Annotated in this window: 57 protein-coding genes and 4 pseudogenes (1 of these 61 cut by a window edge); 29 read left to right on the top strand and 32 right to left on the bottom strand. The window is 70.7% G+C overall.

The genetic code is table 11. The features are described 5' to 3' along the window. Positions 1-925: the 5' portion of an RICIN domain-containing protein gene (locus ACIBEC_RS41045; RefSeq protein WP_360503624.1), read on the bottom strand. Its footprint begins 1,196 nt before the window's first position; 925 of the gene's 2,121 nt are visible here — the first part of the coding sequence; the start codon lies at positions 923-925; its stop codon lies beyond the left edge, outside the window. A gap of 408 nt (positions 926-1,333) precedes the next feature. Between ACIBEC_RS41045 and ACIBEC_RS41040 the strand changes: the two genes are divergently transcribed. Further along, positions 1,334-2,365, top strand: a complete 1,032-nt coding sequence (locus tag ACIBEC_RS41040) for a substrate-binding domain-containing protein (protein ID WP_360503627.1) — start codon at positions 1,334-1,336, stop codon at positions 2,363-2,365. A 266-nt stretch (positions 2,366-2,631) separates the two neighbouring features. Further along, complete coding sequence (locus tag ACIBEC_RS41035; protein WP_360503630.1) at positions 2,632-3,462, top strand: YhjD/YihY/BrkB family envelope integrity protein; 831 nt, start codon at positions 2,632-2,634, stop codon at positions 3,460-3,462. A 127-nt stretch (positions 3,463-3,589) separates the two neighbouring features. Here ACIBEC_RS41035 and ACIBEC_RS41030 read toward each other — a convergent pair whose 3' ends face one another. Together ACIBEC_RS41030 and ACIBEC_RS41025 are read right to left on the bottom strand one after the other, a co-directional pair. After that, positions 3,590-4,855 carry an MFS transporter gene (locus tag ACIBEC_RS41030; protein ID WP_396290235.1) on the bottom strand — a complete coding sequence of 422 codons (1,266 nt, stop codon included), beginning with the start codon at positions 4,853-4,855 and terminating at the stop codon, positions 3,590-3,592. A 17-nt stretch (positions 4,856-4,872) separates the two neighbouring features. Further along, a complete protein-coding gene (locus ACIBEC_RS41025) occupies positions 4,873-5,412 on the bottom strand; it encodes a helix-turn-helix domain-containing protein (RefSeq protein WP_360503636.1) in 540 nt (179 codons plus the stop codon). Between the two features lie 142 nt (positions 5,413-5,554). Here ACIBEC_RS41025 and ACIBEC_RS41020 point away from each other — a divergent pair, with 142 nt between their 5' ends. From ACIBEC_RS41020 to ACIBEC_RS40990, 7 genes are all read left to right on the top strand, one after another. Then, entirely contained in the window at positions 5,555-5,878 is a 324-nt protein-coding gene (locus ACIBEC_RS41020) for a hypothetical protein (RefSeq protein WP_360503639.1), read from the top strand. A 439-nt stretch (positions 5,879-6,317) separates the two neighbouring features. Then, the gene (locus ACIBEC_RS41015) at positions 6,318-6,683 is read left to right on the top strand and encodes a hypothetical protein (RefSeq protein WP_360503641.1); all 366 of its coding nucleotides are present in this window, start codon (positions 6,318-6,320) and stop codon (positions 6,681-6,683) included. A 151-nt stretch (positions 6,684-6,834) separates the two neighbouring features. Further along, a complete protein-coding gene (locus ACIBEC_RS41010; protein ID WP_360503644.1) occupies positions 6,835-7,182 on the top strand; it encodes a VOC family protein in 348 nt (115 codons plus the stop codon). Positions 7,183-7,433: 251 nt separating this feature from the next. Beyond that, positions 7,434-8,396, top strand: a complete 963-nt coding sequence (locus ACIBEC_RS41005; protein WP_360503646.1) for an alpha/beta hydrolase — start codon at positions 7,434-7,436, stop codon at positions 8,394-8,396. Between the two features lie 305 nt (positions 8,397-8,701). After that, positions 8,702-9,652, top strand: coding sequence for an SDR family NAD(P)-dependent oxidoreductase (locus ACIBEC_RS41000; RefSeq protein ID WP_360503811.1), 951 nt, complete (start codon positions 8,702-8,704; stop codon positions 9,650-9,652). A gap of 288 nt (positions 9,653-9,940) precedes the next feature. Further along, positions 9,941-10,468 (top strand): Imm50 family immunity protein, encoded by a 528-nt coding sequence (locus ACIBEC_RS40995; protein WP_360503649.1) that lies wholly within the window; start codon positions 9,941-9,943, stop codon positions 10,466-10,468. Next, positions 10,452-10,850, top strand: coding sequence for an Imm50 family immunity protein (locus ACIBEC_RS40990; protein WP_360503651.1), 399 nt, complete (start codon positions 10,452-10,454; stop codon positions 10,848-10,850). Before ACIBEC_RS40995 ends, ACIBEC_RS40990 begins: the two co-directional genes overlap by 17 nt. Positions 10,851-11,031: 181 nt before the next feature. Here ACIBEC_RS40990 and ACIBEC_RS40985 read toward each other — a convergent pair whose 3' ends face one another. Beyond that, positions 11,032-11,727, bottom strand: coding sequence for a DUF1062 domain-containing protein (locus ACIBEC_RS40985; RefSeq protein ID WP_360503654.1), 696 nt, complete (start codon positions 11,725-11,727; stop codon positions 11,032-11,034). A gap of 541 nt (positions 11,728-12,268) precedes the next feature. Further along, positions 12,269-12,406: pseudogene (locus ACIBEC_RS40980) on the bottom strand (IS630 family transposase); the annotation flags it as partial. A 145-nt stretch (positions 12,407-12,551) separates the two neighbouring features. Between ACIBEC_RS40980 and ACIBEC_RS40975 the strand changes: the two are divergent. Then, on the top strand, positions 12,552-13,283 hold the full coding sequence (locus ACIBEC_RS40975) for a hypothetical protein (RefSeq protein ID WP_360503656.1): 732 nt from the start codon (positions 12,552-12,554) through the stop codon (positions 13,281-13,283). 661 nt (positions 13,284-13,944) lie between these two features. Here ACIBEC_RS40975 and ACIBEC_RS40970 read toward each other — a convergent pair. Then, the gene (locus ACIBEC_RS40970; protein WP_360503659.1) at positions 13,945-14,526 is read right to left on the bottom strand and encodes an RICIN domain-containing protein; all 582 of its coding nucleotides are present in this window, start codon (positions 14,524-14,526) and stop codon (positions 13,945-13,947) included. 392 nt (positions 14,527-14,918) lie between these two features. On the opposite strand from ACIBEC_RS40970, the gene ACIBEC_RS40965 reads away from it, so the two are divergent. The 4 genes from ACIBEC_RS40965 (at position 14,919) to ACIBEC_RS40950 (ending at position 17,557) form a co-directional block, all read left to right on the top strand. Further along, on the top strand, positions 14,919-15,284 hold the full coding sequence (locus ACIBEC_RS40965; protein WP_360503662.1) for a hypothetical protein: 366 nt from the start codon (positions 14,919-14,921) through the stop codon (positions 15,282-15,284). 251 nt (positions 15,285-15,535) lie between these two features. Beyond that, positions 15,536-15,850, top strand: a complete 315-nt coding sequence (locus tag ACIBEC_RS40960) for a hypothetical protein (RefSeq protein ID WP_360503665.1) — start codon at positions 15,536-15,538, stop codon at positions 15,848-15,850. A 10-nt stretch (positions 15,851-15,860) separates the two neighbouring features. After that, the gene (locus tag ACIBEC_RS40955; RefSeq protein ID WP_360503668.1) at positions 15,861-16,634 is read left to right on the top strand and encodes a hypothetical protein; all 774 of its coding nucleotides are present in this window, start codon (positions 15,861-15,863) and stop codon (positions 16,632-16,634) included. Continuing rightward, positions 16,631-17,557 (top strand): glutathione synthase, encoded by a 927-nt coding sequence (locus ACIBEC_RS40950; RefSeq protein ID WP_360503670.1) that lies wholly within the window; start codon positions 16,631-16,633, stop codon positions 17,555-17,557. Before ACIBEC_RS40955 ends, ACIBEC_RS40950 begins: the two co-directional genes overlap by 4 nt. A 361-nt stretch (positions 17,558-17,918) precedes the next feature. Here the strand turns inward: ACIBEC_RS40950 and ACIBEC_RS40945 are convergent, their stop codons facing one another. After that, a complete protein-coding gene (locus tag ACIBEC_RS40945) occupies positions 17,919-18,668 on the bottom strand; it encodes a hypothetical protein (RefSeq protein WP_360503673.1) in 750 nt (249 codons plus the stop codon). A 225-nt stretch (positions 18,669-18,893) separates the two neighbouring features. On the opposite strand from ACIBEC_RS40945, the gene ACIBEC_RS40940 reads away from it, so the two are divergent. After that, positions 18,894-19,268 carry a hypothetical protein gene (locus ACIBEC_RS40940; protein WP_360503676.1) on the top strand — a complete coding sequence of 125 codons (375 nt, stop codon included), beginning with the start codon at positions 18,894-18,896 and terminating at the stop codon, positions 19,266-19,268. 206 nt (positions 19,269-19,474) lie between these two features. Here the strand turns inward: ACIBEC_RS40940 and ACIBEC_RS40935 are convergent, their stop codons facing one another. The 6 genes and pseudogenes from ACIBEC_RS40935 to ACIBEC_RS40910 all read right to left on the bottom strand — a co-directional run bounded on the left by ACIBEC_RS40935 (position 19,475) and on the right by ACIBEC_RS40910 (position 24,216). Next, a complete protein-coding gene (locus ACIBEC_RS40935) occupies positions 19,475-20,074 on the bottom strand; it encodes a helix-turn-helix domain-containing protein (protein WP_360503679.1) in 600 nt (199 codons plus the stop codon). Next, positions 20,071-21,591 (bottom strand): MFS transporter, encoded by a 1,521-nt coding sequence (locus ACIBEC_RS40930; RefSeq protein WP_360503682.1) that lies wholly within the window; start codon positions 21,589-21,591, stop codon positions 20,071-20,073. The genes ACIBEC_RS40935 and ACIBEC_RS40930 overlap by 4 nt, the downstream gene beginning before the upstream one ends. A gap of 448 nt (positions 21,592-22,039) precedes the next feature. Next, positions 22,040-22,450, bottom strand: a complete 411-nt coding sequence (locus ACIBEC_RS40925) for a phytanoyl-CoA dioxygenase family protein (protein ID WP_396290220.1) — start codon at positions 22,448-22,450, stop codon at positions 22,040-22,042. A gap of 307 nt (positions 22,451-22,757) precedes the next feature. Then, entirely contained in the window at positions 22,758-23,297 is a 540-nt protein-coding gene (locus tag ACIBEC_RS40920) for an NUDIX hydrolase (protein ID WP_360503688.1), read from the bottom strand. A gap of 403 nt (positions 23,298-23,700) precedes the next feature. Further along, a pseudogene (locus ACIBEC_RS40915) lies at positions 23,701-23,973 on the bottom strand (GNAT family N-acetyltransferase); the annotation flags it as partial. 81 nt (positions 23,974-24,054) lie between these two features. Then, positions 24,055-24,216, bottom strand: coding sequence for a hypothetical protein (locus tag ACIBEC_RS40910; protein WP_167346444.1), 162 nt, complete (start codon positions 24,214-24,216; stop codon positions 24,055-24,057). 280 nt (positions 24,217-24,496) lie between these two features. On the opposite strand from ACIBEC_RS40910, the gene ACIBEC_RS40905 reads away from it, so the two are divergent. Next, complete coding sequence (locus tag ACIBEC_RS40905; protein WP_360503819.1) at positions 24,497-24,958, top strand: hypothetical protein; 462 nt, start codon at positions 24,497-24,499, stop codon at positions 24,956-24,958. Between the two features lie 60 nt (positions 24,959-25,018). Here the strand turns inward: ACIBEC_RS40905 and ACIBEC_RS40900 are convergent. Then, positions 25,019-25,399, bottom strand: a pseudogene (locus tag ACIBEC_RS40900) (SAM-dependent methyltransferase); the annotation flags it as partial. A 43-nt stretch (positions 25,400-25,442) separates the two neighbouring features. After that, positions 25,443-25,664, bottom strand: a complete 222-nt coding sequence (locus ACIBEC_RS40895; RefSeq protein ID WP_396290232.1) for a hypothetical protein — start codon at positions 25,662-25,664, stop codon at positions 25,443-25,445. Between ACIBEC_RS40895 and ACIBEC_RS40890 the strand changes: the two genes are divergently transcribed. Further along, entirely contained in the window at positions 25,572-26,057 is a 486-nt protein-coding gene (locus ACIBEC_RS40890) for a phospholipase A2 (RefSeq protein ID WP_396290230.1), read from the top strand. The two genes, ACIBEC_RS40895 and ACIBEC_RS40890, sit on opposite strands and share 93 nt — an antisense overlap. On the opposite strand, the gene ACIBEC_RS40885 is transcribed toward ACIBEC_RS40890, so the two are convergent. The 6 genes from ACIBEC_RS40885 to ACIBEC_RS40860 all read right to left on the bottom strand — a co-directional run bounded on the left by ACIBEC_RS40885 (position 26,027) and on the right by ACIBEC_RS40860 (position 33,346). Beyond that, a complete protein-coding gene (locus ACIBEC_RS40885; RefSeq protein WP_360503694.1) occupies positions 26,027-28,492 on the bottom strand; it encodes a Helicase associated domain protein in 2,466 nt (821 codons plus the stop codon). The two genes, ACIBEC_RS40890 and ACIBEC_RS40885, sit on opposite strands and share 31 nt — an antisense overlap. Before the next feature lie 103 nt (positions 28,493-28,595). Continuing rightward, the gene (locus tag ACIBEC_RS40880) at positions 28,596-28,868 is read right to left on the bottom strand and encodes a hypothetical protein (RefSeq protein WP_360503697.1); all 273 of its coding nucleotides are present in this window, start codon (positions 28,866-28,868) and stop codon (positions 28,596-28,598) included. Beyond that, entirely contained in the window at positions 28,865-29,563 is a 699-nt protein-coding gene (locus tag ACIBEC_RS40875; protein ID WP_360503700.1) for a helix-turn-helix domain containing protein, read from the bottom strand. The genes ACIBEC_RS40880 and ACIBEC_RS40875 overlap by 4 nt, the downstream gene beginning before the upstream one ends. Continuing rightward, a complete protein-coding gene (locus ACIBEC_RS40870) occupies positions 29,560-31,926 on the bottom strand; it encodes a hypothetical protein (protein WP_360503703.1) in 2,367 nt (788 codons plus the stop codon). The genes ACIBEC_RS40875 and ACIBEC_RS40870 overlap by 4 nt, the downstream gene beginning before the upstream one ends. A 7-nt stretch (positions 31,927-31,933) precedes the next feature. Then, complete coding sequence (locus tag ACIBEC_RS40865; RefSeq protein ID WP_360503706.1) at positions 31,934-32,596, bottom strand: DNA-binding protein; 663 nt, start codon at positions 32,594-32,596, stop codon at positions 31,934-31,936. Between the two features lie 156 nt (positions 32,597-32,752). Then, positions 32,753-33,346 (bottom strand): TetR/AcrR family transcriptional regulator, encoded by a 594-nt coding sequence (locus ACIBEC_RS40860; RefSeq protein WP_360503709.1) that lies wholly within the window; start codon positions 33,344-33,346, stop codon positions 32,753-32,755. Positions 33,347-33,539: 193 nt separating this feature from the next. On the opposite strand from ACIBEC_RS40860, the gene ACIBEC_RS40855 reads away from it, so the two are divergent. Both ACIBEC_RS40855 and ACIBEC_RS40850 read left to right on the top strand, forming a co-directional pair. After that, the gene (locus ACIBEC_RS40855) at positions 33,540-34,523 is read left to right on the top strand and encodes a chlorophyllase (RefSeq protein WP_360503712.1); all 984 of its coding nucleotides are present in this window, start codon (positions 33,540-33,542) and stop codon (positions 34,521-34,523) included. A gap of 122 nt (positions 34,524-34,645) precedes the next feature. After that, positions 34,646-35,665, top strand: a complete 1,020-nt coding sequence (locus tag ACIBEC_RS40850; RefSeq protein ID WP_360503714.1) for an aldo/keto reductase — start codon at positions 34,646-34,648, stop codon at positions 35,663-35,665. A gap of 98 nt (positions 35,666-35,763) precedes the next feature. Here the strand turns inward: ACIBEC_RS40850 and ACIBEC_RS40845 are convergent, their stop codons facing one another. From ACIBEC_RS40845 to ACIBEC_RS40830, 4 genes are all read right to left on the bottom strand, one after another. Further along, positions 35,764-36,408 (bottom strand): hypothetical protein, encoded by a 645-nt coding sequence (locus ACIBEC_RS40845; protein WP_360503716.1) that lies wholly within the window; start codon positions 36,406-36,408, stop codon positions 35,764-35,766. Beyond that, entirely contained in the window at positions 36,405-37,103 is a 699-nt protein-coding gene (locus tag ACIBEC_RS40840) for an RNA polymerase sigma factor (protein ID WP_360503718.1), read from the bottom strand. The genes ACIBEC_RS40845 and ACIBEC_RS40840 overlap by 4 nt, the downstream gene beginning before the upstream one ends. A gap of 424 nt (positions 37,104-37,527) precedes the next feature. Beyond that, positions 37,528-38,352, bottom strand: coding sequence for a hypothetical protein (locus tag ACIBEC_RS40835; protein WP_360503720.1), 825 nt, complete (start codon positions 38,350-38,352; stop codon positions 37,528-37,530). A 136-nt stretch (positions 38,353-38,488) separates the two neighbouring features. After that, positions 38,489-38,881 (bottom strand): MerR family transcriptional regulator, encoded by a 393-nt coding sequence (locus tag ACIBEC_RS40830; RefSeq protein WP_360503721.1) that lies wholly within the window; start codon positions 38,879-38,881, stop codon positions 38,489-38,491. A gap of 124 nt (positions 38,882-39,005) precedes the next feature. Here ACIBEC_RS40830 and ACIBEC_RS40825 point away from each other — a divergent pair, with 124 nt between their 5' ends. From ACIBEC_RS40825 to istB, 5 genes are all read left to right on the top strand, one after another. Next, positions 39,006-39,671, top strand: a complete 666-nt coding sequence (locus tag ACIBEC_RS40825) for a class II aldolase/adducin family protein (protein WP_360503724.1) — start codon at positions 39,006-39,008, stop codon at positions 39,669-39,671. Then, a complete protein-coding gene (locus tag ACIBEC_RS40820; protein ID WP_360503727.1) occupies positions 39,668-40,108 on the top strand; it encodes a carboxymuconolactone decarboxylase family protein in 441 nt (146 codons plus the stop codon). Before ACIBEC_RS40825 ends, ACIBEC_RS40820 begins: the two co-directional genes overlap by 4 nt. A 285-nt stretch (positions 40,109-40,393) precedes the next feature. Continuing rightward, positions 40,394-42,916 carry an NACHT domain-containing protein gene (locus ACIBEC_RS40815; protein ID WP_360503729.1) on the top strand — a complete coding sequence of 841 codons (2,523 nt, stop codon included), beginning with the start codon at positions 40,394-40,396 and terminating at the stop codon, positions 42,914-42,916. A 391-nt stretch (positions 42,917-43,307) separates the two neighbouring features. Then, the gene (gene istA / locus ACIBEC_RS40810) at positions 43,308-44,576 is read left to right on the top strand and encodes an IS21 family transposase (RefSeq protein ID WP_360503732.1); all 1,269 of its coding nucleotides are present in this window, start codon (positions 43,308-43,310) and stop codon (positions 44,574-44,576) included. Further along, positions 44,576-45,427: an IS21-like element helper ATPase IstB gene (gene istB, locus ACIBEC_RS40805; protein WP_360503735.1), complete on the top strand. Its 852-nt coding sequence runs from the start codon at positions 44,576-44,578 to the stop codon at positions 45,425-45,427. The genes istA and istB overlap by 1 nt, the downstream gene beginning before the upstream one ends. Before the next feature lie 758 nt (positions 45,428-46,185). Here istB and ACIBEC_RS40800 read toward each other — a convergent pair. Beyond that, positions 46,186-46,773: a DUF6939 family protein gene (locus ACIBEC_RS40800; protein WP_360503738.1), complete on the bottom strand. Its 588-nt coding sequence runs from the start codon at positions 46,771-46,773 to the stop codon at positions 46,186-46,188. 530 nt (positions 46,774-47,303) lie between these two features. Here ACIBEC_RS40800 and ACIBEC_RS40795 point away from each other — a divergent pair. Both ACIBEC_RS40795 and ACIBEC_RS40790 read left to right on the top strand, forming a co-directional pair. Beyond that, positions 47,304-47,705, top strand: a complete 402-nt coding sequence (locus tag ACIBEC_RS40795) for a hypothetical protein (protein ID WP_396290211.1) — start codon at positions 47,304-47,306, stop codon at positions 47,703-47,705. Positions 47,706-48,397: 692 nt separating this feature from the next. Then, entirely contained in the window at positions 48,398-48,667 is a 270-nt protein-coding gene (locus ACIBEC_RS40790) for a hypothetical protein (protein ID WP_360503744.1), read from the top strand. Positions 48,668-48,812: 145 nt separating this feature from the next. Here the strand turns inward: ACIBEC_RS40790 and ACIBEC_RS40785 are convergent, their stop codons facing one another. Together ACIBEC_RS40785 and ACIBEC_RS40780 are read right to left on the bottom strand one after the other, a co-directional pair. Next, positions 48,813-49,451 (bottom strand): nucleotidyltransferase domain-containing protein, encoded by a 639-nt coding sequence (locus ACIBEC_RS40785; protein WP_360503746.1) that lies wholly within the window; start codon positions 49,449-49,451, stop codon positions 48,813-48,815. A gap of 702 nt (positions 49,452-50,153) precedes the next feature. Continuing rightward, positions 50,154-51,365, bottom strand: coding sequence for an FAD-dependent monooxygenase (locus tag ACIBEC_RS40780; protein WP_360503749.1), 1,212 nt, complete (start codon positions 51,363-51,365; stop codon positions 50,154-50,156). Between the two features lie 98 nt (positions 51,366-51,463). On the opposite strand from ACIBEC_RS40780, the gene ACIBEC_RS40775 reads away from it, so the two are divergent. Beyond that, complete coding sequence (locus ACIBEC_RS40775) at positions 51,464-52,033, top strand: TetR/AcrR family transcriptional regulator C-terminal domain-containing protein (RefSeq protein WP_360503752.1); 570 nt, start codon at positions 51,464-51,466, stop codon at positions 52,031-52,033. A 138-nt stretch (positions 52,034-52,171) separates the two neighbouring features. Here ACIBEC_RS40775 and ACIBEC_RS40770 read toward each other — a convergent pair whose 3' ends face one another. Beyond that, the gene (locus ACIBEC_RS40770) at positions 52,172-52,348 is read right to left on the bottom strand and encodes a hypothetical protein (protein ID WP_360503755.1); all 177 of its coding nucleotides are present in this window, start codon (positions 52,346-52,348) and stop codon (positions 52,172-52,174) included. A gap of 674 nt (positions 52,349-53,022) precedes the next feature. Between ACIBEC_RS40770 and ACIBEC_RS40765 the strand changes: the two genes are divergently transcribed. Further along, complete coding sequence (locus ACIBEC_RS40765) at positions 53,023-53,298, top strand: hypothetical protein (protein ID WP_360503758.1); 276 nt, start codon at positions 53,023-53,025, stop codon at positions 53,296-53,298. A 269-nt stretch (positions 53,299-53,567) separates the two neighbouring features. On the opposite strand, the gene ACIBEC_RS40760 is transcribed toward ACIBEC_RS40765, so the two are convergent. From ACIBEC_RS40760 to ACIBEC_RS40750, 3 genes and pseudogenes are all read right to left on the bottom strand, one after another. Next, on the bottom strand, positions 53,568-53,720 hold the full coding sequence (locus tag ACIBEC_RS40760) for a hypothetical protein (protein ID WP_396290237.1): 153 nt from the start codon (positions 53,718-53,720) through the stop codon (positions 53,568-53,570). 31 nt (positions 53,721-53,751) lie between these two features. Next, positions 53,752-53,895: pseudogene (locus ACIBEC_RS40755) on the bottom strand (Mu transposase domain-containing protein); the annotation flags it as partial. Positions 53,896-54,103: 208 nt separating this feature from the next. Then, a complete protein-coding gene (locus ACIBEC_RS40750) occupies positions 54,104-54,589 on the bottom strand; it encodes a hypothetical protein (protein ID WP_360503760.1) in 486 nt (161 codons plus the stop codon). A gap of 716 nt (positions 54,590-55,305) precedes the next feature. Here ACIBEC_RS40750 and ACIBEC_RS40745 point away from each other — a divergent pair. Continuing rightward, positions 55,306-55,689: a hypothetical protein gene (locus tag ACIBEC_RS40745; protein ID WP_360503763.1), complete on the top strand. Its 384-nt coding sequence runs from the start codon at positions 55,306-55,308 to the stop codon at positions 55,687-55,689. The last annotated feature ends 124 nt before the right edge of the window (positions 55,690-55,813 follow it).

Raw genomic sequence — 55,813 nt, 5'->3', positions numbered from 1 at the left:
GGTACGGCGGGGTGCCGGCGGCCTGGACCACCGGGTCGGTGCGGGCCGGGTCGTTGGCGTTCAGCAGGTACGGGACGCCGGTGTGGACGGGCTGGGCGGAGAGGCTGAGGGCGACCTTGGGCCTGCCCCGGGCGGCGGAGGCGGCGTCGAGCGCCCGCTGGAAGGTCTGTACCCGGGCGTACATGGACTGGGTGAGTTCCTTGCCCTCGCCCTGGGTGCCGTAGTTGTGGCCGTCCGGGCCGGTGATCGGCGGGCCGTACGGGCAGTCGTCGTACTTGACGAAGTCGACGCCCCAGGCGACGAAGTCGTTCGCGTCGGTCGTCTCGTGGCCGAGGCTGCCGGGGTGCATCTGGCAGGTGAGGTAGGTGTCGGTGGCGTACAGCCCGAACTTCATGTTCTTGCTGTGGGCGTACCAGGCCAGGTACTGGATGCCGTTGACGGTCTGCCCGTTGACGGTCTGTGAGGGGAAGGTGTCCGCGCGCGGGACCAGGTGGCCGGAGGTGGGGTCGTTGCCGGTGCCGTCGGTGCCGGCGACCGGGTTCCCGGCCGCGTCGTAGAGCTGCATCGAACCGTACGAGGTCCGCACGAGGTCGGTGCTCTGGCCGTCGCGGTGCCACAGCGACCAGCCGTCGTCGATCGTGACGGTGTCGTAGCCGGCCGCCACCAGGCCGTTGGCGGACATGAAGTCGATGGTCTGCTTGACCTGCTGCTCGGTCACGTTGGTGCCGAGCGAGTTCCAGGAGTTCCAGCCCATCGGCGGGGTGAGGGCGGTGCCGTTGTCCAGGGCGGCGGCCGGGGTGGCGGCGGTCAGCGCGACGGCGCCGAGGCCCGAGGTCGCCAGGGCGAGCGACAGCAGCGCACCGGTTATGGCGCGGGGTGACCGTGCGGTGAATGAGCGCAGGCGTGGGCGCAGGCGTGGGCGCATGGGTGCTCCAAGATGGTGGGCAGGGGGGGTGCCAGAGCGATCGCCTGTTGAGATGTGTTGAGTAATGTCGAGAACCGACGGAAGCCACTCAGGCCTCAACAGGGGCAGGCGCAGGCTAGTGGCTCGCCCCGGTCCGACTCAAGTGCCGTTCCCAGGAGCGATAACGAGCGGGTATCGGCCTGCATCTCGTCGTCGCGAGATCTTGACGGCCAGGTAAACGTGGCGTTTCCTAGCAGCTCTGCGTTCGAACACGTTGGCTTCTGATCGGTTTGAACGTTCAAACCGTCACATTCGCTCTGCCCTGCCCTTCTGCGCTCCCGCGCTCCTACGCTCTTGCCCTCCTGCGCTTCGCACTCATCCGCTCCGCCGGCCGCACACCGGACGGTCGCCGTTCAAAGGAACCAGGCCATGCGCTCCACTCGAGCCCGCCGACCGGCACCCGCCGCCGCGGCCGGCGCGGCCGCTCTCGCCCTGGCACTGACCGGGTGCTCGGGCGAAGGGCCGGGCACCTCGGACCACGGCCCGATCTCCATCACCTTCCTGCAGAAACAGGGCGACCAGGGCTACTTCGTCGACGAGGCGGCCGGCGCCAAGGCCAAGGCCCGCGAGCTCGGCGTCGAGCTGACCCTCGTGGACGTCGGCAACGACCGCGACCGCTCGCTCACGGAGGCCAAGAAGGCGATCGACCACAAGACGGGTGGCCTCATCGCCGTCGTGCCCGACCCATCCGTGGGCCCCGAACTCGTCGCCCTCACCCGCCAGGCCGGCCTGCCCCTGCTCTCCGCCGACGACCAGATCTGCGCCGACTACACCGATCCCGGTGCCTGTTTCGCCAACGGACTGGTGCCCCGGGTCGGCTTCAACGGCGCCACCATGGGCGCCGCGGTGGGTGAACGCGCGGCCGGCGAATACACCAAGGCCGGCTGGAAGGCCGCCGACACCTGGACGCTGTCGATCGGGAACAGCGACATCCCGGTCTGCCGGGACCGCATGAACGCGGCGGTGGACGCGTTCTCCGTCCACGGCGGTGCGGCGCTGAAGACCGCGAAGGTGTGGGCGGCCAACACCGTCGAGGACGCCCGCCGCCGAACCGCCTACGCCCTCACCTCCAAACCCGGCGTCAAGCACTGGGTGGTCTGGGGCTGCAACGACGAGGACACCGAGGGCGGCATCCAGGCCCTGAGCGAGGCGGGCTTCGGACCGGACAACGTCATCGGCGTCGGCATCGGGGCCTACCTCGCCTGCAAGGACTGGCTGACCGGCAAGCCCGCCGCGATGCGGGCCGCGCTCCTCCTCAAGGGCTCCCAGGTCGGCGCGCTCGCCGTCCAACAGATGGTCGACCGGCTGAAGGACGACAAGGCGCTCCCGCGCGAGACCACCGTCCCCGCCACCATGGTCGACCCCTCCAACTGGCAGGCGTCCGGCGCCGTCTGCACCTGACGGCCCTGGAAGCGACAGCGGTCGGGGCCGCTCTCAGCCTCCCCGCCCGGACCGAAGGCCGTTCGCACCCCGTCCGCGTCGGAACCTTCCCGGGCAGGGCGGTCGCGCTAGGCTCGCGTCGTTGCGGAGCTCCGATACCCGAGGAGAGCGGCACGGCACACATCAACCACGAGCGCCTCACCAGGACGCTGACGTTCTGGTTCCGTCCGGCTTTCACGCTGCGCGTCGTCAACCGCTTCCAGCGAATCGTCGGCTTCGACCGGTCCATGGCGCTGGCTTCCGGGGCATTGGCGGCGCTGGTCCCGCTCGCGATGCTCACCAGCGCCCTCCTCGGCCTCGTCGGACACCAGGACGTCGCGAACCCGCTCATCAGGCGGTACGGCCTCACCGGCGGTGGAGCCGAGGCGGTGAGACAGCTCTTCTCGTCGGCCACCGACGCGACCGCCGGCGAGGGCGTCCTCGAGACTCTCTTCCTGGTGATCTCCGTGTTGAGCTTCACCCGGTCCGCGCAGCGGTTGTTCGAACAGACCTGGCAGCTCAAGCCGCTCAGCGTGCGCAACACACCGAACGGCTTGCGGTGGGTTCTCGTCCTCCTGGCGTACCTGGTCGTCACCGGCTGGCTGCGCGTCGAGCTCGGTCGTGGGCGCCTCGAACTGACAGTGTCTCTGTGCCAGGCGCCGCTGACGGCAGGTTTCTTCCTCTGGAGCGGCCGGCTCCTCTCCGCACAGCGGATCGCCTGGCGGGAGCTGCTCCCGTTCGCCGTCGTCGGGGCGGTCCTGACATCGGCCTACTCGGTCGGCGCGACCGTCTATCTGCCGCACCTCTTCGATTCCTACACCACTCGCTACGGCCCGGTGGGCGCTGTCGTCGCGATGATCTCGGCGCTCTTCACCGTCATGCTGGTCGTCGTCGGATCGGCGGCCCTCGGACGGGAGGTCGGCGACGAGCTCGGCCGGATCCGTCGGGGGCAGCGCCCTCCCCACGACGAGGTCCTGCGCGAGTGGGAGAGCCTGGTGGAGCAGATTCGATCGCATTGGCGTCCGGCTCGGGAGCAGTTCTCCCGGCACCACGGACCCGAGGACCCGAAGCACCGCTGACCGGCTCCCGTGGAACGCCCACGCCGTGCATGGCAGGACCCAGGAACACCTCCTTGACCCGGACGTCAGCCCACCGACCCTCACCTACCAGGCCTTCGCCGTACGCGACGCCGGCCCGGTCAGGACCTCACTTGGCGCCCGCGTGAACGGGAACCCGGGATTCCTGCTGATCCGGACCATCGACCGGGGCGGCGGCACGCAGCGCCGCCTCGACCCGGCGGTTGCTCGTCATGGTCGACGTGACGGCGGTCATGGTGAGGAGGAGGCCGGCGGCGGCGTAGAGCGGGGTGCGTACGTCGTAGGTGGTGGCCAGCCAGCCGCCGAGGAAGGCGCCGAAGGGGGCGGCGCACATGCCGAGCATGCGGGAGGTGGAGGCGACCCGGCCCATCAGGTGGGCGGGGACGATCGTCTGCCGGAGGGAGGGGCCGAGCACCATCGTGGCGCCCATGCCCGCTCCGCAGACGGCGAGCGCGAGGCCGGCGACGTACGGGTTCGGGGCGGCGGCAAGGCCCAGGATGGCGAGTCCCTCGACGGCGGCCGTGCAGGTCAGTGCGGCGCCGGTGCCGAGCCGTCGGCCGAGGAAGGAGGCGATGCCCGCGCCGAGCAGACCGCCGGTGGCCTCCGCCGTGAGGAGCAGGCCGAAGCCGAAGGTGCCGATGCCGAGACGATCGTGCGCGAAGAGGGCGAGTACGGTCTCCACGGCGAGGAAGGCGATGTTCCCGACCGCCGGACGCAGCGCGAGCCCCAGCAGCAACCGATCCCGGAAGACGTACGCGGCGCCGGCCCGGGCCTGCCGCAGCAGCGACTCACGGGCCTGCGGTACGGGCCGGGGTGCGGCAGGCAGCGACCGTACGAGCACCGCGGAGAGCGCGAACGACACCGCGTCGGCGAGCAGCGGAAGCGCCCGCCCGAGCGCGAGCAGGGCACTGCCCGCGGGCGGCCCCGCGAAGCCGGACGCGGCGGTCTGGGCGCCACGCAGGCGGGAGTTGGCGCGCTCCAGGAGCGCGGTGTCGCGGCCGAGCAGATCCGGCAGATAGGCCGTGGCGGCCGTGTCGAAGAAGAGTCCGCCGAGGCCGAGCAGGAAGGCGACGGCCGCGAGCAGCGGAATGCTCAGCACGTCGAGCGCGGCCGCTGCCGCCGGTATCGCGAGCAGCACCGCACGCGCCGTGTCCGTGACCCACATCGTGCGCCGACGGTCCCAGCGGTCCACCAGCGCACCGCCGAGCACCCCGAAGAGCAGCCACGGCAGCGTTCCGGCGGCCGTGACGACGGCGAGTGCCATCGGATCCCGCGTCAACGTCAGCGCGAGCAGCGGCAGCGCGGCATGCGACACCCCGTCACCGAGCGAGGACACCGTCTGAGCGGTCCACAGCCGTCCGAACCCGGTCGGCAACTTCTTGGCGTCGTAGGTCACTTGGCGTCCCCTTCGGCCTGAGCGCGCTGTGCCGGGTGGAAGAGCGCGAAGACGAGTGACGCGTCCGGCAGCGCCGGATCGGACAGCTCCCGGTACTCGTCCGCCAGCGCCTGCAGTCGCGCCCCCAGCTCGGCGAACTGCTCCTCGGTGAGCCGCAGATGCGCCATCCGTACGTGGCGCTCGCCGTCGGCCGGCGACGCCTCGAGGTCCGCCACCGCATGCCGCATCAGCACGTCCGGCCCTCCCTCGCCCGGATCCGGCAGCTCGATCGACCGCGCGGCCATGGCGTAGTACCGCTCGGTGACCCCCCGGACCTTCCGGGTTCGCACCACCTTCACCAGGCCGGCCCGTTCGAGCAGTCGTACGTGGTAGCTGGAACTCCCCTTCGCGAGGCCCACCCGCTCGGCGATCTGCGTGATCGTCGCGGGCTCGAAGCGGAGCACGGCCATGATCCGGTGACGCGTGAGATTGGAGACGGCGCGTAGCTGCTCGTCCGTGGTGACGTGGAACGTCTCGGGAAGATCATCGGTAGGCATGCGAGTAATGGTCAACGACTCTTGACCATTGGTCAAGGGGGTTTCGTCCGGCCGAACGCAGGCGGTGCAGCGTGTTTGCCCCGGTTGTGCAGCATTTGTTGCCAATATCTCCGTACATGTCCGTGACTGCAGAGGAGGAGCCATGTCCGTGATCCTGACGATGGAGGTCGCCGGCGATCCGAAGGCGTTGGAGCAGTACGCCCAGGACAACAGGAAGACCTTCCACGGGGTCCTCGAAGCGGCGAAGCGTCATGGGCTCATCGCCCACCGCTTCTACGGCTCCGAGGACGGTAGCCGCCTGATGGTGTTGGACGAGTGGCCCGACCGGCAGAGCTTCGAGTCGTTCTTCCAGGAGCAGGACTCCGAGATCCGGCCGATGTTCGAAGCCGCAGGAGTAACGACGCAGATCGAACCGAAGGTCTGGCGGGAGCTCTCCACACACGACGCCTACGGTTGGGGCGCCTGATCCCGGAGGTACCCCGTCGGCCGAGAGCCGACCTGCCACGCCGGGTGCCGCGCGGGCGACAGCCCAGGGCGTCGGAGCGTCCGAGAAGGTCGGCGAGGTACCAAAGGTCGGCGCGGTACCAGATGACGGGCAGCCCCATCTCGGTGCCCTGAAGCCCGGGTTCGCGTCAGCGGTGACGTACGCGTGGACGCCACCGCTGACGCCCCGGAGCCACTGGTCGCCCGGGCGCTCACCCAGCGGTAGGCGGGTCGGCAGGGAGCTCGGCCTGGCACGGGCCGCGCACCGGACGAAGTGTCAGGGAAACGTCCGGCCAACGTCGTTCCTCGACCTGCCGGTGCACGGGCAGACTGCTGTGCGGACAACGACAGGGGGCGCCCCATGCCAGAGGTCGCTGTTGTCCACCGTTCCAGTGCCCCGGCCAACGAACCACGGAGGAACCATGCGTCGTCGTATCGGAGCAATGATCGCTGCCGCCTCGCTGGCCGGCATCAGTATTGTCGGCATGTCGGGAACCGCCCACGCCGGCACGACCGGTTCGGTCAGCATCTCGGTTCCGGGCTGCATCGGCCATCTGAACCTCGCGGCCAACTGGGCCTACGGCCACCTGGACTCGTACACCACCACCTGCTGGCTGACCATCTTCGATCGGAACGACCAGACCCATGCAATGAGCTCCCAGACCATCTCCCTCGGGCCTGGCGGGAGCGGTGACACGGGCCAGTTCTACCACGACAGCGTCGTCCACGCGGTGGCCATGGCGATCTCCAACGGCAGCCAGAGCAACGACACGGCCTGGTACCACTGAGGCCGACGATCCGGTCGGACGGGCCGGCCAACGGGCCGTCCGATCTGTGATAGCCCTCGACGCGTCCCCGCCGGAGTGGGTGGCCGGCGGCGGGCGCGCCGTAGTACTCCTGGGGAGACAACGTCAGGTTCGTTCCCCTTTGGAGTCGTCGATGGCCGTTCGCCGTGTCGTGCCCAACATCCGCTCCGAGGCCGCACGGGAGAGCCGGGAGTTCTACGGCCTCCTGGGCTTCGAGGAGGTCATGAACCACGGCTGGATCATGACCCTCGCCTCCCCGTCCAGCCCGGCCGCGCAGATCAGCGTCATGAACAGCGACAAGACCGCGCCCGTCGCCCCCGACATGAGCGTCGAGGTGGACGACGTGGATGCGGCCTACGCGGTCATGCGGGAGAGCGGTGCGGAGATCATCCACCCCTTGCAGGACGAGGAATGGGGCGTACGGCGGTTCTTCGTCCGCGACCCCAGCGGACGGGTGGTCAACGTGCTGGGCCATCGCTGACGGCCCGCGCGCCCGGTGAACGTGCCGGCCACGGCCACTCGTCGAGTGGACGGTCGTGCCGCCGTCCCGCCGTCCCGCGGTCCCCCGGTCCCGCGGTGAAATCGAGCCATCCGTCGGCGCTCGGGGGACCTCCCCGGCCGGGGGCGCTGCGGGGCGGCGCGGGTGGGGCTGGCAGGCTGTGCCGGTCGGGGCGCTGCCGGGTGCCCCTCGGCGAGGGGGTACTGGTGGCGGGTGAGCCGGGGGGTCGGCGCGTGCCCCCTCTGGACCGGCAGGTGCGGGCGGCGGTGGCGGCCGCTGGTGAGCGGGCGCGGGAGGTGCTTACCCCGGAGCGCCTGACGGCGTGGCAGGAGCGGGACGTCGCCGCCCGGCCCCGCCCGACGCTCGACCGGTTGCGCGATGGCGGCCGGTTCGAGGTGGAGGAGCTGCGGGTGCCGCGGGCCGACGGCAGCGACGTCACGCTCGTCAGCGCGCGGCCCGCCGGGGTTCGCCAGGCGCTGCCGCTGCTGTACTACCTGCACGGCGGCGGGATGGTGACGGGCAACGCGTGGTCCGTCCTGCCTCGGCTGCTGCGCGCGTGGGCGCTGCCACTGGGGCTGGCGGTCGTGTCCGTCGAGTACCGGCTGGCGCCGCGCACCCGCTTCCCCGGGGCCGTCGAGGACTGCTACGCCGGACTCGCCTGGGCGGCCGAGCACGCGGACGTACTGGGCGTGGACCCGCGGCGCGTGATCATCGGCGGCAAGAGCGCCGGGGGCGGGCTCGCCGCGGCCCTGGCCCTGCTGGCCCGCGACCGCGGCGGTCCGTCGCCGGTCGGCCAGCTGCTGCTGAGCCCGATGCTCGACGACCGCGGCGACACCTTCTCCAGCCACCAGATGGCCGGCCACGACACCTGGGACCGCACCTCCAACGCCACCGCCTGGCAGGCCCTGCTCGGCGACCGGTACGGCGCCGCCGACCTTTCGCCGTACGCGGCCCCGGCCCGGGCCACCGACCTGTCCCGGCTGCCCCCGGCGTACGTCGACGTGGGGTCCGCCGAGACCTTCCGGGACGAGGCCGTCGGCTACGCCAACGCGATCTGGCAGGCGGGCGGCGAAGCCGAACTGCACGTGTGGGCCGGCGCCTGCCACGGTTTCGACACCATCGCCCCGAACTCGGCCCTCACCCAGGACGCCCACGACGCCCGCACCCACTGGCTGCGGCGCGTCCTCCAACGGTGAACCCGGCTCGGACCGGCCTTGACCGGCTCGAACCGGCGTGCCCCCCGGCCCGAACCGGCAGACACGGGCGGCACGCGGCACGCGGCACGCGGCGTGAGGTGTCGGCCCCGTCGGCCCGGGCCCTCTCCAGCACACCGTCTGCGGAGACGGTGCCCCCACGTGGTCGGAAGCCTGTCGGCGGTGACGGTGATCTGTCGGCGGCATGTCGGCCGTATGCCGACCATATGCCGGTGGGGGGTGCGACCTTGGGCGGGCTGGTGCTCGCCGTGAGCACGCAGCCCCCCGAGTACAAGGAGTCGGTCACCGTGTCTTCCTCATCCCAGGGCCGACCGTGGAATGTTCACCGCCTGCCGTCCGCCGAGGGCAGGACCGTCCTGGTCACCGGCGGTAATGCCGGGATCGGCTACTTCGTCGCGGAGCAGCTCGCCGCGACCGGCGCCGTCGTCGTGCTCGGCAGCCGGGACGCCGCGAAGGCCGAGGCCGCCATGGCCTCGATCCGCTCGCGCGTCACCGGCGCGCACGTGCGCCACCTTCGGCTGGACCTCGCCGACCTGTCGTCCCTGAAGGCCGCCGTGGACAGGCTGGACCTCGATCACCTCGACGCGGTGGTCCACAACGCGGGGGTCGCGCTCGACGACCCGCCGCGTCGAGAGACCGCGGACGGCCATGAGCTGATGTTCGCCACCAACCACCTCGGCCACTTCGCGCTCACCCAGTGGCTGGCCCCCCTGCTGTCCGCAGCGCCGAGGGGCCGCATCGTGACGGTGGGAAGCTTCGCGGCAAGGTCAGAGCGACTGGACCTGGGCGATCTGCAGTCGACCCGGGACTACCGGCCCAAGCGCACCTACGGCCGGTCGAAGCTGGCGCAGATGTGCTTCGGCTTCGAACTCGACCGCCGTCTGCGCGCCGTCGGCAGCACCGTGCTCAGTGTGGTGGCCCACCCCGGCGGCGCACTGGACTCCCTCACCCCGTCCCGCCCGCCGGTGCGCATGACAACCCCCGGCGAGCGGCTGCGCGGCCTGCCCGCCGGGCTCCTGGTGCAGGGCAAGGACGCCGGGGCATGGCCCGTCGTCCGTGCCGTCCTCGACCCGGAGGTGCAGGGAGGGCAGCTGTGGGGGCCGAGGGTCTTCGGCCTGCGCGGCACACCACGGCGTGAGCCCGTCCCCGCTCACATGGCCGACCCGGCCGTCGCCGCCGGCCTGTGGGCCGCCGGCGGTGAGCTGGTCGGCGCCGACGAGCACCTCGGCTTCCGGTAGGCACGCAGCCGCAGGACGGGGCGGCCGTCCGGTCGCCAACTGCCCTTCTCAGGGCGGTTGGCCAGCGGAGACGGCATGGAACGGCCGTTCGGTTGCCCTTTCCTGGGAGCTTCCTCGGAGCGCCCGAGGGCCGTTCCGATCCGCCTGCCGTCGGCGTCGGTGATCCGGGCCCGGACCGAGGGAGCAGTATCATCCCAGCTCAGGCGCCCGTTATTCGATCTCCGACTGCACCGGGGACGAGGATCGGCCAGCAGGGCGCGAAAGCACCCGGAGCGAAGGGACCCACCCGTGTCAGCCGACACCTGGCCGGAACTCCTGATCCACTCCGAGCGGTTGACCGCGCTCTACTCCGAGCTGCCGCCCCTGGAGCACCTGGTTCTCAGATCGGTGCACCTGAGTCCGTACGGCGCCGCCGTGACGTTGCGGGTCGAGTTCCCGCGCTTCCCGGACCTCGCTCCCGCGGCGTGGACCGACGCCGGATGCGACCGGTTCGAGGCCCAGATCGAGTTCATGGGTGTGGACGAGGACCTCCGGATGCGGGGTGTCCCCCACCACACCGTGGTCGACATCGGGCTCACCCCCTTCGTCGAGGGCCGAGTACGCCGGATCACGGTCGCGGTGAGCGGGCCGGGGCTCACGCTGGACTTCACCGCGCATGCGGAGCTCAAGGCCGGCCATCTCAACGCCTACCGCTCCGGCGACGCCGATCCCTATGCGGCCCCGCGGTGGTTCGAGAGTCGGCTCGACCAGCGCCGGCACCCGAACCAGGTGCTGCCTCCCACAACGGCGAAGGTGTTCTATGAACGGTGCCCATGACTGGTCTGCCGAGTTGACCAGTCCCGAGACGGTCCGCATGGTCCTCGGCTCCCCGCCGCCACCACTGAGCGACTACGAGCTGACCTCCGTCCTCACCGACGAACGCGAGGCGTCGGTCACGCTGAGGTTCTTCGCCTTCGCCGTCCCGGCCGGCGCCGCGCAGCTGTGGCGGGAGCGAGGCCACAACGCGGTCGAGTTCGTCCTGCTCTGCCTCGGCGTGACGAACCTCGAGGTGGACGCCTGGTCCGGCTGGCCCACGACCACCGCCACCCTCACGGGGAAGACGGTCGTACTCGGCGGCCGGGGCAAGCAGGTGTCCTTCCAGGCCGCCCGGATCCGCGCCGAGTCCCCGATCGGATGGCTGGCCAGCCGAGCGCAGTGACGTCACCCGAAGGTCGAACAGGCTCCCTCAGCGGCTGTTGTCGTTCCGATCTCTTGGGGTGTTGGTCGAACAGGAGTCTCGATCGGGTGACTGTGGCGGGTGCCGGACAGAGCAGGGCCTCTTGGCAGTTCGAAGGCTGTCTACGCCAACAGGCTGTCCAGGAGGCCCTGCTGTCCCTCTTCTACGCTCCCGCCGTCGCCGAGCGCGATGATTGCTGCAGCGTGTCGTGCAACCCGACGTGGCTCAGGTCGGTGCGCACGTCGGTCGGAGCGCCGAGGAGCTTCGAGTGTTTCGCGACGTCGACGGATCCGGGTCCGTGGATGGTGAGCTCGAAGTCCTGACGCACCTTGGCGTCCAGAGCCGGCGGCAGGTGGATACGCCCGTCCCCGACCATGCGTCGTATCTCGGTGCGGCTCAGACCGAGCCCGATCATGAGCAGTCGTTCGACGCGGACCGGCGCGGGCAGCTCGAAGCTGACCAGCACCTTGAGCGGTGTCGGGTCGTCGAGTGCGTAGAGGGGCGTGCGGGTCTCCAGTTCCCAGGTGCCGGTCCAGTCGAGGCGGTAGCCGTTCTTCGCGGCGAGCGACGCACTCATCGTCAGCTCCCGCACCACGGCCGGGTCATTGGTCTCGTACGCCACCCGGCGAGCGGGCTCCAGCGACGAGACGTGGACGCGTTCGTGGACGGGCACCTTCGACGTCCGGTCGCACGCTGCACAGCTCAGGAGAAGCCAGACGTCGAGGAGCTTGCCGTTCGCGTTGACGCGGATCTTGCCCGAGGGACGGTGACGCGTGCCGGAGCAGTCCGGGCAGGGTCGTACGACGGTGGGCAAGGCGGACTGACGCACGGCCCACAGGGCCTTGCGGTCGGTATTCATGGATGTGGTTGCTTTCAGGACTCAGCAGGAGCTCTCGCAGGCCGGGCTGCGGCTCCTGGGATCTGACGGATGCACACGAGGGCGCGAGTCATCGCCTCGGGGCCGAGTCGTCAGACTCCGAGGTCGACCGCGCGACAGGTTGGCTGGTGCTACGTGGCAGCCGTTACAGGTCCATGCGGGCGATCGTGATCGAGGCCACGTCCCGCAGGCAACTCATTTTCCGCCGCCCGCCCGCCCGCGAGCCCTGGCAGCGCCAGTGATCAGTCCTGTGGCCGTGGTCGGGCACTGTGGGGTGTGGATAATGCCCTCCCGTGACTTCAGATACAGGCCGCCCGAGATGGTGGTCCGCGCTTCGAGGCTTCCTGCTCTTCTTCGTGTGTGGCGGGCTTGGCTCCTTCGTCTATGGAGCGATTCGGCATCGCCCGGTCGACGGGATGCCCTGGGGCGGGCTGCTATTCGGGGCGATCATCTGTGCGATGCTCAGCGCCCTGATCCCGGGGCAACGGCGCCGCTGAAGTCCCTCTCACGCAAGGGAACGCGTTCAGGCCACGTCAGCCAGGGGCCGCCCGCCCCAGCGCAGTCTTTTCTCGCTGCGGATGCGGGCGCGTTCTCGGCGTTGGGCTGCGAGGACGTCGGGGTGGCGGGCGTCGGCGTTGCGTCGGCGCAGGTAAGACACCAGCTACTCAGGGAGGGCGCCAAGCAGGCTCCCTCAAGGAGAACCATCCGGACCTCAACCCGCTGCCGTACTGCGAGACTTACCGGGACAGCTGCTCGATCAACAATTGAGTTTCGCTGGTCTGTTCGGGGCTGATAGCGTCCTCGACGTGGCAAAGCTGAACCAGATCATCGCCGTTGAAAAGGGCGTCAAGTCCAAGTCCTTCCAGGAGCTGACGCAGGCCCACCAGGACCTGCAGAAGCCCGCGCTGCTGGCCGGGATCTCCCGCACCTACCAGCCCAAGGACGAGGAGGGCGAGCAGCTGCCGCCGGAGTCGACCCGTGTGCAGCTGAAGGCCGAGGACATCCTGCGGTCCACCGCGAACACCCTCACCCGGCTGTTCGACGTGACGGCCACCAAGGACTGGGCCAACATCGACGCCAGTGCCGACGTGGTGGTGGACGGCCAGGTGCTCCTGGCCCAGGTGCCGGTGCCGTACCTGCTCTTCCTGGAGAAGCAGCTCACCGACCTGTTCACCTTCGTGAAGAAGCTCCCGGTGCTGGACGCCTCCGAGTCCTGGAACCTCGACCCGTCCACCGACTCCTGGAAGACGGAGCCGGTGCGCACCATCCGGACCAAGAAGGTGCCGCGCAACCACGTCAAGGCCGAGGCCACCGAGAAGCACCCGGCCCAGGTCGAGGTCTACTACGAGGACATCGCGGTCGGCTACTGGACCACGGTCAAGTTCTCCGGCGCGCTGCCGGCCCGCCGGGTGAACGAGCTCGCCGAGCGGGTGGAGAAGCTCCAGCAGGCCGTCAAGTTCGCCCGCGAGGAGGCCAACGCGGTCGAGGTCACCGACCGGCGGGTGGGCGACGCCGTCTTCGGCTACCTGTTCCGGTAGCCTCACGATCGCCCGACCGGGGAGCCGGGCGGGTGCGCCGAGCGCGCCGAGGACCCCGTCCCGGGAAGACCGGGCGGGGGGCGCTGCGCGGTGCGAAAAGCTGACACTGATGTTGAAGCTGACCAGGGGTCACAGTGGAGGTTCGATTCCTCCCCCCGGCACCACCGGCCGGGGTAGCCCAAGCCAGGCAGAGGCAGGCCCCTTGAATCTCAGACTCTCGCTCCAGTCTCAGCATTCGCCGCCGAACACCGGATCGACCGGGTGCGGACGAATATCGACGAATGCAGGTTCAAGTCCTGTCTGTGCCGCTCCGTGGCACGGTAGTTCAATGGCAGAACGCGTCGATTTCAATCTGATCCGCGACCCTTAAATGTGCCGGTGTGCGCAATTGGGCGGCAAACAGGGGCCCGGGAGCTGGCTACGCTCCCGGGTCCTCTCGCGTTTCCGACACGGCCGGACCACGGCTGGACCACGGCGGGACCACGGCGGGACCACGGCAGGGTTGCAGGGCCGTCGAACGGAGTCGCGGGAACATCGCGCTCCATCCCTACCAACTCTGACTACGCATCAGGGATGGTGGCGCCGGCTCTGGATGAGGGCGACGCCACCGTTCCGGGCGGTTCCTGGTGGGGCAGGCTGCCCGGGGTCGACCCGGGGAGGGTCAGATCGACTCAAGCCACCAGCCCTGGTTGCTCCAGCCGTTGCTGTCCCAGAGCTGGACCTTGGTGCCGTTGGCGCCGATCGTGTTCAGGTCCGCGTCCAGCACACGGCCGTTGTAGCCGTTGACCCATCCGTAGCTGGCCGCGTTCCACCGCTGGTTGGTCCAGCCGTTGTAGTCCCAGAGCTGGACCTTGGTGCCGTTGGCGCCGATCGTGTTCAGGTCCGCGTCCAGGTAGCGGCCGCTGTAGTTGTTCTGGATGTAGTCGATGTTGCCGTCGGTCCACAGGGTCCAGTTCTGGTTGGTCCAGCCGTTGCAGTCCCAGAGCTGGACCTTGGTGCCGTTGGCGCCGATCGTGTTCAGGTCCGCGTCCAGGCACTTGCCGTTGTAGTTGCTGTGGATCCGGTACTGGCCCACGTAGTTCAACGCCGCCACGGCGCGGACCGCACCGGGCTTCGCGTTCGTACCGGACGCCCGGTCGGCGACCGCGCCGCCGTCGGCAGCCGAAGCCGACCCGATGCCCGCGCCGAGGGCGGCCGCGGCCAGGGCCAGGATTCCGAGGCCGGTGCAGATCTGCTTGCGCATGAACTCTCCTCGCAGAATGAGTGAGCGTACGGAGCATGTGCACGATCCGGAAGCAATGCCGACCGGAGACCCGTCCCGCAGGTGTCCGTCCGCACGGGGATTCACCGCACTGACCCTGCCTGACCACGACCGGGCCGATCCGGTGCCGGGCTCCGTGGCGCTTGCCGTGCCAGCCGACCGGCTGACACGACACATCCTCGCCGCGGCGGGACACCTGCGGCCACGACGTTGACCCGACGTTCGCCCGACACTTGCGCCCGGCCGGTCCGCCACGAAGGACGGGGTCTCCGACGAGCGACGAACGGCCCGAGAACGAGTCCGGCCCCCGTCGGATCGGGGGCAGCCCCTCTCATAGGGTGGCGTACGCACCGAGCCCGACAGGGAGACCGCCCATGACCAGCAGTTCTCGGCCGACAGCAGCCGTGTCGCCCGTCGAGGCCGGCAACACGCCTGCCCGGGTCAGTTTCTGGTCGGCTGCCCTGGGCGTCGGCCTGATCGTGGCCGTCTTCGCCACGCCGATGTTCTGGCTCTTGTACGGCGGCTACTACACGTTCGCCATGGTCGTGTCCGGGGTCGTCGCCATCCCGGCCGGGCATCTGGGCCGTCGCCGTGGCAAGCGCCTGGGCGGCCGCGACCGCGGTCTGGCCCTGCTCGGCATCGTGACCGGCTGGCTGCTGATCTTCTGCAGCCTGCTGCTGGTCCTGGTCTACGCCGGGGCGACGGCCGGACTCGAGCTCCTGGTCGACTCCGCAGGCTGAGCACGGCCGCCCGGGCACGCGGCTGAGCGGGAGCGACCGGCCGGGCGCGGCAGGGGCGTGGAAGCGGCCGTCACCCGAGGGCTGCCGGGAGCGCCTGCCCACCCGGCCGGCCGTCAGTCCCGCTACGGTCAGTCAGGGAGGGAAGGGCCGCTCCGGGGTATGTCTACGCACAGTCACCCCAATTGATGCGTGGTCGAACCGGGAATAGCCTGGGAGGACCGAGGGGCCGGCGGTTGCCAAAAGATGTCGGCGTGCCCTGGTCGTCGTCCGCGCTCCCCATCCCGGGGTCCCCGGGGTCCGCTGGTTCGGCCGGTCGGCTGGTTCGGCCGGTTGAGCGCGACGGCATCGAGGGCGGTGCGGTCGAGGGCGTGCGGGTCGAGGGCAGTGTGGTCGCGAAGGAGCACAAGGACCACGTCGGCAAGGAACTGGAGACACACGTCAACCCGCTCGCCGGGCCCGCATCCGGTCAGCAGTCCGAACACTTCATCCCCGCGGACCAGCGCCCCGACCTCGCAGACAGCGCCCTCAGGAACGAGGACCCCGAGACGGGCCCGGGCAGAGGCTAGGCCCCGCATCATGTGGCTGGTGCTCTGCGATCCCGGCGACCAGGCGGCCCTGTGGGCCCACGAGGGACTGCGAAAACGCGGACTGGAACCGCTGGAACTGCTCTCCCCGCAGGCCCTGCTCGGCTCCACCAGGTCGGCCCACCGCGTCGGCCGGCACGGAGCCGCCTTCGACAACTCCCTGCCCGACGGGCGCATCCTGGCCAGCCGGGACGTCTCCGGCGTGCTCAACCGGGTGGCCGCCGCACCCTTCGGGCTCCTGCCGTTCGACACCCACGCCGACGCCCGGTACGCCCAGGAAGAACTGAGCGCCCTCCTGCTCAGCCTGCTCACCTGCCTCGGCCCGGTCTCGGTCAACCGGCCCGGCGCGACCGGCCTGTGCGGAGCCTGGCGCTCGGCCGCGGAGTGGACCGTCCTCGCGGCCAGGGCGGGACTGCCGGTGCCACCGGCCCGGATCTCCAGCAGCCCCGAACCCGAGCCGCCCTGGGACGCGCCCGGCTCCGGCGGTGTCCTGGTGCTCGGCGAACACGTATTCGGCGAACACGGCTTCGGCGCGCCCGCGGCCGAGGACGAGAAGGCGTACGTACGCCTCGCCCGGCTCGCCGGCACCGACCTGCTCGGGCTCGACCTGCACCGTGACGGCGGGCAGCGGGTGGTCTTCGCAGGAGCGACCCCGCTACCCGACCTCCGCTCCGGCGGCGACCCGTTCCTCGACCGCCTGCTCGACCACCTCACCGGCCTTTCCGGCCTTTCCGGCCCTTCCGGCCTTTCGGAAGAAACTCGATGATCATCCTCTGCGGCATCGCGAGCGAGGCGCCGATCGCCCGGGTCACCGCCGAACTCGACCAGTTGGGCCTTCCCTACACGCTTCTCCACCAACGGCTCTTCCTGGAGCTGCCGTTCGAGCTGAACGCCACCGCCACCGGCGTCCGGGGACGGCTGACCGGGAACGGCGGATCCGTCGACTGCGCCGAAGTGACCGGCATCTACGCCCGACTCATGGACTGGCGCCGACTGCCGGAAGCCCGCGAAGCGAACGAAGCAGGCGCGGCCGGCCGGGACACCCTCCGCAGGTGCCAGGCCTGGCACGAGGCCCTGAGCACCTGGATCGAAATCGCCCCGGGCCGCGTGATGAACCGGGCGGCCGCGACGGCGTCGAACCTGTCGAAGCCCTACCAGTCCCAGTTGATCCGCCACGCCGGATTCCGGGTGCCGGAGACACTCGTCACCAACGCCCCCGAGCTGGTCCACGACTTCAAGGCACGCCACGGCGAGCTCGTCTACAAGTCGATCAGCTGCCAACGATCCGTCGTCCACCTCCTCGACCGGGACGCGATGGACCGCCTGCCCCTCATCCGCTCCTGCCCCGTGCAGTTCCAGCAGCGCGTCAAGGGCACCAACATCCGCGTGCACACCGTCGCCGACGACGTGTTCGCCACCCGGATCGACACCGACCGGGTCGACTACCGCTACGCCCACCAAGACGGCGGCCGGGCCGAACTCTCCCCGTGCCGGCTACCCGACGACCTGGCCGAGCGATGCCTGCACCTCGCCGAGGAACTGGGACTGGCCCTGGCCGGCATCGACCTGATGCTCGCCGACGACGGCGATGTCTACTGCTTCGAGGTCAACCCCAGCCCGGCCTTCAGCTACTTCGAGTCCCACACCGGCCAACCCATCGCCCGCGCCATCGCCCTCGCCCTCCGCTGACGAAGTCGCTGGAGGGCGAGCAGCTCACCCGGGCCGTCCGGCACGTTCACCCGAACCGCCCACAACCCCCGAACCCGATCCACCACGGCTCGGTCCTTCTGCACCGTCCTTCAAACCCCACCCCGAACCCCAGCCGCTCAACGAAGCACCGGCCCACCACGGCCAACAGGTCACACTCAACGCTGAGCCGTCACACCTCCGAGCAGATGGCGGGCTGCCGATCGGACTATCAGCCCCAGGCATCGGACCGGCTTCCGGGAGAGGCGGGAACCATGGATCCACGCCACCTCAGGCCGCACATGGTGCGCCGGCTGGACGGCTGGGCGGCCGGGGTGTGGGGGCGGGGGTGAGGCCGGGGTGGTCAGGTGCCGGGGGTGGGCGTGGGGCGGCCGACTTGCAGGTGGTAGTCCGCGGCGGTGGCGAAACCGCCCGCGCTGCCTCGCAGGCTCAGCTCGTGGCGGCCGGGGGTGAGCGGTTCCAGCCGCACCCACAGGCCGCACGCGTACTGGTAGAGCTTCCCGGAGCCGGCGGTGAAGGGGTTGCCCTTGACCGCATCGAACCCGATCGGGGTCGGGTCGATCGTTTCGACGGTGAGTGCGTGGCCGTCCAGGGTGGCGCTGCCCTCGGCGGCGGTCATGAAGTCCAGGCAGTCGCTGCGGACGCCGATCAGGTTCACCACGGGGAAGATGATCGGCATGTCGGCGGGGACGGTGCAGGAGCGGGTGACGGCTCCGCCCGTGGTGCCGGCGAGGAACCAGAGGTCGGCCTTCTGCCCCTGGCCGCAGAGGTGGCCGTCGCGGTCGAGGACGGGATTGCGGGCCTGCTCGATCGAGGCGGCCCAGCTCCACCAGCTCGACTGGACGTCGTACGGGAGCATGGCCCGCACCCTGGCCGTGTAGGCAGGGTTCGCGTCGGGCGGGGGGTCCTGCGTCGCCGGGGCGCTGGGCGAAGGAGCCTTGGCGGCGGCGGGGCTGGAGGCGGCCCGGTCGGAGGCGGTCGGGCCGGAGGCGGCCCGGTCCGATGCGGCGGGGCCGGAGGCCGGTGAGCCGGTGCAGGCCGCGGTGAGGGCGAGAGCGCCGACGAGCAGCCCGGCCAGTCGTCTGGGAAGCATGATCGCAAAGCCTAGAGGCGGCGAGCCGACGGCGCCCGGAATATTCCTGGAGTGGCGGCCTGGCCCGGACGGCGCGAGCGGGACGAGTGAGCGGCGGCAGGACGGGGACGGCGGCCAGGAACCCTGTCGCCGGGAGTCCGGCTCCGTGACGCGCCCGGCGGATAATGGCCGGGACCGCAGGCCGGCTGCGCCGGCGGCACGGATCGATGGAGAGGCGGAGGACGGATGACCCTCACGGAAGGCCGGCGCGTCAGGTTGGCCGAGGACCTCGGGATCGGCGAGGCGGTCGCCGGGGAGCCCGGGGCCGTCGTCGGGTTCTTCTCACTGGGAGCCGGGCTCGAGGGCACCGTCGAGCGGGTGGACGGGGAGCTCCCGGAGAGCCATGAGATCCGCGAGTACCAGCGGCTCAAGGCGCTGTTCGAGGACTACGGGCACACCATGCCGGTGGCGAGCCGTGAACGGCTGGAGGCGGAGATCGCCGTACTGGAGCCGGAGTGGGCCGCGCACCGGGAGCGGGGGAAGCAGGTGACGGTCCGGGTCCGGCTGGACAACGGCTTCGTCCTCGACGGGGCGCACCAGGACATCCTCACCCCGCTGTGAGGGAGGACGTCCTGGTGCGGCGGCGGCAGGCCCGCCGGGCGGGCTGACGGCGTCGCCGGGCGAGTGGGCGGCGTCGCCGGGCCGGAGGTTGTCGGCCGGCGCGCCGGACATCGGGCGCGGTTCGGCAGCGACCGTGTCGACGCCCTGTTCGCAGGGGCATCGCCACCGGGAGTCGGCCGCGGACAGCGCCGACCGCTGTCGGTGAACTACGGTTCGTCGGCGGGTGCGTCGGCGGGCTGAAGGTGTCCGCCGGCTCCGCTCAGCAACTGGTGGAGCAGGTCGAGCACCTCGGTGGGCTGCGCCCCGGCGAGGTGGCCGAGGGTGCCGGCCGAACGGGCGAGGATCACCCCGCTGAAGGCCGCGGCGGCGAGTTCCGCCCGCAGTTCGGGGCGGTCCAGGCCGTCGCGCTCGAAGCGCTCGCGCAGCGGGTCGACCAGCCGCCGGTCCAGGTGTGCCTGCGCGGCCTCCTGGACGGAAGGGTCGCCGGAGGGCTGCATGACGATCTGCAGGATCGGGCTGGTGCGGCGTTCGAAGAGTTCGAACAGGTCGCCGAGCCGCTGTGTGTCGAGCAGGTCGGCGGGGGTTTCGTCGCCGTGCTCGGCTTGGACCAGGGCAAGGTAGAGCTGGGTCTTGCCGCCGAAGTAGCGGGCGATCAGGGCCGGGTCCACGCCGGCGCGTTCGCCGATCTCGCGGGTGGTGGTGCGCTCGAATCCGCGCTCGGCGAAGAGTTCGCCGGCCGCGTTCAGCAGTTCCTCGCGGCTGCGGGCCGCGTCCCGTCGGCGCGCCCTGGCGGGGGTCTGGCTCACCCGCGCGCTCCGCTGTCGCGACCCGAGGTCGCCCTGGTCGTGCTCTCGTTCACCAGCAACTCCTTCACCGGCAAGTCCATCACCGGCAACTCGTTCACCGGCAACTCCTCGTTCGCGGACCGCACCGACGGCCTTCCGCCCGCTCCGGCGGTCGCGCCGGGGTCCGTCGCGGCACGGCGCCGCGGCAAGACGATGGTAATCACCGCGACGAGGATCCACACCGCACAGCCGATCAGGCCGGCAACGCGGTAGCCGTCGCCGGAGGGCAGCGCGTGCCCGGGCGCGGTGTGGGCCTGCAGCACGGCGGCGCTGAGCGCGCTGCCGGTGGAGTAACCGACGTAGCGCAGCACCTGGTTGAAGGCGACGGCGCTGCCGGTCTGGTCGGCCGGTACCGCGCCGACGATGAGTCCGGGCATGACGGCGAAGGTGCAGCCGACGCCCAGCCCGGCGATCGCCATGACCGCGAACGCTTCCCAGAGCCGGTCGCGGGCGACCAGGAACACCAGCATCGACAGCAGCGACAGTCCGCATCCGATGGGGAGCACCAGGGCCGGGGAGGTGCGCCGGGCCAGCACCGGGACGACCTTGCTGGAGAGCACACTGGCCACCGAGAACGGCAGCAGGACCAGGCCCGCGACGGTGACCGAGGCGCCGAAGCCGTAGCCGGCGGAGCCCGGGGTCTGCACGAACCGCGTCAGCAGGGACATCAGCAGGTACATCCCGACGCCCGCGACCAGCGCGGCCACGTCGGCCGTCAGCACCACGCGGTGGCGCAGCGAGCGCAGGTCGACCAGCGGGCGGGCGGTGCGCAGCTCGTGGCGGACCCACCAGGCCAGCAGCAGCACGGCGCCGGCGGCCAGGGCGAGCAGGCCGGGCGCGGTCCAGCCCCAGCTCTCGCCCTCGCTGAGGACGAGCAGCACGCCGCTCAGGCCCAGGCCGAGCAGGACGGCGCCGAGCGTGTCCAGCGGTTCGGGCCGACGGTTCGCGGCGGCCACCGGCAGCACCAGTGCCCCGGCGGCCAGGGCGACGGCGCTGATGACCGCGCCGAACCAGAAGCCGGCGTGCAGGCCGAAGGACTGGGCGAGCAGCCCGGTGAGCGGATAGCCCAGGCCCACGCCGGCCACCGTGGTGATGGAGAGCATCGCCACGGCGGAGCGGGCACGCTCACCGGTCAGGCAGTCGCGGGCGGTGGCGATGGCGAGCGGCGTCAGCCCGAGGCCGACACCTTGCAGGGCGCGGCCCACCACCAGACACCCGAAGCCGAGCGGGAGCGCGCCGAGCACGCTGCCCACCAGCACGGTGGCGACGGCGGTGAGCATCACCGCCCGCCGCCGGGGCCCGTCGCCCAGCCGTCCCATGACCGGGGTGGCCACCGCGCCGACCAGCATGGTGACGGTCAAAGACCACTGCGCGTCGGTGAGCGAGACGTGATCGACGGCCGCGATCGTCGGCACCAGGGGCGCACCGAGGCTGCTGATGACAGCCACCACCATGCCGAGGAACACCAGAACGGGCACCAACGCCTTTTGTCGCAAGCCTGCCGCGTACACGACCCACCACTCTCCCCGCTTTAGTCATCAGTTGATGTCTTCATATGATGACATGAGAATGGAAGGACCGGTGGGGCAGCCTGGGATGTGCAGGGCGACCGGCGGCGACGCGCTACCAGCGCCTCGACACCGCCCGCGCCGTCGCCCTGGAGGTCCTCGCCGAACGCCGCGCACGCCTTCTCGCCGACCCGCTACGCCTGGTGGTCGACGGCGTGGTCACCATGGACAACACCGCCAGCCTGAGCGGCATCGAACGGCAACTCGCCCAACTGCAAGACATCTTGGGGCCGGACGAGACCGGGCCGGGCGATGACGGACTGCCCCACCTCGTCACCGGCTACCCTGCGCCCCGCACGGCGCATCCGGTAAACGAACGGCTGCCAGCCCCATGGCCAGGGCTGGCAGCCGTGTCCGATCAGCTCGGGCGGTCGTTGCCCCGGTACAGCTGCTCGCCAGCGACGACGATCTGCCGGTCGGGGTCGGGATGGGCGTCCAGCTCGTCCGCGCTGCGGTAGCCGAGGACGACGCCGGCACGGGTCGACGTGCAGGCGTTCGGGCCGACGGTATGGAACACGGTGGCGTCGAAGAGCAGCACGCCGCCGGCGGGGACGGGAACGGGGACGGCCTGGTCGCCGAGGTAGGCGAGTTCGGGGTGCTCGTCCAGCCACGTGCCGCCGCCGCCAGGCTGGGGCACGCCGACGCAGGGGGCTTGGTGGGAGCCGGGGATGATCCAGGTGCAACCGGTGTCGACGGTGGCGTCCTCGAGGTACACCAGCGCGGTGAGCAGGCCGCGGGTGGGCTGGAGGATGTCGCGGTGCAGCCGCACTTCCTGGGAGCCCGGGGTGCTCGGTGACCCCTGGTTGTGGCGGTTGAGGACGTAGACGACGTTGGGGCCAGGACCTTCGGCGTGGACTGCAGCTCGGGGTCGGCGGCTGCGCGCAGCCGGGTGCCCCGGCCGCCGGCCAGGACCAGGGCGACGGTTCGCTCTGGCAGGCAGAGCAGGGTGCTGCTGTAGTACTGGACGGCGGTGGTGGTGGTGGTGGGGGTGGTGTTCCATTCGGTCACGGGGGGTCCTCCCAGGTAGCGGGTGGGCGTGGTGTGGTCGGCCCGGCCCCCGTGCCGCTGACCTCCGGCTACACGAGCTGGAGGTGGTCGAGGGCGAGGTAGGCCGCTGCGGTGTCGGTCATCGCTCCCAGGCGCAGCACGCGGTCGCGGAACTCGTGCAGGGGGAGGGTGACGACGTCGATGAACTCGGTGCGTTCGGGGGTCGGTTCGGCGACCCTGACGCAGTCGGTGGCGAGGAAGACGGTGCGGCGGACGTTGGAGTAGGCGTCGTGCCAGTAGGAGCCGACCGCGGCGATCTTGCCCTGGTAGCCGGTCTCTTCCAGCAGCTCACGGGCGATGGCGACCGCGGCCTGCTCGCCCGGCTCGATGAAGCCGCCGGGGAGTTCATGCAGGACGCGCTCGGGGCCGGGCCGGTACTGGCGGGCGAGGATGACGTGCCGGTCGGGAGTGAGGGCGAGCACGGCGCCAACGGGCCGCTCGCGCTTGAGGTAGAACTCCTCCTTCCGTCCATCGGGCATCTCGAAGTCGACTTGATCGACGGCTCGCCCGAACTTGCTGAACACGGTGGTGCGTTCGATCTCGCGCCACGGCGCGGTGGTGTCGGTCATGCGAGGACTGTACGGGCACGGCCCGGCACGGCTCGGGCGTCCGGCAACGTCCGTCGGACGGTGGCAGGTGGCCGGGTGGGGCATCTCCAGGAGACCACCTGATCGGGTGACCGGGGCAGGGCATTTCGGTGGGCAGTCCACAGCCCGGCCGATACGCTGGATCCTCGCCCTGCAGCAGAGTTGGGGGGGTGGCATGCCGTGACGAACGCGCAGTTCAGGAACGCTCGCATCGCGCTGCGCCTGACACAGCGCCAGGTCGCCGACCGCGTGAAGTCCCACGTCGAAGGGCTGACCGGGCGGGATTCGGCGTTTGACGCCAGCTATGTCTCACGCCTAGGGCGTGTATCGAAAGCACGGACAGGCCGGGCGGGGTGATGTCCCGGTCCGGCCCGTCCGCTCTCTGCTAAAGGTCGAGCTGATACTGGTGTGTCGTGTGCGTGGGTGTGTAGCCGAGACCGTCGTTGACCCGTCGCATGTGCGCGTTGCTGTCGGCGGTGTCGGTCAGGAGGTCACCGAGGTCCGGATAGTCCCTGTGGGCCTGTCGGATCGACTCGGCCTTCATCCATCGGCCGAGGCCGTGACCTCGGTGCTCGGGCAGCACCCCCGTGCCGTAGTGCTGGCCGTCACCTGTGCCGTTGCCGGGGATGACGAGTTCGGTGAAGGCGGCGATCGAGCCGCAGAGTTGAGCTCGGCCGCCTCTTGGCTGACCCCTGACCTGACGGCGAAACGCCGCGGCTTGCCGGGGCGTTTCCTCAGTTCAGCGCAAGCCGTCTGTGTCGTCGTGCTCTTCGCCGACTGGGAGTGGCCGACGGTCCTCCACCGGGTCATCGCTGTAGATGACCGCGGAGACCGCGCTGTCGTAGGCATCGTCGAGGCCGTTACCGCTTGCGCCGAGTATGTTCTCCCAGTCAATTCCCATACCTACGAGCCTACCCGTAGTGTTCGAGGAACCGAGCGATGTGGGCGTTGAGCTCGTCCGCCTGGGCAAAGATCGCAGCTTCCTCTCCTGGAAGGTGGGCGGCGCGGCCAGCCTCGTCATCGGGCTAGGTGTTCTGCCTCGGGAGGTTGTGGACGGCTGGGCAGTTGAGTCCTATGGGTCGGTACAGTCGCGTGCATGCAACGCGGCCCGTCAGGAGATCCACCTGCGCCGCTCCACGCAGGCACTGGAACTTGCCGCCCACGCACCTGGGCGGCTGCCTGTGGCAGCGCGGGCAATGCTCGCCGCCGTCCGCGCCCAGGCCCACGCCGTGGACGGCGACGAGCGGCAGATGGCGCGGCACCTGCTGGCCGCCGAGCGCGCGTACGGGCGGGTCGGAGACCTCCCCTCGGGACCAGCCTGGACGAAGACCATCAGCCCGGCCAAGGTCGGCAGCGACCGCGGCTTCGCCCTCTACCTGCTGTCCGCGTCCACCGGCCGCCACGACCCCCAGGTCGTTACCGACCTGCGCCGCGCCGCCGAGGCAGACACCGCCCAGGTCCGCGTGCGGGCCATGGCCACGGCCCGGCTGGCCACGGTGCTCTACCGGCAGGGCAACCGCTCCGAAGCCGACCACCATGCGGGGCGAGCCGCCCAGCTCGCCCCTTCCGTGGGTTCCGCGCGTCTGGACTCTGCCCTTGCCGAGATGCGTACCCCCGCTGGATCCCCCAGCGGCGGTCGCTGAACCGCGAGGCCGCTCACTCCGGCCGACAGGCCCGGAGCAGCAGGGTGTCGGCCGAACGCGGACGACGTCGTACTCGCCCGGGTGTCTGTCCAGGTGATCGACGACGTCGGCGTGCACCGGGCGCAGGCGCGGCGCTAGGCGGCCGTAGAGGTCGCAGGCCATCGCGTGCTGAGCGGGGGAGGCGTCTACGGCGTCGACCCGGACGGGCGCCGAGTGGGTGACGAGGTGGGCGGCGTGCCGGGCGTGGGCGGCGTGCCGGGCGGCGTCCGCGCCGAGGTCGGCCACGGTCAGGCCGGCGAGGTCACCCAGCACCTCGGCGCTCGGCCCGCCCTCCTGGGCCCAGACCCAGGAGAAGGATCCGGGGACGGACCGGTCGGTGTCGTTGCGAGCGCGGCCGTAGTGATGCCACAGGTCCGGCGCGGCGTGTTGAGCGTTCCCCAGATCATCCTTGCGCCCGGCCTGCCCGGGCACAGGAGTTCGGGTGTCATCCATCGGCCCACATGGCGCTCTCGCGGATGGTCTCCCCAACGAGGTGCGGCCCGTGGAGCAGCAGGGCGTGCACCGCACTGAGCGACCGCGCTCCTGCCCACACTCCCGTGGCCGGGACGGTGAACTGCCGCACCCCGATTCCGACGTCGGTGAACCGGTTCGGCTCGATGTACCGTCTCCCGCCGGTGCCGCACAGGTAGGCGCTCGCGCCGACCACCCGGCACAGGTCCCCCAGCCGCTGGGTGCGCCCCGCCCCGGCGAGTACTGGGCTCACAAGCTCCACAAGCCCGACCGCTACGGGTTCAACTGGGACACCAACGTCTGCAACTCCCCCGCACCGGACAGGATCGACGGCTTCGACTTCAGTCTCGCCTGCATCCGCCACGACTTCGGGTACCACAACTCCAAGGACCTGTACGGAGAAGATGGCTTCCGCAACAGCCTGACCGGCCCCTCCCCCAAGGCCCGTGTCGACGGCGTCTTCCTCCAGGACCTGACCGAGGCCTGCGAGACCCCGAGCCGGCCGCGCGTTCACACCACCGCCGAGCGCGAGGCGTGCCACCGGATCGCCGGCTCGTACTACTCGGCGGTCGTCCTCTCCCGCGGCTGACCCGCCGGCCGTCCCCGGCGCGCCGCGCCGCCGACCCGGAACACCGGGCCGGCGGCGCGGCGCGGTTGAAGGGCGTCCAGCAGGGCGGTCTGCTGATCGGTCAGTTTGCCCTCGGTGCGGGCCTTGTCCTGCTTGCGCAGCCACGTGCCGGGCCGGAACGCCGGGTCGGCCTCGCCGCCGGTGCGGTTGACGGGGCCGGTGAGGGTGCCGCCGGCGGTGAGGTAGGCGAGCAGGCGGCGGTAGGAGCGGTTCCAGTCCGGTTCCAGGCGCCACAGCTCGTCCAGCGCGTCGAGCTTGGCGGCCTGCTCCTCGGTCAGGTTCTCCGCCCTGCGCTGGCGGCGCATCCACGCGCCCACCGCGTAGTCGTCCAGCTTCGCGGTCGCCGGGATCGCCAGATGGCCGTGCTGCCGCTGATAGGCCCTCGCGTAGGCGTGGCCGCGCTCCCACGCGTTGGCGTTCTTCGACCAGATCATGCCGAGCGCCTCCAGTTCGGAGACGCGGGCGGGGTCGAGCAGGCCCTGGCCGTTCAGGTGGCGCTGACGGGCGAGCCAGGAGACCAGCTCGGCGTGCGTCGTCCGGTCGGTGGGGTCGAGGTGGCCGTGCTCCAGGTGGAACACGGCCGCGACCGCGTGCATGCGCTGCCACTCGGTGGCCCGCGGGTTGAACACCCGTAGCTTCACGGCTTGCAGGATCGCGCCGGCGTGGTGTCGGGCGTCGATCCGCAACCAGTCGATCGGTGACTGCGGCGCGGTGGGGCGCTGCTCCCCCTCGCCGGCCCGGGTGGCCGCGTTCTCCGGGGTCTCCGTCGTGGTGGCCTCCGCCGTGGTGGCGTGCTGGGGCTGGGCGCGGTGGGCGCGCAGCTCGGTGATGCGGCCTACCACCCGGGCGTCGTGCGCCGCCAGGGCGCGCAGGACGCGCCAGATCGTCCGGAACGACGAGGCTTCGATCTCGCTGTCGGCCTCGGCCTTCACTGCCTCCCCGGCCTCGCGGACCTCGGCGGGGTCGGCGTCGGCGGTGTCGTCACCGACCTCCGGGGTCGGCAGGTAGACCGGGATGACGACCCAGCTGACCTTGCCCTGCCGGTAGGACTGGCGCAGCGCCCGGCCCACCGCCTGCACGATGTCGATCACCGACGACTTGGGGTCGGCGAAACAGACCGCGTCGACCGCGGCAATGTCAATGCCCTCGGACAGCAGTCGGGAGTTCGCGAGGATGCCGCACTCCTCGCCCTCCTCGCCGGGCCGCTCGCCGGTGTGGGCCCTGAACTCGGCGAACGCGGCCCGGCGTTCGCGCAGCCGGTCGGTGCCTGCCACCGCCTTCGCCCAGATCCGCTCCGGACGGTCCTCGTCCGTGAGCAACCCGGCCGCCTCCGGCAGGCCGGCGGCGAACTCCCGCGCCGCCGCCACCCGCGAGTGGAAGGTGATCACGCGCCGTAGCTGGAGGTCGGCGACCGCGCGCAGCACGGCGATCTGCAGGGCCAGGCGCAGCAGTTCCTCGTTGGAGCGCTGGGAGCGCAGGTCGGCGATGGCGGGGAGGTTGAGGAGGTCCCGCAGGTCCTCGTCGGTGACGACGGGCACCAGGACGCGGTAGTCGGCGAGGTAGCCGTGCTCGATGCCCTGGCCGAGGGTCCAGGTGTAGACGGTGGGGCCGTAGATCCGCTCGTCGTCCATCGAGCACAGCGCGGGCAGGGCCTGGGCCTGGGCGTCGGCGTCGGCGTCTGCGTTGGTGTCGGTGTCGGTGTCGCCGGTGAGGTCGTCCAGGCCCGCCGTCGCCGTCCGGTCGTCCGCGATCCTGGGGGTCGCGGTGCAGTAAAGCCGCCGCACGGCGGGGACCTGGTCGTCGTCGTGGACGGCCGCCCACGCCTTGCCCTCGGAGCCGGCCGTACGGTGGGCCTCGTCGACCACGACCAGGTCCCAGGCCGGGAGGCCGAACTGCTGGTGGGCCTGGACGATGCGCTCCAGCGAGGCGTAGGTCGCGTACACGGTGACCGCCTCCCCCGGCAGCACCGAGGCGACCAGGTCCGCGATCCGCGCGGCCTGCGTCGACACCTCCGCCCTGACCCGGCCGCCGGCCTCCGCGCTCTCCAGCGCCTCCTCCCGCGAGCAGGCCGCCACCGCCAGGCCCCTGCGACCGCCCCGCAGCGACCACGCCTCGGCCGTCTGCTCCAGCAGCTCGATCGTCGGCACCAGCACCAACACCCGTCCCCGGGGCGCCAGTCGGCGCGCGCACCCGGCGGCGATCAGCGTCTTGCCGGAGCCGGTCGCCGCCACCACCGTCGCCCGGCCGCCCGTCTTCACGGCCTTCACGGCGGCGGCGACGGCATCCTTCTGGAACCAGTGCAACGGCAACGGGTTCACCGCCGCGACACCGGGCGCCTGCGCCGGGACCGTAGTCTCGGTGGTGGTGGCGGTGGCGGTGGTCGTCGTGGTGTCCACGGCGCGGTGTCTCCTGTTCTGCCGGTACTGCCGGTACTGCCGGTACTGCCGGTACTGCCGATCATGGCTGCGGACCGATCGTGGGTGCGGACCGGTGGGTGGTTCAGTCCGGGTAGGCGTAGCGGTTGAGGGTGTCGATGAGGGTTTCGACGAGGTCGCCGAACGGTGTGATCTCCCAGTCGCGGTCGGCGTCGAAGCAGTGCTCGGTCAGGAGGATGTCGCCGAGTTCGTCGGTCAGCTGCTGGGCGTCCTCCTCGCCGGGCGGGGTGTCCGGGTCGAGGGGGACGCCGACAGCCCCGGCGGCGCGGCGCAGCAGCGCGAGGGAGTCGTCGGAGCCGGTGAACCAGGCCGGGCGGTCGGGGTGTCGGTCCGTCATGCGGGGATCCAGGCGCGGACTTCGAGGTACTGGATGTCGGCGTCCTCGACGGCGCGGCCGGTTTCGACGAGCCAGGTCCGCATGGCCTCGGTGACGTCGCCGTGGTGGGCGGCGACGCGGCGGGACCATTCCGCGGCGTCGAAGCCGCCGGTGGAGGCGGAGCCGTAGGTGCGTTCCTCGGTGCCGTCGGAGCGGGGGACGAAGCCGCGGCGTAGGCCTCCGGAGTCCCGCTCCGAACCGGCGGAGTAGACGTACTGGTCGGCGCGCATGCGGACGGTGAAGGCGAGGCGGCCGCCGGCCCGGCCGGTCTCGTGGACGACGGGGGCGAGGTGGGAGGCGCCGGAGCGGATGGCCTGGCGTCCGGCGCGTCCGGCCATCGATCCGCCTGCCTCGCCGACGACGTCCTTGCCCCGGACCCGGGCTTTCTGTCCGGTCTTGGTGCGACGGCGCTCCACGTTCTCCTGGGCGATCGCGGTCAGGGTCTCGGTGTCGCGTTCGCCGCCGCGCACCGCGCGGAGGACCTGGCGCAGCGCGTTGACGAAGGCCGCGCCCTTGCCCTTGGTGAAGAACTGGGAGACCAGCGAGGCGTCGCGGCCGAGCATGGCGGCGACCTGGCGTTTGGTGTAGCCCTGGTCGATCAGCTGCTGGGTGAGGCGGGCGGCCTCGTTGGGGTTGTTCGGGTCGGCGGGGCTCACTGCGGCTCACTTCCGTCCGCGCCCGCGGCGGCACCGGCAGCGGCGTTTTCAACGGCGACTTCGGAGGCGAGTTCGGCGCGGCCGCGGGCGCGCAGGGCGAGGTACTGCTCCTGGCTGGTGGGGTGCGGGACGGGCCCGGTGAGGTGGCCCTTGAGGAGGTAGTCGCCGGGTTCGCCCCGGTAGGGCCAGGGTTGGCGTTCGGTCAGGGCGATGCCGTCGGTGCCGAAGTAGACGACGGTGCCGGGCCGGGCGTGCAGGGCGCCGGCGCTGCCGACGACGTCCTTGCCCTGGCGGTACTTCATGTCCAGCAGGGCGGCCCGCGCTCCGGACCACACATAGGCGGCCCATTCGGGGTGGGCGTAGGGGTCGCGGGAGAACCCGGCCTGGCGCTGCCAGGTCACCACGGCGTCGTCCTGGCCGAGGATCTCCACGCCGGCCGGCAGGGTCTCGCCGACCGGTGTGGTGCCGGAGACCAGGCGGGGGCGCTGCGCGAAGCCGCCGAGGCCGAACAGCAGGACGGCGCGTACGGCGCGCGAGGCCAGGTAGGCGGCGGTGCGCTGCCGGGCGTCGGTGTGCGCCTTCGAGAGGTTGGTCAGGTCCGCCCAGGCGGCCTTGAGGCGCTTGCCCCATTCGTCGAGCGGCTTGCCGTCCTCCCACACCAGGCCGCCGAGGACCTCGATCCGCCACGGCGCGAGGTGGTTGGCGAGGGCGAGGTGGATCTCGGCGCCGCCCGCCCAGGTCGTGAACGTGGCGCCCGGCTCGGACGGGTAGACCCAGGCGCGGTCGCCGGTGACGGGTGCCGGGAGCAGGCCGACGTGCTCCCACCCGGCGGGAACGGTGACGCGGACGTTCCAGTGGGAGCAGGACATCAGGGCCTTGGTCTGCTCGGCTTCCGTCATGGCGGCGAAGGCCCGCGCGGTGATCCGCTGCGGGGTGCCGACCGGGGACTTCCACAGGTGCTTGGCGTAGGCGAAGGTGCGGTCGTACTCCACCAGGGCGGGCAGCTCGGCCGGGACGCGCGGGGGCAGGACCAGCTCGGTGCGGCCCTGGCCGCCGGTCGCGTGCAGCAGGCCGCGCAGTTCCTCGGACAGCACCGGGTAGCCGCCGGCGAACCGGCCCTTGACCGGGACGGTGCGCGACCACAGGTCCCGTCCGGTCTGCGACGGCGAGCCCATCAGGACGACGTCGTCCCAGTGCCGGCGCAGCGCCTGCCACAGCAGCTTGAACGCCTCGCGCACCGTCACCACGTCGGCGCCGTCCGGGTCGAACCACTCCCCCACCGAGCGGATCTCGGTGCTCTCGCCGTCGGGGGCGGCGGCGGGGGCGTAGCGGCCGACGGGCTGGCGCTGGTGGACGAAGTGCCCGGCGAGCTTGTCGCGGCCCGCGCCGACGGCGGTGGTCCACCGCTCGCAGGGGGTGTTCAGCCAGGCGGCGACGGCGTCCTTGAGCGTGCTGTAACGCTCGGCGCCGTCGTGCCAGGGGGCGCCGGCGGTGATGTAGACGCGTTCGGTGCCCGGGGCGGCGGAGAGGACGGCGTCCAGGATCTCGCCGGGCGTCCGGGCACCGAGCGCGAGGCGCACGACGCGGTCGCGCACCGCGAGATCACCGGTCGCGGCGTCCAGGAACACCGTGGCGCGGGCCTGCTGGGTGAAGTTGGGTCGCTTGGAGACCAGGCCGGTGGTCACGGCCTCGAAGCGGGCGCCCGCCGGCCCCTCGGGGATGGTGGGCAGGTCACGCGGCCCGGCGACGGCCGCCGGGCGCGGGATGGCGGCGACCGCCGGGTGCTCCGCAGCAGCGACCGGAGCGACTGGAGCGACCGAGGCCACCGGTTCGGCTGACGAAGCGGCGACGAGGTTCTCGGGGGCAAGGTTCTCTGTGGCGAGGTTCTCCGCGGTGGCCGGCTCGGTGACGGCAGCGGCGGAGCGGGTCAGCGCCGGGGCAACCGCGACCGCCACTACGGGCTCCGGTTGCGGCGCCGCCTCTGACTCTGCCTCTGCCTCTGCCTCTGCCTCTGCCTCTGCCTCTGCCACAGGCGCCGACGCCTGTACGGGCGCCTGAACGGGCACGGGCGCGGGCGCGGCGGCGACCCGCTCCTCCGCCGTGGCGGCGCGAACGGCGGACGGGGTCGGGTCCAGCACCGGAGCGAGCCGCACCACGTCGCCGAGCGTCAGGCCGGCGGCCTTGGCGATGGCGTCGGCCCTCGCGCCCTCGAACCCCGCGAGCCCGGTCACCCGGCGCGCGCGTTGGACGGTGAGCTTGTCCAGCTCCTTGCGCGCGGCCGCGACGATCTTCTCCGCGGCGGCGATCTCGGCGCGCAGCTCCCGCAGACCGGCGAGCTCGGCGGTGTACGTCCTACGGTCCATCAGCGGGTCACTCCCCTTCCACGTCGACGGCCGCAGCGGCCACGTCGACGGCCGCGGCCGCCGCAGCGGCCGCGCCGACCGTAGGGACGTAGGCAATCGGGCCGCCGGACACCGACGGCAGGCGGGTGCCGAGCAGCAGGTCGGCCAGGCGGGCGTCCTGCGGGTCGGCGGGAGTGGCGGCGTTGGCCGGTGCGGTGAGGTCGGTCAGACGGCCGGCCAGCCGGGCCTTCGGGAACCGGAAGCGGGCTGCGGTGCCGGCGGCGCCGTCGGACTCCCACTCCGTCAGGCCGGTCAGCACCGCCACGACGAACCCGGTCACCGTCACCGGCAGCACCCCGCCGGCCGCGACCCGGGCCGGATCGCACCGCCACCAGCCGGACAGCGAGGCCAGCAACTGCTCCTCGTCGAGCACCGTCCCGAAGCCGACCCACTCCCGGCCAGGCCCGTCCACTCGCCGGAGGGCGTCCGAGCGCAGCACCGCCACCTCCGCCGCACCGAGCACGCTCAGGTCGGCGACCGGCCGGGCCTGCAACGCCTGCAGTGCGGTCAACGGGAACACCTGCCGACCCGTCTCGCGCACCCCGGGCACCACGCCGGTGGCCATCAGCTTCTTCACCGTCGGGATCGAGCACCCGAGCGCCGACCCGGCCTGCCCGGTCGTCACGAACACACCCAGACCTCCACGCGTCTACAGCTAGCTTCAAACACTATCCCAAACGGCGGCTCCCCTCCGCTAGGCCCCTCGCATACGCCGAAGGGTCCGTCGAGAGCCGTCGAGAGCCGTCCAGGGCGTCGAGGGCGTCCAGGCCGTCCAGGGCCGTCGGCGTCAGGGTGACGGTGGTCGCTGCAGTCCCTGGAGGAGCAGTTCGATCAGTCGGCGGGGGTCGTAGCGGGGGTCGCTGTCGCGTCCGATGCAGAGGTTGCCGATGCCGCGCATCAGTTCGTAGGCGTGCGTGCCGGGTGTGATCTCGCCGGCGTCGACCGCGGCATCGAGCAGCTGCGCGCAGACGGGCACCAGGCGGTCGAGGAAGTAGGAGTGCAGCGCGTCGAAGCCGCTGTCCGATTCCAGGGTGTTGGCGAGCCCGTGCTTGGTGACCAGGAAGTCGACGAAGAGGTCGACCCACCGGCGCAGCGCCGTGAGGGGGGAGTCGGTGTCGGCCAGCAGGGTCGGGCCGGCCTCGGCACAGGCCTCGACCTGGTGGCGGTAGACGGCGACGACGAGGTCGGCCCGGGCCGGGAAGTGACGGTAGATGGTCCCGACACCGACGCCGGCCCTGGCCGCGATCGCGCGGATCGGCGCGTCGATGCCGGAGGTGGCGAACACCTCGGCGGCGGCAGTGAGGAGCGCCTGCTGGTTGCGCAGCGCGTCGGCCCGCTTGCTTCGGGTCGGCGCCTGCGCGGACCGGTCTGCGGTGGACACCACGTTCTCCGTCCGGACGATGGTTGACTAAGCGGAACATTGTTCCGTATCGTAACTGGAACAAGGTTCCGCTTTGAGCTTAGCCGGAGCGGGACCCTCCCGTCCGCCGCACCCGCCGCCAGCCGCCAGCCGCCAGCCGAGCGAGACCGGCAGCAGAGCCGCGGGAAGGGAAAGGCACCTCATGACCGCACCGATGCGTGCAGCGACGACTGCACAGACACCTGCACCGACTCACGCCGCCGACACCGTCAGCGAGCCCTCCCCCGTCCTCTCCGTCCACCCGGTGGTCCTGCCGGCTCCCGGCCGCGCCGTGGACCTGCACCTGCGAGTCACCGCCCCCATGACCGGAGGCGACCTGCCGGTCATCCTCCTCTCGCACGGCCAGGGGCCCTCGAACAACCTCTCCTCACTGAACGGCTACGCCCCACTCGCCGACTACTGGGCGGCGCACGGCTTCGTCGTCATCCAGCCCACCCATCTCAGCTCGAGGACGCTGCGCCTGGACCCCGACACCCCCGGCGCACCGCTGTACTGGCGGTCGCGGGCCGAGGACATGACGCGCATCCTCGACCGCCTCGACGCGATCGAGACCGCCGTCCCGCAGCTCCTCGGACGCCTGGACCCGAGCAAGGTAGCCGTGGCCGGGCACTCGATGGGCGGGCACACCGCGAGCCTGCTGCTGGGCGCCCGGCTCACCGACCCCGACCACGGCACCGAGGTGGACCTGGCCGAGCCCCGGATCACGGCGGGCGTGCTGCTCGCCGCACCGGGCAGAGGTGGCGACGCCCTCACCCGGTCCACCGCCGAGAACTACCCGTTCTTCCTGACCACCGACTTCTCCCGGATGACGACCCCCGCACTCGTCGTCGCCGGCGACCGCGACCTCTCCGCCCACCTCACGGTTCGCGGCCCGGCCTGGCACACCGACCCGTACGTCCTCTCCCCCGGCCCCAAATCCCTGCTCACGCTGTTCGGCGCGGAGCACGGCCTCGGCGGGATCTCCGGATACGACGTCGCCGAGACCACCGACGAGAACCCCGAGCGGGTAGCCGCGGTCCGGCGGCTCACCTGGGCCTACCTCCGCAGCACGCTCTACCCCGGGGATCCCGCCTGGCGCACGGCGCGTGAGCTGCTCGCAGCCGGACCCGACCCGCTCGGACGGGTCGAGTCCAAGTAGCCCGCCGGCGCCACGCATCGCCGCCCGACCCGTCCAATCCGTGGGATCCGTTCGACCCGCCCAATCCATCCAATCCGTGCGACCCGTCCAACCCGTCCAATCCGTCATGGAGGAACACAGCCATGCAGTACCGCACCTTGGGCCGCACCGGTGTGCAGGTCAGCTCCCTCGCGCTCGGCGCGATGAACTTCGGCAGGATCGGGCACACCACCCAGGACGAGGCCACCGCCATCGTCGACGCCGCCCTCGATGCCGGGATCAACCTCATCGACACCGCCGACGTGTACGGCGGCGGCGAGTCGGAGGAGATGGTCGGCAGGGCCATCGCCGGCCGCCGCGACGACATCGTGCTGGCCACGAAAGCCGGCCTGCCCGTCAGCGAGGAGCGCAACCACCGGGGCGGCTCGCGCCGCTGGCTGGTCACCGCGCTGGACAACAGCCTGCGCCGCCTCGGCGTCGACCACGTCGATCTCTACCAGATCCACCGATGGGACCCGAGCACCGGCGACGAGGAGACCCTGTCCGCCCTGACCGACCTCCAACGCGCCGGGAAGATCCGCTACTTCGGCTCCTCGACCTTCCCCGCCTACCGCATCGTGCAGGCCCAGTGGGCCGCCCGCGAACACCACCTGAGCCGTTACGTCACCGAACAGCCCAGCTACTCGATCCTGCAGCGCGGGATCGAGACCCACGTACTGCCCGTGGCCGAGGAGTACGGCCTCGGCGTGCTGGCGTGGAGCCCGCTGGCCTCGGGCTGGCTGTCCGGCGCGATCCGCGAGGGCCGGGAGGTCACCACCAACCGCTCCACGCTCATGCCGCAGCGCTTCGACACCACCATCCCGTCCAACCGGGCCAGGCTCGACGCGGTCGAGCAGCTGGCCAAGATCGCCGACGACGCCGGTCTGACGATGATCCAGCTCGCGCTCGGCTTCGTGACCGCGCACCCCGCCGTCACCGGCGCGCTCATCGGTCCCCGCACACGGGAGCACCTGCGCGCGCAGCTCGCCGCCGCCGACACCGTGCTCTCCGCCGACGTGCTGGACGCAATCGACGCCATCGTGGCACCCGGTGTCGACCTCGCCGCACACGAGAAGTCCGACACCCCGCCCGCGCTGCTCGACCCGTCGCTGCGCCGCCGCTGACCTGCGCGGGCGCCCCGACGATCGTCGGGGCGCCCGCCGAGACTGCCGGAAGGCCGTGCCACCGCCCGTCACGGCCGCAGGGCGGGCCTACGGACGGATCAGCCCACGCCGACCTCGTTCGTCTGGGAGAGCGGGAAGCAAGCGGGAGTCTGCCTGGTCAGCGAGATCTCCAGGTTCCCGACGGTGCTCGGGTGGACCGCGCCCTTCGGGTCCTTGTCGAGCAGCAGCAGGCTCTCACCGGGCGGGATGGCGGCGGGGTGCAGGACCGCGATGCGCCCGTTGGCGGGATCCAGCGACATCACCGACTCCAGTCGGCTGCCGTCGGTGGCCACCGGGGTGTGGCAGGAGTCCGAGGGCGTCATGACCAGCGCGGGCACGCCCACCGAGCGCAGGGCGCCCTGGAGCCCGGACCAGTCGGCGCCGATCAGCTGGAAGGAGACGGTGCCGTCCTTGTTGGGGGTCACCGAGTAGGAGGCGGTGGTGAGCTGCACCGCGGTCGAGCCGCCGCCGTCCGTCCGGGAGGTGGCGGGGCCGGCCTGTGGCGCGGCGGTCCCGCCGGTGGAGCCGCTGTGCGGCACCAGGACGACCGCGGTGACCGCGGCGGCCAGCCCGAGGCCGGTCGCCACCAGCCTGCGGGTGTGGCGCGGCCGGATCCGAGCCGTGGCGCCGGTGGCGGGCAGCTCCGCGGCACGGGTGGCGAGTTCGGCGCCGAGCTGCTGCCGGAAGTGCAGGGGCGTGGTCACGAGGCGGCCTCCAGGAGTGCGTTCACGGACGTACTGGTGGTGCTGGACGTGCTGGTGGTCCTGGACGTGCCGGTAGCGCTGGACGTGCCGGTAGCGCCGGACGTGCCGGTAGCGCTGGACGTGCCGGTAGCGCCGCTGATGCCGGCGGTACTGGTGGCCTGCGGGGCGGCCTTCTGCAGAGCCTTGCGGGCTCGGTGCAGCCGCACCCGGGCGGTGGCCGCGCTGATGCCCAGCGCCTTGGCGGCCTCACGGACGGCCAGCCCGTCGACGGCCACCAGGTCCAGCACCGCGCGCAGCGGCTCGGACAGGGCGGCGTGCTGGGCAGCCAGCCTGCGGGCCTCGCGAGCCGCGTCGATGCGTCCCTCGATCGCGGACACGTCCTGCTCGTCCAGCATCCGCCGGCCGGCGATCCTGGCCACCGCGTTGAGCTCGCGGACACTCCCGCGGAAGTGCGCGGCGATCACGTTGCGGGAGATGCCGTACAGCCAGGCGACGGGCGCGCCGCGGCGGGCGTCGTAACTGTCGGCCTGCTCCAGCGCCGTCAGGAAGATGTCGGCCGTCAGATCGGCTGCCAGGTGCACGCTGTCGGTGCGCCGGGTGACGAAGCCGAGCACGGTGTCGAACTGCTGCTGGTAGAACACGGCGAACGCCGCCGGGTCACGCGAGGGTGGTGCTATCGGATGCTCCGCTGACACGGATGACTCCTTGGGACGACGAGCACTGCCTTACGTCTCTACTTGGCTCCGGCGCCCCGAACCGTTACACGCTGCCTTCCCACGGCCTGCCACGGCCTCCCGCAGCCTGGCACTGCTTCAGCCCGCCTGCCACCCACCCACCCCCCGCCCCGTCCGGCTGGTCTTCGGCCGGTACGGGCTGCTGAACGTCTTCACCTGCCCCGCCGGACCGGAACATCCGCACCGGTGGAGCATCCGGCAGGCACTGCCGGGAGACTTCGGGCGGCGCCCGTAGTCCCGAACCAGCCGCCGTCGAGGAGGTGTACGCGGGTCGTCTCGGCCGAACAGCCATGTGAGGGGGTGGGCGTCCACGTCCTCCAGTCGCGCTCCTGGGCATCGGGCAGGGATACCGGTGCGGAACTACTCGGAGCGCTGCTGCGCCGGGTCAGCGGCGAGTCGGCTGGCAGCGCTCGATGCGGTCGAGGTCGCCGGCGAGAAGGTCGCTGTGGCTGATGGTGAAGTCTCCGTTGAGCAGGGCATCTCCTCCGCCGTAGTGCTGGCCCACAACAGCGGTGGGCAGGAAGGAACGCAGGCTGTGGCGCATGTCCCCGGGGTAGTCAACAGGTTCGCCCCACTCGGAGGGAGCCTGGTCGGTGGAGAACAGGACCCAATGATCCACGGCGACGGCGGCGTCGAGGTCCGGGGCTGCTCCTGTGTGGCAGTCCAGCGCGGGCACGGTCAGCCGGTCGGGGTCGAGCGGCTCATACCACAGCAGCAGGGGCTTGGCGCGCTGTGCGTCAGCGTTGTCGAAGCAGCAGACGGCGATGGTGTGGTCGGGGAAGTGGTCGGCGTAGAAACGCATGAGGTCCGGGTTGAGGTCCGGCCGCCGGTGTGACGGCACCAGCTGCAGTGCGGCAGGGATCGCGGTGGGGTCAGCGGCCAGGAGCACTGTGTAGACGTCGTGCTCGAAGATCTTGACGGTCTCTGGCTTCCAGCTCATCCACGTGATCTCGTCGACCGCCACCGCGATGGGTCGAACGGCGGCCACCATGCGCTCAAGAACATCACCGCTGCGTCCGACGGAGAGGAAGTGCCCGGGGGTGAGCCGGCTGGTCGGCACGTGCAGCAGCATCGCGTTCGGGCCATCAGCGAGGTTGACGGCAGTGTTCTGGTAGCCCAGGACATGAACGAGACCGTGCAGCGGGTGGTGCTGCCGACCGCAATAGACGATCGTGCCGGAGAACGCGGCCTCACTGGTCGAGATGCACATGGTGGCACGGTAGCGCCCGGGTACGGGTGGGAAGCCAGAGGGTCTGCACGCGGACCGAACCGCCGGTGATCCGCTGATGAGCCGCCGATGAGCCGCCGATGAGCGGATCACCGGCGGGGTCGGCACCCCACGCGGTTCACGGCGCCGGATCCGGCGTCTGCCACGCCGCCATCTGCTCTCGGAACTTCGGGCATCTGACGATGTCCTCTTCGCTGCACCTGAGGGCGTGGGTCAGGAGCTGATGGGCGTGGTCGAGATCGACCATGCGCTGCTGGATCTCGGTGATCTTGGCGCGGATCATGGCCTCTCGGCGTGGCTGCTCCTGCTGGAACTCGCCGATCTCGGCCAGGCTCAGCCCGGCCTGCTGGCACGTGCGCAGGACCGTGATCCGTTCGGCGGCCTCGGGCGGGTAGCGCCGCTGCCCGCTTTCGCGCTCGGGCGTGGGCAGCAGGCCGTGGCGCTCCCAGTACCGGATGGCCGAAGCGGGCACTTTGGTGATCTCGGCGAGTCGGCCGATCGTCATGCGCATGTTCTGCTCCTCCTGCTCCTCGTCGATCGGGCACTTGACTTGAACCTTAGTTCAAGGAGAAGAGTGGCCGGCACGAGGACAGCGGCGAACAAGAGCCGCTGGCAACACACTTGGAGACACCGCCATGAGCGACAGGAATGTACGGAACGAACGGGCCGACCAGCTGGTGGAAGCCGCGGAGAAGCTCTTCGCGGCCGGGGTGATGTCCCACTCCGGGCACGCCAACCTGAGCGCCAGGCTCGACGGCGAGCGCCTCCTGCTGACACCGGGATTCGTCCGCGGCCTGAGGCCCGAACAGCTGGCGACCGTCGGCTTCGACGGGCAGGTCCTCGAAGGCGAGCTGCAGTCCGTCAGCGCCGAGATCATCGCCATGCACAGCGCCGTGTACCGGGCCCGCCCCCACGTGGGCGCGATCATCCACACGCACTCGCCCTCCGCGACCGCGTTCGCCGTGGCCCACCGGCCGCTGCCCTGCCGTACGGAGCCGATGCTGCGCTTCGGACAGGCCGAGGACGTCCCCGTGGTTCCCTGGGGACCGCGCGGATCGGACGTCTCCGTGCGCGGCATCGCCGACGTGCTGCAGCAGCGCCCGACGACGGCCGCCGTCCTGCTGGCCAACCACGGCCTCCTGGTGTTCGGCCCGGACTCGGCGGCCACCGCCCACCTCGTGGTGGCGATCGAGGAGAGCGCCCAAGCCGAGATCGCCGCCGCGGCGATCGGCGGGGCCGTCGACTTCCCCCCGGGCGCCCAGGAGGCCGTGCGCGCCGCGATCGCGCGGGTCGCGTCATGACGGACGACACCCTCGCCTCCCGCACGGAAGCCGTACGCGACCGCTACCGCTCCACCCTCGGCACCGTTCCCGGCGGGGTCCAGGACCGGCTGCGCCTGGCCCAGGAGTTCGGCCGGCTGCCGACCGAAGAGGCGATCGCGGCACTGCGCCACATCGTGCTGACCGACAGCCCGCTGGGAGCACGCGTCCAGCAACTCGTCCACTTCGGGCAGCTCCTGGCCCTCGGCCGCCCACACCCCGCTCGGATCCACGCCCAGGGCGCACTCCACGCCGGAGCCTGCATCGCCGATCTCATCGGCGTCGCCGAGACCGCACTCATCACCGCCGGCGTGCCGGCCTACGCACTCGGCACCGAGATCATCGCCGAACTCCTCCCCCACCCAGGCTCCGACGAAGAGCGACCGTCGGATCATGCGAGCGGCCCGGCCCGACTCTGACGAAGTTGCCGTCCTTCCGATCCTGCGGAGTGCCAGCACGCCAGCCCGGCTGACGGTCCACCAGGCCAGGCTGGCGTGAGCAGGTCATTTCTGACCCGCGATGTCTACTGACCGTTTACTACGTCTTTTATGTTCTCGGCATTGAATGCAGACACCGCTCAACGCGAAATCCACGACCGCCCGCAGCTATGAGCGTCTATCCGTCCGGACGAGCCATCAAAGAGCCGCCGTCCCGGTCCGCCAGAAGCCCGTCGCCCGCAGACGCCGGCCTGGCAGCATGTCGGGATGACTGAAGAGGTGCACAACCACAGCGAGGGTTCGCCTCGGAACGTGATCCAGGCGGGAAGCGTCCGCGACATCTATGTGGGCTCCGCCCCCGCTGGCGGACGGTCTGCCTCCGCTGTCAACGCCGAGAACGATGCGCTGGACGGGCTGGCCCGCGAGGTCCTGGACCAGTGGCGTGACGAGGCCAACGTCCGCGGTCTGCGAGAACGGGTTCCGATGGTGATTCCGTGGAAGCTGGACCAGGGACACCAGAGCGGGCCCGGCGAGGAGCACTCTGAGCGGGTCGGGCTCGAGGGTCTGGTCGACCGGGTCAAGACGCTCTCACTACACCAGTTGGTGATCACCGGGCCGGCCGGGGCAGGTAAGTCCTCCTTGGCTGTCCTTCTCGTCGTCGAGCTGCTGGAGGGCAGGGAGCCGGGTTCCGGGGAGGCCGTTCCGGTCGTCCTGTCGTTGTCAGGTTGGGAGCCCGAAGTCAGTCTCCAGGACTGGGTCATCAGGCGGATGAACGAGGACTACGGAGGACTCGTCCGAGGCTTCGACCAGTACGTGGTGAAGTCGCTGGTGCAGAACCGACGGATCGTTCCGGTGCTGGACGGCTTCGACGAACTACCCCCGCTGGCTCGCAAGGAGGCCGTGAAGGCGCTGAAACAAGCGTTCGGGACGAGAGATCCTCTGGTCCTGGCATCCAGACCAGAGGCCTACCAGGAGGCCGTCGACGCGGCGCCTTTCCTGCGAGGTGTTCCGGTGCTGCGCGCCTGCCCGGTCCCGCCCGAGGCCGGTAGGGCCTACCTCGCCCAGATGTGCCATCGGGACCGCATCGGATCCTGGCAGTCGCTCTTCGATGCGATGGAGAGCGACCCCGAAGGGCCGGTCGCCACCACCCTCTCCTCGCCCCTGATGCTCTGGCTCGCGGGGACGGTGTACGCGCCGAAGGACGCCGATCCTCGTGAGCTGCTCGACGCGACACGGCTGCCCACGCAGACCGACATCGAGGGCCATCTCCTGGACGGGCTGATTCCGGCCGTCTGCGCGCAGGGACCACGGCCGTCCTACCTCCCCGGACCGGTGCGCCGCTGGAGGTCCGGCAGCGCGCCCGCGTACTTCCGCTACCTGGCCGGCGAACTCCACCGCCGACGCACGCAGGACATCGCCTGGTGGCAGATGCGGAGCCCGCTGACCGAGCCTGGCGTCTGGGGCGCCGTCGTCATCATCGCCGTAGCCGTCTGCGGCACGTCTGCGAGCTATGCGATCGCGGGCCTGGCCGCCCTCCTGGGGGCTTCTCCCCCGCGGCCTGGGCTCGGGATCCCGGGCATGGGCCAGGTGCTCGGGGCCGTCGCCGCGGTCGCCATCATCGCCACGGCGTTCGGAAGGATCGTCACGCGGCACCTGTTCAGTGGCTTCGACGATCGCCCACGACGGCCGGCGCCCGGAATCAGTGGCCGCCTCCTCCTGGCAGTGTCGGCCGTCGCTACGGCAGCCGTCGGCGTGGCCCTGCCCGGCAGCATGACGGCGAACCTGTGCCTCTTCGCTCTTCCCCTGCTCGCCGGTGTGCTCCTGACCCGGTCGGCCGAGTCCGAGATCGCGGCCAAGCCGAGGCAGTTGCTGCGCGACGAGCGCAGGATCGCTCTGGTCGAATCCGCAGTGGTCGCGCCGACCATCGCGGGGACCTCACTGGCGATCTTCCACTGGCTCAACAGCGATCCACTGCTCATCGGCGGTGCTCTCCTCATCGGCTGGTCGTGCTCGGCCGCGGTGCTGATAGCCCTCAGCCGATGGGGCCGCTGGACCGCCACGCGCCTCATCCTGGCGGGGCGTCGGCATCTGCCACGGGACGTACTGGGCTTCCTCGAGGACGGCCACCAGCTGGGCGTGCTGCGACGGGTCGGCGGGATCTACCAGTTTCGGCACGCCGGGCTCAGAGAGCGGCTCGCGGGCGAGGCAGTCGGCGGGAGGCCCGGCAGTTCCGCAGGGCCACACGAGGTGGTGCTCAAGAGCAGTATGCGGAGCGTCGGGGTCCTGCGAGCTTTCACATTCGACCTGTTGGCGCTGATCTCCGTGTTCCTCCTGGTGGTCTCCCCGATGTCCACGGGCCCCGGCTTCCGTACCGACCTGCGCCAGACCTGGCTGCTACTGGTGCGGTGGTGGCCCTTACTGCTGGCTGTGCTCGGCGTCCTCGCCCTGGGGGCACTGGCCCTGCGGGCGGTGGCGACGCGGCTGCGCATCGACAGCGAGTGCGTGGAGCTCAACAACGGCCGCAGGCTACGGCTGCGGTGGGATGACGTGGCGGAGGTACGGGTGCTCAGGGTCCGATCCCGCAGGAACGTGGAGACCGGCTCCCCCACTCTGAACGTCTCGTACTGTCTCGCGATGAAGCCGGTGGCCGGACGGGAGACGCCGCGATCCCTCACGGACTCGGACGGCTGGGTGAGGGTGTGGGACCTGGGCTTCACCGAGGTGATGCCGCTCGACCTGGAGGTCGCGCTGTCCCGCTTCGCCGCCGATCGCTGGCGCCGTGACGTCTGAAAAAATCTGAGGCCGTCACGCGCCAGGAGTGCACCGGGCCCACCCCTGGAACCGAGGACGGCTGGAGGCCCCGGCTGTCCGCCCTGATCCTCCGCACGGTGCCCTGCGGCCACACTGGACACGAGAAATTTTCCGCGGAAAATCCGAGAGCCTGCTGATCCGCTCACGATCCGGCGCCGCCCATGGGACTGGTCGGTGCCGCAATGCCGATCTCCCTGACGGTCGCGGAGCAAGCGCAGTAGGTGGTGGCTGCCTAGGGCTGTTTGTCCGAATCCAGGACATCTGTCGGCAACGGTTGAAACGAGGGCCACGGACGGCGGATCAAAAGCGGGTCACTTCGTGATCTCTTGATCATCCTGACTTCACTGGTACGGGGGTCAGGAGGGAAGAGGTGATTGGGGTGGAGGACTGGGCTGAGATCCGTCGGCTGCATCGAGCCGAGGGGTTGTCGGCGCGGGCTGTGGCCCGGCAGTTGGGGATCTCCCGGGGCACGGTGGCGCGGGCTCTGGCCTCGGACCGGCCACCGGTCTACCAGCGTCCGTTGAAGGGCTCGGCGGTCGACGGGGTCGAGGACCGGATCCGCGAGCTGTTGCAGCAGACACCGACGATGCCGGCCACGGTGATCGCCGAGCGGATCGGTTGGGAGCGGGGGCTGTCGATCCTGCGGGAACGGGTGCGCGAGCTGCGGCCGGCCTATCTGCCAGTGGACCCGATCTCGCGCACGGTCTACGAGCCCGGTGAGGTGGCCCAATGCGATCTGTGGTTCCCGGCGGTGGACATCCCGCTCGGCTACGGCCAGAGCGGCCGCCCGCCGGTGTTGGTCATCGTCTCCGGATACTCCAGGATGATCACCGCCCGGATGCTGCCCTCACGGCGAACCGCCGACCTGATCGACGGCCACTGGCGGCTGCTGACCGGCTGGCAGGCCGTTCCGAGGACACTGGTCTGGGACAACGAGGCGGGCGTCGGCAGGGGCAGGCCGACCAGCGAGTTCGCCGCCCTCGCGGGACTGCTCGCCATCCGGCTGCTGTTTTGCCGGCCTCGCGATCCGGAGGCGAAGGGGTTGGTGGAGCGGGCCAACGGCTACCTGGAGACCGGCTTCCTGCCCGGGCGCCCGTTCACCGGGCCCGGCGACTTCAATGCCCAGCTGACCGCCTGGCTGCAGATCGCCAACCGGCGCCGGCACCGCATGATCGACGCCCGGCCCGTCGACCGGTGGGAGACGGACAGGGCGGCCATGCTCACGATCCCGCGGGTCGACCCGCCGGGCTGGTGGCCGCTTCGCACTCGGCTGGGCCGTGACCACTACATCCGCGTGGACACCAACGACTACTCCGTCCACCCCCGTGCGATCGGCCACCTCGTCACCGTCCGGGCGGACACCGAGCAGATCACCGTCACCTGCGGCGACGACGTGGTCGCCCGCCATGCCCGCTGCTGGGCCCGCCACCAGTCGATCACCGACCCCGAGCACGCCGCCGCGGCCCGGCATCTGCGCGATCGGGTCCACCAGCAGCGAGCCGCCCGCGCACGCACCGCGGCCCAGGCCCGGCTCCTGGCATCCGCCGGCCTCGGCATCGAGGTCGAACAGCGCGAGCTGGCCACCTACGACCGCGTCTTCACCCTCATCGAGGGCGGAGCCGGAAAGGAGGATCCCTGATGACCCCGACCACTGCCCCTGCCGACCAGAACAGCACCACCGCCGCAAGCAAGCGACCCACCGAGAGCCGGTCCGCCCGCACCGGCAGGCAGACCGCCGCCGACCTGGCTTTCCTCGCCCGCGCGATGAAGGCCCCCGCCCTGCTGGACGCCGCCGAGCGCCTGGCCGAACGCGCCCAGGCCGAGTCCTGGACCCACCTCGAATACCTCGTTGCCTGCCTGCAGAGAGAGGTCTCCGCCCGAGACAGCCACGGCGGCGAGGGCCGCATCCTCGCCGCCCGCTTCCCGGCGATCAAGACCATCGAGGAACTCGACCTCGCCCACCTGCGCGGTCTGACGCGCCAGCAGCTCGCCCATCTGGGCACACTGGACTTCATAGCCGCCCGGGAGAACGCGATCTTCCTGGGACCGCCGGGCACGGGCAAGACCCACCTGGCCACCGGGCTCGCCATCCGGGCCTGCCAGGCCGGCCACCGGGTCGCGTTCGCCACCGCCTCCCAGTGGGTCGACCGCCTGGCCGCCGCCCACCAGGCAGGCCGACTCCAGGACGAACTGATCAAGCTCGGCCGCTATCCACTGATCGTCGTCGATGAAGTGGGCTACATCCCATTCGAGCCGGAGGCGGCGAACCTGTTCTTCCAGCTGATCTCGAACAGATACGAACGAGCGAGCGTGATCGTCACCTCGAACAAGCCCTTCGGGCGCTGGGGAGAGGTCTTCGGCGACGAGACCGTCGCTGCCGCCATGATCGACCGGCTCGTCCACCACGCCGAGGTCCACTCCCTCAAGGGCGAGTCCTACCGCATGCGAGGACGCGAACTCGCACACGTCCCCACCGACGACAACGACTGACACACGCCATCCAGCGAGACTGCGACTGGCCCACACCTGAACCGTCGGGACCGGCCCGATTTCAACCGTTGCCGACAACATCGGCAGCGCGCCGGGAGGCGTTCGCGAGCGCCTCGAGACGGAAATCCGCTGTCCGACTACGTGCTGATGAGGTTGCCGCGCACCAAGAGCGCGGCCTCGTGGGTACCGCCCAGGCTGCGCTCACGTCGGCCTCCGCCCGTCGCCGTCCCGGTTCGAGCCAGGCCAGGAACTGCCGTGCCGCCTGCTCGGCATCGGACGTGGCGTTGCCGAGAAGCTCAGCCGACCGGCGCTCCGAAATTTTCCGCAGAAAATCCGGAGTCGTCAGGGGAGCGAACTTGTCCCCTGGCAGCCGACGCAACGGTGGCCGTCAAGCCGAGGCGACTGCGGGTCGGGGGCGCAGGATCTGTCGACCTCCGGACGAATTGGCACTGGCTCTGCTCGACGTCCGGGATTTTCCGCAGAAAATTCGCGAGGGCAGGGAGTCGGCTCCCCGAACCTGGGAGTGCCGGGAGTGCCAGGCAATCAGTGTCGCCGGCGCCCCTCGCCCAATGCTGTCAGCCATCGTGCCCGACTCCGCGAGGCGGGACCGTTGGCCGACTGGGGCGGATCGCGGCCCCTAACCTCAGCTACCCGAAGTCCCTTCAGAATTTTCTGCGGAAAATCAGTGGGTCAGTCCTGGCCATGGCTGCGAGCCCTCAGCATCCTCCGCGCACCCGGCATGTCCGACGCGGGACCACTTACGGCATGCGATCGGTGATCCCGCCGGAAGCCTCAGTCTCGTCTTCACTGGGCCAGTGCCCCTCGATGTGCAACTGGATGAGCGCGGCGTGGGAGAGCGGGCTGGTGGGATCGTTGACGTCCCCGTTGGTGGTGTAGTCCAGGAGTACGACGTTCTCCTTGCTCCTGAGCAGCTCGACCAGGTCGCCGACGCAGTGCTCGAGGATCCACCGGTAGGCCGGCAGGTAGATCCGGCGCCGAGCCGTTTCGTAGGGCAGCAGCCGCTCGCCGTGCAGACCGGCTCGGTGGCCTTGAACCGGGCCGTATCGGCTCACCGTCCGCTTCAGCCCCATCATCGTGGTGACCGCGAGCTTCGTGGGGTCGACATCGGACTCCTGGAAGACCTTGAGGGCTTGCCAGATTCCCTCCACCGACTGGCTGGTCACACCGTCGCTATAGGGGACCGGGATGCCGCCGTGAGGATAGAACGGGCTCAACCGCACCCACGGGTCCGGTCCCTTGGAGGTAACGTCGATGATCTCGGCACCGGGGAACGCAGCGGTCAGTGAGGCCATCGAACGACGACGGCTGGCAATTCGAATCGACACCTGGCGGCCCCCTTGCTGGATGACAACAGGCCCTCAGCATCCCTGACAGCACTGACATCTCGCCCTCCGTGCGCCGGATCGGCCACGGCCCTGGCACGGAAGTTTTCCGCAGAAAATTCCTGCCCACCAAGAGCCGCCTGGGCAGAGTGATCGTTCAACGCAGCCTGAGTCCCTGCCCGGCAGCCCGGAGCCCCACAGCAATGCAGCCACCAGGATCCGCAGGATTTTCCGCGGAAAATCGGAGGGCGGAACAGAAGGAATGACGCCCGGCTCCGGGAGCGAAATCGCGTCCCTCCAGCCCGGGCTGGGTCCCCCAGCGCATCCTGCGAGCGGTGTCAGCCGATGCCAAGAGTCGCAGACGTGAGATCACCGGAAGAGCTGGGCACGATCGACTGACCTCCCCTCGGACACGCCCACGACGATGGCAGCAACCTCCCGGGCTGGATACGCGCCGTGTACTCCGACGACCGGGACCAGGCCCCCGCACGACCGTGTTCATGTTCTTCTGTCAGGCACTGCACCAAGCGCCGGTGTCGTCGTCCGCCGTGGCAGCCGTCCCCTTCCGCGCACACACGGCGGTACACACCGTCCACGAGCGGGCGGCCTGCTCGCAGCTCCGGCCGGACTCGGCCTCCGTCCACCGCGGTCTCCGATCGACTCTCACGGACCCGGTGCCCGCCGTCCGCGCTGCCGCCGCCCTTGGCCCTGCTGGAACCGGCCGAGGCGTCGATGTCCTGCCACACGAGCCGTCGCGCTGGGACCTCGGCATCCTGCTCGTCGCCCTCTCCCCGTCGCTGCCGAGCACCACCCACCCCGACCCCGCGCTCGCCGGCGACCTCCTCCCCCACGTCCCCACCGCCACCCTCGCGGGCCACCGCGCCCAGACGATCTCGGTCACTCGGCGATCCACACCTCGTGACCGACCCTCCTGACCCGACCGCCGCGAGGCACTGGCCGCGCTCGCCGGCCGTACCCTCGCTCCCCCACACCGATACCAATGCCTCGCCCTACGGCAGCCCACCCGTTCCGGCCCGGGCCGGAACGGGCTCTACGCCAAGCTTCTCCCCCGAGGACGCCACACCCCTCCGCCCGACCTCACACACCTACTTCGGCACCACCCCACCCAGACCCTCATCCACCGCTTCGCCGACTGAGCCTTCCAGGACGCCGAAGTCCTCGTCCTCCTGCGGAGGTCCGGACACCGCCCTGCGCCTGCTGGAGCTCCAGCTCGCGGACAGCGCACAGCGCCTGGACGAGCAGCTGCGCAAGACGGCACGTCGCATGCTCGCCTGACGTCGCCGACGGAGGACGCCAGCTCCAGCCGGGGAGTGGGTAAGGGGCTCGGAGTCGAGTACGGCTACTCATGAACCGGCCGAACCGGGCCGCGCACGCAACGAACTCTGCGGCTCGGCTCTTCAGCAGGGGCGGTCGCGGGAGAGCCGGATCACCTGGCGTACCTCTCGCTCCCGGTCCGCGTCCGCCCGGCGTGACAACAGTCCGCACGGAGAATTTTCTGCAGAAAATCCGAAGCCCGGCGGAGACGGACTCTGACGAAGGGGGCTGATGCCACCTGTGGGAGGTTGCCGACGATGCCGAATGGGCTCATGGGAACTACCCGTCGTTCGTGAGCGTGGTGCCGTTGCGCTTCGGCATGCGCCACCAGCAGACGGTGGCCGCCAGCTGTGACGCTCTACTACCGGGAACCGGCACCCTGGCCTGTGTGGCTGTCAACGCCCTGCAGAGTCCGCAGATATGGCTGGACACCCTGCGGTTGGTCCGGCAGGTACGGCCCGAGCTCACCCACCGGCTCTTCGGCTACGTGACCGGGCAGGGCCACGGGCACGACGCGCGACTGCGTTCCGAGCAGCGAGTGGAGCGTCCGCTGACGATCTGAGACGTAGCCGGACCCGAGTTCGGCTGAGCCTGCGACGTGATCAAGAGTGTCCGGCCGGGAGGCCGAACTCGGCCGGACACGGCGGACGCTCGATCCCTGGCGTCCGGATCAATCCGGACAGCTACGCCTGACCGTCCGACACGTACTACCCCGCCAGTTCCGCCAGCCATGGGTGACCGGGGTGCACACGCTTCAGCCACCCGCTGAGGATGTCCCGCCGTGCCGGGCTCAACAGCGGCAGGACGCCGTCGAAGTCCGCCTGATCCTTGGACCGCGCCGCCTTCGCCTTGAGCAGCAGCACCAGCTCCGGCACCAGGTAGGGGATCCCCTCGGCTGTCCACTCGATGATCGTTTCGTACGGCAGCCGCAGACTCTCGTCCCGTCGGCAGATCCAGGTCCCGCCCTCGTGCGGCTCGCGGAAGACGTCGAACAGGAACTGATCGGTTGCCGGATCCCGCACCCAGGTCTGGTGCGTGGCCGCCAGCGCCTCGGCTCCCGCAGCCGGCCAGACCCGCCCCGAACCTGCCGCGTCAAACACGTACTCGGGGAAGCGGTCCCGAATCTCCGGGTATCCCGCCGCCGGCACCGCAATCTCCAGATCGCCGTGTGGCCTCGATTGCCTCCCGCGGAACAGGTCCAGCGCCCAACCTGCTGCGACACACCAGGTCACGCTGACCCCGTCCAAGCGCTTCGCGATCTGTTCCGGCCGCCATGCGTCCGCCCATCTGGCATCCAGTTCATCCGCATCGAGCACAACGCCACCGGGCGGCAGTGAGTCGGTCATCGTGACAACCTACTGCCGGCCACGGTCCAATGGCGCAGGAAACCGGTCCAGCGAGCCGGACAAGCCAGGCTTCCCCGGCTCCGATTTTCCGCAGAAAATCCGGGTCCGCCAGAGCTGCTTACGAGGGCGGGTGTCCGACGGCGCGACAACGTGCTGCAGACAGTCCGAACCGCTGAGCCGTCCACGGATCTCCGAGCTCGGAATTTTCTGCGGAAAATCCGGAGGCCGCTGCCATGGCCGGGCGCGCCCGCTCCGGCAGGGTCAGCGGTGCAGAACGTCCCCCTCTCCGAGCCGCCGCGGTGCTCCCGGACCAGGATCTGCCCCGTCCCGAGAGGCACAAGGCAGTCCGCGTCACGCGGATTCAGATCAGCGAGATCTGCGGGAAACGGGAAGCCGGTCCCGACGTGCGCCGGGTCGAAGGCCAGGCTCCCCCACACACCACTGCCGCAGTCCGACAGCCGGAACTCATCGACGCCGGCAAGCGCTCGGGGTCCTGTCGGCGCACAGCGGGCAAGCAAGCCTCCGGCCACCCAACCGGTGATATGAGGGTGACCGCCAGCCGGAGGCGGCGGCCTCGGCTGACAGGTGAAGGGACCTCTGCGACGGTGCCACGCCATGGGGGGGACGGCTCGCTCGTCCGCCTGGGCGGTCACCTGAGAGATACCCCGAGGGATCGGAAAAGGAGAAGTTCTTGGGCGGCGCTCAGCTGTGTCGTGCTCGGGGGAGCTGCCAGTTGCCGCCGCGCTCCTCCTTCGACCAGCGCGCGACGAGGTCGGGGACGTGCAGGAAACAGGCCAGTGCGGTGACCGCCTGGAAGGCGTCGATAGCGTGCTGGGTCATCGGCATGCATAGGCGCAGGAGTCGCGGATTGACCTCGGCCTGGATTTGGTTGACGAAGGGCCGCAGCACCGTGTCGTAGTTCGCCAGTGCGGTCGGCAGATCGTCCGGGTGCCGATTGATCTCGTCGGCCAGGACGAAGGCGCCGACCAAGCCGCCGGAGATTCCCATGCCGCTGTAGGGGGACGCACAGTGCGCGGCGTCCCCGGCCAGGACCACGCGGCCCTTGGACCAGGTGTCGATGCGCACCTGGGCGATCTCCTGGGAGTAGAAGAAGGGGCTGGTCTTCATGCCCTCGATGAAGCGCTCGGTCTGCCATCCGGCGTCGCGGAACCTGCTCGCCCAGAACTCCTGCTGACGTTCGACGGGTTCCCGGTGGATCGCTGAGGCTTCCTCGGATTCTTCTCGCATCACGAAGTAGACCTGGGTCTCGGTCGGATTGTGGCTGCGGCGCATGATCTGACGGCCGCCCGGAACCATATAGGTGTTCCGGATGTTGCTGTCGGAATCGGTGCGCGGGACGAACCAGTACGCCATGTGGATGCCGACCCGCCAGTACGGGTCGAAGCCCTCGGGGAGGATCGCCCGGCGGATGCGTGATCCCTGTCCGTCGGCGCCGACCAGGAGGTCGAACTCGCCGGACGACCCGTCGGAGAAGTGCGCGACGACCTTGTGGTCGTCCTGCTCGAAAACGTCCACGGTCTTGCCGAAGACGTACTCGGCGTCGTGCTTGGTCGCATCGTTGAGGATGCGTACCAGGTCGCCGCGCATGATCTCGTACTCGGAGGTCAGTGTCTGGCGGCCCTGCCCGGAGGTGTTGGCCATGATCGTCGCTTTGGCCTTGCCGCGGGCGTCGACGAAGGCGACGCCCTTCTCGTCCACGAGCTTGCCCCGGACGTCGTCGAGGAGTCCCATGCGGCGGACGGCCTCGATGCCCTGACCCCGGAGGTCGACCTGGGCGCCGGCGGCCCGCAGCGCGGGGGAGCGTTCGACGACGGTCACCCGGTGGCCGCCCCGCGTCAGCCAGAAGGCCAGCGCCTGCCCCGCGACTCCGCCGCCGGCGATGAGGACTCGCAAGGATCGCGTTCCCGAATCCTGAGTCATGTCCACCACTTCAAAATCTATCAGTGAATGATTCCCTTTTCAGAGTCATCTATCAGCGATAGATTGTCAACGTGACGAAGCTGAACCGTGAGACCGTGGTCGCCGAGGCGCTCAACCTGCTCGACGAGGTCGGCCTGGATGCCGTCAGCACACGGCAACTGGCGAAGCGACTGGGCGTCGAGCAGCCGTCGCTGTACTGGTACTTCCGCACCAAGAAGGACCTCCTGGGCGCCATGGCGCAGGCCGCGATGGCGCCCCATGCGAACGCACCGCTGCCGACGCCTGAGGACGACTGGCGCGAATGGTTCCTGGAGAACACCCGCAGCTTCAGGCGCACCCTGCTGATGCGCCGCGACGGCGCCCGCCTCCATGCCGGCTCCACGCCCACCGCAGACCTCGACCGGATCCGCCGGAAGATGTCCTTCCTCGTCGACTCCGGCGTGCCCGAGCACGACGCACAAATGGCGATGCTGACGGCCAGCCGCTTCACGGTCGGCAGCGTCCTGGAAGAACAGGCCGACTCCGGCCCCGGCGACGGCCCGGACCTACCGGCCGACATGCCACTAATCGATCCCGAATCAGCGTTCGAGGCAGGACTTTCCCTCATCGTGGACGGCTTGACCCCGCGCATCACGGCATAGAAGCCGGACCTGTCTGCCGCGTCCTGCCCGCGCGAGCCCGCCGTACCACCGCGGGCTCGCGTGTGGACCATCACCACACACGGATCATCACGGAAACCGCTCCGAGGCCCCCGGTACTCCAGCTGGAACGTGTTGTCCTCACGCATCCAGACCTGGACATACCAGGGCGCCGGGGTCCTCATCGAGGCGCTCAAGAATCAAGGAACCGCCACGTTGAAGGTTGGCCACCGTCGAGCTGATCGCTGACTTCCACGGGGGCTCGACCAGCACCACCGCGCCACTTCTCATCACGAGCATCCCGAGATCGACAAGCATCCCGAGATCGTCCCCCACCCCCTGACAACCCGTAGTCCGTACGGCCCGTAGTCCGCACGGCCGAACCAGGAATCGAGTGAGTCCGCGTGATGCGGCTTCCTCTCCTTGGGCGGCCGGTTGGACAGCCTGGACACGGTGATGCCGACCGTCCAGGGCCACCGAATTTTCCGCGGAAAATCGTCCGGCCAAAACCTCGAACGATCCCGGTAGACGACGTGGGAGTGGGCCCGGGGAAGCAACCCCAGGGCGTCCAACGCCGAGCACAGCATGGTTCGCTCCGCTGCTCGGAACCGGGCGAGCGCAGGCCAGACACCACTGGGTCGGCAACAGACCAGCCAGTACCGTACGGGGACGATCTTCGGGGGCGATCTGGTGCCGCCGATACTGCTGGTAGGCGTGGATGGGCCGTTGATACCGAATGCGGCGAAGCCATACCGGCGTCCCGAAGGCTACGAGTCGCACCCCTGATGACCCCACGGTGCCTCGTCGAACGCGGCGCCCGAGGTCGCGGCGACCGCCGGCCGGGGCCTGCAATCTGTGCCGTGCCGACGCATGGTCGGTGGCGCTGTCATTCATGACGGTGGTGCTCTTCCTGATCGCGGCCCGCGCGGATTCCCGCGCCGACCGAGTGGGGTGTTCGTGCTGTCATGGGGGGGGTCGGATAGCTTGCCTGGATGACTGCCATGGACCCGCTGGTGCCCATCCTCGCCGGGCTGGTCATCGACACCGTCTGGTTCCTCGACAGCTGCGAGGACGACGAGGTGGACCCCGACTCCGCGGTGAAGATGATGGAGAGCGTGGCCGGAGTGCTGCAGCAACTTCCGCACGACCAACGCGACCGGTTCCTACGGACGCTCACGAATCTCGCCGAAGCCGAGCCGGACCTGCAGCGGCGGGAGTTCCTGGAGTCGTTCCCCTCCGCCTGCGGCTTGGTCGCAGACGAGGTCTGAACCTGGTCGGCTCGAGCCAGCCGCGGCTCCGTTCGCCCCGAACCCGGACCAGGCGGAGGTGCCCGGCTGCTGGCTGGGTGTCTCGCTGCGGCGTGCTCGCCCTAGTGGCCCAGGATCGACAGGAGGTCTCCCTCGGCGAAGCGGCCCAGAGTCGCCGCCATACCGAGCGCTCGGTCGACGTCGGCGCTGCAGTTCCGTATGGCCAGCGCGGTGGCGTTGGCCATCTTCGCCCGGATCCGGTGGGTGTCAGCCCCCGCGACCTCGATCAGTCACGCCGCTCCCGGGCCGACGGCCAGGAACTGAGCCGCGGCCGGGTTGGTCGGCTTCGGCGTGTGCTCGCCGCGCGGGGCGCCAGGGTGGTGCTCGTCGGCGATCCGCGGGTTGCCCGGGGTGGGTCGGGCATGGCGGGCAACCTGGGCCACGCTGCCCCGCGACCACGGCGGTCACGGTCAGGTCGTCACCGTGAAATCGGACCCGGACGCTGTCGTGGACGAGCTTGTGCGGCACCGAGTAGCGCACTGAGTTGACCGAGATTGTGGAGTCCTTGCCAACCCGCCGGCTTTCGCCAGACGCGGCGGTGAACGGCTGCTCGGACACCGGCGGCAGCCGCAGTTGCTCCTCGGCCAGCAGCTCGGCTGGGATCCGGCGGGTCTCGCGGTAGACCCGGCCGTGACCTCGGGCATGAAGGTCTCGCAGGGCTTCCTGCGGCTCGGCGAAGTCGCCGTACCCGCCTCTCAGGTTCACCGCGGTGGGCACCACGTCCCGTCCCGCTTGGCGATCCGAACCGTCGATTTCTGACTGCTGGTCAATGTGTCCGGGGCCCACGCCATTCGCTGTCCGAAGGCACAGCGTCCGGCCAGGCGAAGCGCAGTTCGCCGTCCATCGCGGCAGCCAGCCACTGGGCCAGGTTGACGCCCTGGGGCCGGCAGTCACCCTCGGCGTTGGACCACATCGCGCCGTCCGGGTCGCGGAAGTCGATCATCGACCACATCGTGCAGCCCCAGTCGTAGAGCGGCACCACTCCGGCAGGCACTCCACCGATGGGGCCCGGTCCGTCCTCATAGGACTCCGCGATGTGCTCGTCCCGCTGCCCCACGTCGACCGGCAGTACCCCGTCCAGGGGGCCGAAGCCGCCGTTGGACACCTCGGTGTACAGGCGCCGCAGAAGCGGGGGACAGGCGAATCCGATGACATGTTCCGCCTCGGCAACCGCCTCGTGCGGGGCGGGCGGGGGAGCCTGCCGGTCTCGTGCGACCCTCCGGCAGGCTTCGACGATCTCGTCATCGGTCACCGGGGGATCGTAGTGGCCGGATCGGACAGCCAAAGCCCGTCACTCCGCGACGGACTCCCGGGGGGCAGGATAGGCCGCCGCGCTGTCGCAGATGCCCAGCACCGGAACCTCGGTGCCGCCGCTTCACAGGCTCTGCTTCTCCCACCTGACCGGCAACCTGATTCAGCCACCGCAGACCCTCCGAGGCGGTAGTCCCAGCGCATCGACGAGGGTGACGTCTGTTGCTTCCAAGCGACGCACGTCGAGTCGCTTGAAGCCTGGGTCGTCGAGCTGAGCAAGGCGCTCCCAGCCCCGCGTCGTGGGCCGGGACGGGGCACGAGGGCGCCGTCATGCCGGGGGTGGTCGTGGTCGTCACCGTCGCGCACGGCCCGGACGTGGAGAAGCCGCCGTACGTGTTGGTTGGCCCGGACCAGGGTGCCGTTCTCGCCGATGTGGCGGTTCGTCGCGCGCGGCGCCGAGGGGGTGGACGCCCTCGGGCGCGGGCAGGCCCCCGGCTAGGCTAAAGCCGCACGTCAATGGCCGTGAGCGGCGGCCGGGGAAGGTTATGGGCAGTGGAGACGATGGGCGAGCTGGAGGAGCTACGGGCGCGGGTGGCGGCGCTGGAGGCGGAGGTCGGGCGTCTGCGCGAGGAGTCTGCGGCAACGCACACGAAGACGAGGCCTGCGAAGACGAGGCGCGCGACGACGACAACGTCGCCGGCAGAGACAGCGACGACAGTGACGACCGCGACATCAACGGCGACAACGGCGCCCGGCCGGGACGGTACGGAGGCCCGCTCCACTGCGGCTGACGGCTCCTCCGCGAACGACCGCACCCGGGTGCCGGAGACCGTCTCCACGGACCGGATCGAGCCGCGCCAGTCGATGACCTGCCTCGCCGACGCCGTCGGCGTCATGGTCTCCGAGCAGGCCGAGCAGACCCGCGAGCAGACCCGCGAGCAAAGCCCCGAGCAGGACCCCGAGCAGACCCGGGTGCTGCGGGCCCACGCCCGGACTCCGGAAAGCCGGAGCAGCACGCTCGTCCAGCACAGCCGGTTCCTGGAGAGCCTCCTGGCAGGCCAGGCGGTCCTCCAGGAGGAACGGCGCCCGGAGGGCCGCTGAGCACCACGGCGGTGGGGGGGGGGGGGGCGAAACGCCCCCCCCCCCCCCCCCCCGCCCCGGCGGGGGGGGGGGGGTGGGGGATAACCAAAACCAGGCAAGCCGGGGGGGGCGGGGGGCGCGCCGG

The sequence above is a fragment of the Kitasatospora sp. NPDC051164 genome (assembly GCF_044455625.1).
Lineage (GTDB): Bacteria > Actinomycetota > Actinomycetes > Streptomycetales > Streptomycetaceae > Kitasatospora.
This window is presented reverse-complemented; position numbering and strand designations above follow the sequence as displayed.

Excerpts from the sequence above, each read along its gene's own strand:
- ACIBEC_RS41015 (WP_360503641.1), top strand. The coding sequence starts at position 6,318 with ATGCGTCGTCGTATCGGAGCAATGATCGCTGCCGCCTCGCTGGCCGGC.
- ACIBEC_RS40965 (WP_360503662.1), top strand. The coding sequence starts at position 14,919 with ATGACCAGCAGTTCTCGGCCGACAGCAGCCGTGTCGCCCGTCGAGGCC.
- ACIBEC_RS40815 (WP_360503729.1), top strand. The coding sequence starts at position 40,394 with ATGACTGAAGAGGTGCACAACCACAGCGAGGGTTCGCCTCGGAACGTG.
- ACIBEC_RS40940 (WP_360503676.1), top strand. The coding sequence starts at position 18,894 with ATGACCCTCACGGAAGGCCGGCGCGTCAGGTTGGCCGAGGACCTCGGG.
- ACIBEC_RS40835 (WP_360503720.1), bottom strand. The coding sequence starts at position 38,352 with ATGTGCATCTCGACCAGTGAGGCCGCGTTCTCCGGCACGATCGTCTAT.
- ACIBEC_RS40850 (WP_360503714.1), top strand. The coding sequence starts at position 34,646 with ATGCAGTACCGCACCTTGGGCCGCACCGGTGTGCAGGTCAGCTCCCTC.
- ACIBEC_RS40830 (WP_360503721.1), bottom strand. The coding sequence starts at position 38,881 with ATGCGCATGACGATCGGCCGACTCGCCGAGATCACCAAAGTGCCCGCT.
- ACIBEC_RS40825 (WP_360503724.1), top strand. The coding sequence starts at position 39,006 with ATGAGCGACAGGAATGTACGGAACGAACGGGCCGACCAGCTGGTGGAA.
- ACIBEC_RS40770 (WP_360503755.1), bottom strand. The coding sequence starts at position 52,348 with ATGCTTGTCGATCTCGGGATGCTCGTGATGAGAAGTGGCGCGGTGGTG.
- ACIBEC_RS40985 (WP_360503654.1), bottom strand. The coding sequence starts at position 11,727 with ATGAATACCGACCGCAAGGCCCTGTGGGCCGTGCGTCAGTCCGCCTTG.
- ACIBEC_RS41040 (WP_360503627.1), top strand. The coding sequence starts at position 1,334 with ATGCGCTCCACTCGAGCCCGCCGACCGGCACCCGCCGCCGCGGCCGGC.
- ACIBEC_RS40870 (WP_360503703.1), bottom strand. The coding sequence starts at position 31,926 with ATGGACCGTAGGACGTACACCGCCGAGCTCGCCGGTCTGCGGGAGCTG.
- ACIBEC_RS40945 (WP_360503673.1), bottom strand. The coding sequence starts at position 18,668 with ATGCTTCCCAGACGACTGGCCGGGCTGCTCGTCGGCGCTCTCGCCCTC.
- istB (WP_360503735.1), top strand. The coding sequence starts at position 44,576 with ATGACCCCGACCACTGCCCCTGCCGACCAGAACAGCACCACCGCCGCA.
- ACIBEC_RS40920 (WP_360503688.1), bottom strand. The coding sequence starts at position 23,297 with ATGACCGACACCACCGCGCCGTGGCGCGAGATCGAACGCACCACCGTG.
- ACIBEC_RS41025 (WP_360503636.1), bottom strand. The coding sequence starts at position 5,412 with ATGCCTACCGATGATCTTCCCGAGACGTTCCACGTCACCACGGACGAG.
- ACIBEC_RS41010 (WP_360503644.1), top strand. The coding sequence starts at position 6,835 with ATGGCCGTTCGCCGTGTCGTGCCCAACATCCGCTCCGAGGCCGCACGG.
- ACIBEC_RS40950 (WP_360503670.1), top strand. The coding sequence starts at position 16,631 with ATGATCATCCTCTGCGGCATCGCGAGCGAGGCGCCGATCGCCCGGGTC.
- ACIBEC_RS40785 (WP_360503746.1), bottom strand. The coding sequence starts at position 49,451 with ATGACCGACTCACTGCCGCCCGGTGGCGTTGTGCTCGATGCGGATGAA.
- ACIBEC_RS40910 (WP_167346444.1), bottom strand. The coding sequence starts at position 24,216 with ATGGGAATTGACTGGGAGAACATACTCGGCGCAAGCGGTAACGGCCTC.
- ACIBEC_RS41020 (WP_360503639.1), top strand. The coding sequence starts at position 5,555 with ATGTCCGTGATCCTGACGATGGAGGTCGCCGGCGATCCGAAGGCGTTG.
- ACIBEC_RS40765 (WP_360503758.1), top strand. The coding sequence starts at position 53,023 with ATGACTGCCATGGACCCGCTGGTGCCCATCCTCGCCGGGCTGGTCATC.
- ACIBEC_RS40820 (WP_360503727.1), top strand. The coding sequence starts at position 39,668 with ATGACGGACGACACCCTCGCCTCCCGCACGGAAGCCGTACGCGACCGC.
- ACIBEC_RS40880 (WP_360503697.1), bottom strand. The coding sequence starts at position 28,868 with ATGACGGACCGACACCCCGACCGCCCGGCCTGGTTCACCGGCTCCGAC.
- ACIBEC_RS40970 (WP_360503659.1), bottom strand. The coding sequence starts at position 14,526 with ATGCGCAAGCAGATCTGCACCGGCCTCGGAATCCTGGCCCTGGCCGCG.
- ACIBEC_RS40955 (WP_360503668.1), top strand. The coding sequence starts at position 15,861 with ATGTGGCTGGTGCTCTGCGATCCCGGCGACCAGGCGGCCCTGTGGGCC.
- ACIBEC_RS41035 (WP_360503630.1), top strand. The coding sequence starts at position 2,632 with ATGGCGCTGGCTTCCGGGGCATTGGCGGCGCTGGTCCCGCTCGCGATG.
- ACIBEC_RS40990 (WP_360503651.1), top strand. The coding sequence starts at position 10,452 with ATGAACGGTGCCCATGACTGGTCTGCCGAGTTGACCAGTCCCGAGACG.
- ACIBEC_RS40855 (WP_360503712.1), top strand. The coding sequence starts at position 33,540 with ATGCGTGCAGCGACGACTGCACAGACACCTGCACCGACTCACGCCGCC.